Source organism: Pseudomonas congelans (assembly GCF_900103225.1).
GTDB classification, from domain to species: domain Bacteria; phylum Pseudomonadota; class Gammaproteobacteria; order Pseudomonadales; family Pseudomonadaceae; genus Aquipseudomonas; species Aquipseudomonas congelans.
Genome location: NZ_FNJH01000001.1, coordinates 1,198,876 through 1,255,575 on the forward strand (window position 1 = coordinate 1,198,876; position 56,700 = coordinate 1,255,575).

Annotated in this window: 54 protein-coding genes, 1 tRNA gene and 5 pseudogenes (2 of these 60 cut by a window edge); 21 read left to right on the top strand and 39 right to left on the bottom strand. The window is 59.3% G+C overall.

Features of this window, described 5'->3' with window-relative positions; genetic code table 11:
- A protein-coding gene (locus tag BLR20_RS04700) for a LysR family transcriptional regulator (RefSeq protein ID WP_054994171.1) crosses the window boundary here: on the bottom strand, positions 1-213 show its start. Its footprint begins 723 nt before the window's first position; the window shows 213 of its 936 coding nt (coding positions 1-213); its start codon is at positions 211-213; its stop codon lies beyond the left edge, outside the window.
- Positions 214-369: 156 nt separating this feature from the next.
- Between BLR20_RS04700 and BLR20_RS04705 the strand changes: the two genes are divergently transcribed.
- Positions 370-774: a RidA family protein gene (locus BLR20_RS04705; RefSeq protein WP_032614063.1), complete on the top strand. Its 405-nt coding sequence runs from the start codon at positions 370-372 to the stop codon at positions 772-774.
- 19 nt (positions 775-793) lie between these two features.
- On the opposite strand, the gene BLR20_RS04710 is transcribed toward BLR20_RS04705, so the two are convergent.
- From BLR20_RS04710 to BLR20_RS04730, 5 genes are all read right to left on the bottom strand, one after another.
- On the bottom strand, positions 794-1,135 hold the full coding sequence (locus tag BLR20_RS04710) for a hypothetical protein (protein ID WP_054994172.1): 342 nt from the start codon (positions 1,133-1,135) through the stop codon (positions 794-796).
- A 133-nt stretch (positions 1,136-1,268) separates the two neighbouring features.
- Positions 1,269-2,519: a thiolase family protein gene (locus BLR20_RS04715; RefSeq protein WP_054994173.1), complete on the bottom strand. Its 1,251-nt coding sequence runs from the start codon at positions 2,517-2,519 to the stop codon at positions 1,269-1,271.
- A complete protein-coding gene (locus BLR20_RS04720) occupies positions 2,516-4,402 on the bottom strand; it encodes a feruloyl-CoA synthase (RefSeq protein WP_054994174.1) in 1,887 nt (628 codons plus the stop codon). Before BLR20_RS04720 ends, BLR20_RS04715 begins: the two co-directional genes overlap by 4 nt.
- Positions 4,403-4,571: 169 nt before the next feature.
- Positions 4,572-6,020 (bottom strand): aldehyde dehydrogenase, encoded by a 1,449-nt coding sequence (locus BLR20_RS04725; RefSeq protein WP_054994175.1) that lies wholly within the window; start codon positions 6,018-6,020, stop codon positions 4,572-4,574.
- 66 nt (positions 6,021-6,086) lie between these two features.
- Entirely contained in the window at positions 6,087-6,917 is an 831-nt protein-coding gene (locus BLR20_RS04730; RefSeq protein ID WP_032614069.1) for a p-hydroxycinnamoyl CoA hydratase/lyase, read from the bottom strand.
- Positions 6,918-7,127: 210 nt separating this feature from the next.
- On the opposite strand from BLR20_RS04730, the gene BLR20_RS04735 reads away from it, so the two are divergent.
- Complete coding sequence (locus BLR20_RS04735; RefSeq protein WP_010432689.1) at positions 7,128-7,616, top strand: MarR family winged helix-turn-helix transcriptional regulator; 489 nt, start codon at positions 7,128-7,130, stop codon at positions 7,614-7,616.
- A gap of 42 nt (positions 7,617-7,658) precedes the next feature.
- Here the strand turns inward: BLR20_RS04735 and BLR20_RS04740 are convergent, their stop codons facing one another.
- The gene (locus tag BLR20_RS04740; RefSeq protein WP_054994214.1) at positions 7,659-8,981 is read right to left on the bottom strand and encodes an OprD family porin; all 1,323 of its coding nucleotides are present in this window, start codon (positions 8,979-8,981) and stop codon (positions 7,659-7,661) included.
- Between the two features lie 330 nt (positions 8,982-9,311).
- On the opposite strand from BLR20_RS04740, the gene mhpT reads away from it, so the two are divergent.
- A complete protein-coding gene (gene mhpT, locus BLR20_RS04745) occupies positions 9,312-10,532 on the top strand; it encodes a 3-(3-hydroxy-phenyl)propionate transporter MhpT (RefSeq protein WP_054994176.1) in 1,221 nt (406 codons plus the stop codon).
- Between the two features lie 607 nt (positions 10,533-11,139).
- On the opposite strand, the gene BLR20_RS04755 is transcribed toward mhpT, so the two are convergent.
- The 3 genes from BLR20_RS04755 to BLR20_RS04765 form a co-directional block, all read right to left on the bottom strand.
- Positions 11,140-12,087, bottom strand: coding sequence for a SphA family protein (locus tag BLR20_RS04755; protein WP_010430095.1), 948 nt, complete (start codon positions 12,085-12,087; stop codon positions 11,140-11,142).
- 84 nt (positions 12,088-12,171) lie between these two features.
- Positions 12,172-12,939 (bottom strand): coniferyl-alcohol dehydrogenase, encoded by a 768-nt coding sequence (locus tag BLR20_RS04760; RefSeq protein WP_010430093.1) that lies wholly within the window; start codon positions 12,937-12,939, stop codon positions 12,172-12,174.
- Between the two features lie 86 nt (positions 12,940-13,025).
- Entirely contained in the window at positions 13,026-14,507 is a 1,482-nt protein-coding gene (locus BLR20_RS04765) for a benzaldehyde dehydrogenase (RefSeq protein WP_032612997.1), read from the bottom strand.
- A gap of 280 nt (positions 14,508-14,787) precedes the next feature.
- Here BLR20_RS04765 and BLR20_RS04770 point away from each other — a divergent pair, with 280 nt between their 5' ends.
- Positions 14,788-16,551 carry a sigma-54-dependent Fis family transcriptional regulator gene (locus tag BLR20_RS04770; protein WP_054994177.1) on the top strand — a complete coding sequence of 588 codons (1,764 nt, stop codon included), beginning with the start codon at positions 14,788-14,790 and terminating at the stop codon, positions 16,549-16,551.
- Between the two features lie 50 nt (positions 16,552-16,601).
- Here the strand turns inward: BLR20_RS04770 and treS are convergent, their stop codons facing one another.
- The 4 genes from treS to BLR20_RS04790 form a co-directional block, all read right to left on the bottom strand.
- Positions 16,602-18,665: a maltose alpha-D-glucosyltransferase gene (gene treS, locus BLR20_RS04775; protein ID WP_010430086.1), complete on the bottom strand. Its 2,064-nt coding sequence runs from the start codon at positions 18,663-18,665 to the stop codon at positions 16,602-16,604.
- A gap of 164 nt (positions 18,666-18,829) precedes the next feature.
- The gene (locus BLR20_RS04780; protein ID WP_235810022.1) at positions 18,830-19,399 is read right to left on the bottom strand and encodes a substrate-binding domain-containing protein; all 570 of its coding nucleotides are present in this window, start codon (positions 19,397-19,399) and stop codon (positions 18,830-18,832) included.
- A gap of 35 nt (positions 19,400-19,434) precedes the next feature.
- Positions 19,435-19,695: a helix-turn-helix domain-containing protein gene (locus BLR20_RS04785; RefSeq protein WP_010430082.1), complete on the bottom strand. Its 261-nt coding sequence runs from the start codon at positions 19,693-19,695 to the stop codon at positions 19,435-19,437.
- A gap of 229 nt (positions 19,696-19,924) precedes the next feature.
- Positions 19,925-20,530 carry a DJ-1/PfpI family protein gene (locus BLR20_RS04790; RefSeq protein WP_003314850.1) on the bottom strand — a complete coding sequence of 202 codons (606 nt, stop codon included), beginning with the start codon at positions 20,528-20,530 and terminating at the stop codon, positions 19,925-19,927.
- Between the two features lie 142 nt (positions 20,531-20,672).
- Between BLR20_RS04790 and ftrA the strand changes: the two genes are divergently transcribed.
- Positions 20,673-21,626 (top strand): transcriptional regulator FtrA, encoded by a 954-nt coding sequence (gene ftrA / locus BLR20_RS04795; protein ID WP_003314848.1) that lies wholly within the window; start codon positions 20,673-20,675, stop codon positions 21,624-21,626.
- Here the strand turns inward: ftrA and BLR20_RS04800 are convergent.
- The 11 genes from BLR20_RS04800 to BLR20_RS04850 form a co-directional block, all read right to left on the bottom strand.
- On the bottom strand, positions 21,586-22,776 hold the full coding sequence (locus tag BLR20_RS04800; protein WP_054994178.1) for a serine hydrolase domain-containing protein: 1,191 nt from the start codon (positions 22,774-22,776) through the stop codon (positions 21,586-21,588). The two genes, ftrA and BLR20_RS04800, sit on opposite strands and share 41 nt — an antisense overlap.
- Positions 22,777-22,779: 3 nt before the next feature.
- Entirely contained in the window at positions 22,780-23,934 is a 1,155-nt protein-coding gene (locus BLR20_RS04805; RefSeq protein WP_054994179.1) for an iron-containing alcohol dehydrogenase, read from the bottom strand.
- A 24-nt stretch (positions 23,935-23,958) separates the two neighbouring features.
- A complete protein-coding gene (locus BLR20_RS04810; RefSeq protein ID WP_010430066.1) occupies positions 23,959-24,603 on the bottom strand; it encodes a LysE family transporter in 645 nt (214 codons plus the stop codon).
- A 15-nt stretch (positions 24,604-24,618) separates the two neighbouring features.
- Positions 24,619-26,367, bottom strand: a complete 1,749-nt coding sequence (locus BLR20_RS04815; RefSeq protein WP_054994180.1) for an FAD/NAD(P)-binding protein — start codon at positions 26,365-26,367, stop codon at positions 24,619-24,621.
- Positions 26,367-28,427 carry a 2,3-diaminopropionate biosynthesis protein SbnB gene (gene sbnB, locus BLR20_RS04820; protein WP_074594440.1) on the bottom strand — a complete coding sequence of 687 codons (2,061 nt, stop codon included), beginning with the start codon at positions 28,425-28,427 and terminating at the stop codon, positions 26,367-26,369. The genes BLR20_RS04815 and sbnB overlap by 1 nt, the downstream gene beginning before the upstream one ends.
- A 5-nt stretch (positions 28,428-28,432) precedes the next feature.
- A complete protein-coding gene (locus BLR20_RS04825) occupies positions 28,433-29,752 on the bottom strand; it encodes a lysine N(6)-hydroxylase/L-ornithine N(5)-oxygenase family protein (protein ID WP_054994181.1) in 1,320 nt (439 codons plus the stop codon).
- A gap of 43 nt (positions 29,753-29,795) precedes the next feature.
- Entirely contained in the window at positions 29,796-30,752 is a 957-nt protein-coding gene (locus BLR20_RS04830) for an ABC transporter substrate-binding protein (protein ID WP_054994216.1), read from the bottom strand.
- 20 nt (positions 30,753-30,772) lie between these two features.
- Positions 30,773-31,927, bottom strand: coding sequence for an NAD(P)/FAD-dependent oxidoreductase (locus tag BLR20_RS04835; RefSeq protein WP_054994182.1), 1,155 nt, complete (start codon positions 31,925-31,927; stop codon positions 30,773-30,775).
- A 14-nt stretch (positions 31,928-31,941) separates the two neighbouring features.
- Complete coding sequence (locus BLR20_RS04840; protein WP_054994183.1) at positions 31,942-33,441, bottom strand: methionine--tRNA ligase; 1,500 nt, start codon at positions 33,439-33,441, stop codon at positions 31,942-31,944.
- Positions 33,434-33,826: a cupin domain-containing protein gene (locus BLR20_RS04845; RefSeq protein ID WP_010430047.1), complete on the bottom strand. Its 393-nt coding sequence runs from the start codon at positions 33,824-33,826 to the stop codon at positions 33,434-33,436. Before BLR20_RS04845 ends, BLR20_RS04840 begins: the two co-directional genes overlap by 8 nt.
- A 333-nt stretch (positions 33,827-34,159) precedes the next feature.
- Complete coding sequence (locus tag BLR20_RS04850; protein WP_010430045.1) at positions 34,160-35,125, bottom strand: site-specific integrase; 966 nt, start codon at positions 35,123-35,125, stop codon at positions 34,160-34,162.
- Between the two features lie 223 nt (positions 35,126-35,348).
- Here BLR20_RS04850 and BLR20_RS04855 point away from each other — a divergent pair, with 223 nt between their 5' ends.
- Positions 35,349-35,813: an antitoxin Xre/MbcA/ParS toxin-binding domain-containing protein gene (locus tag BLR20_RS04855; protein WP_054994184.1), complete on the top strand. Its 465-nt coding sequence runs from the start codon at positions 35,349-35,351 to the stop codon at positions 35,811-35,813.
- 5 nt (positions 35,814-35,818) lie between these two features.
- Here the strand turns inward: BLR20_RS04855 and acuI are convergent, their stop codons facing one another.
- Together acuI and acuR are read right to left on the bottom strand one after the other, a co-directional pair.
- Positions 35,819-36,802, bottom strand: coding sequence for an acrylyl-CoA reductase (NADPH) (acuI, locus tag BLR20_RS04860; RefSeq protein ID WP_054994185.1), 984 nt, complete (start codon positions 36,800-36,802; stop codon positions 35,819-35,821).
- A gap of 49 nt (positions 36,803-36,851) precedes the next feature.
- Positions 36,852-37,511, bottom strand: coding sequence for an acrylate utilization transcriptional regulator AcuR (gene acuR, locus BLR20_RS04865; protein WP_054994186.1), 660 nt, complete (start codon positions 37,509-37,511; stop codon positions 36,852-36,854).
- A gap of 135 nt (positions 37,512-37,646) precedes the next feature.
- On the opposite strand from acuR, the gene BLR20_RS04870 reads away from it, so the two are divergent.
- The 9 genes and pseudogenes from BLR20_RS04870 to BLR20_RS04910 all read left to right on the top strand — a co-directional run bounded on the left by BLR20_RS04870 (position 37,647) and on the right by BLR20_RS04910 (position 44,667).
- Positions 37,647-38,726, top strand: a complete 1,080-nt coding sequence (locus BLR20_RS04870) for an NAD(P)H-dependent flavin oxidoreductase (RefSeq protein WP_054994187.1) — start codon at positions 37,647-37,649, stop codon at positions 38,724-38,726.
- Between the two features lie 101 nt (positions 38,727-38,827).
- Complete coding sequence (modA, locus tag BLR20_RS04875) at positions 38,828-39,595, top strand: molybdate ABC transporter substrate-binding protein (protein ID WP_054994188.1); 768 nt, start codon at positions 38,828-38,830, stop codon at positions 39,593-39,595.
- A complete protein-coding gene (gene modB, locus BLR20_RS04880) occupies positions 39,596-40,276 on the top strand; it encodes a molybdate ABC transporter permease subunit (protein ID WP_054994189.1) in 681 nt (226 codons plus the stop codon).
- Positions 40,277-40,279: 3 nt separating this feature from the next.
- On the top strand, positions 40,280-41,368 hold the full coding sequence (modC, locus tag BLR20_RS04885; protein ID WP_054994190.1) for a molybdenum ABC transporter ATP-binding protein: 1,089 nt from the start codon (positions 40,280-40,282) through the stop codon (positions 41,366-41,368).
- Positions 41,369-41,457: 89 nt separating this feature from the next.
- On the top strand, positions 41,458-42,528 hold the full coding sequence (locus tag BLR20_RS04890) for a DNA topoisomerase IB (protein ID WP_024641437.1): 1,071 nt from the start codon (positions 41,458-41,460) through the stop codon (positions 42,526-42,528).
- A gap of 167 nt (positions 42,529-42,695) precedes the next feature.
- Positions 42,696-42,781 (top strand) — tRNA-Leu (locus tag BLR20_RS04895).
- Between the two features lie 292 nt (positions 42,782-43,073).
- Complete coding sequence (locus BLR20_RS04900) at positions 43,074-43,502, top strand: hypothetical protein (protein WP_235810020.1); 429 nt, start codon at positions 43,074-43,076, stop codon at positions 43,500-43,502.
- A gap of 241 nt (positions 43,503-43,743) precedes the next feature.
- Positions 43,744-44,082 carry a hypothetical protein gene (locus tag BLR20_RS27710; protein ID WP_054994191.1) on the top strand — a complete coding sequence of 113 codons (339 nt, stop codon included), beginning with the start codon at positions 43,744-43,746 and terminating at the stop codon, positions 44,080-44,082.
- Positions 44,082-44,667: pseudogene (locus tag BLR20_RS04910) on the top strand (hypothetical protein). The gene BLR20_RS27710 and the pseudogene BLR20_RS04910 overlap by 1 nt, the downstream one beginning before the upstream one ends.
- 47 nt (positions 44,668-44,714) lie before the next feature.
- Here BLR20_RS04910 and BLR20_RS04915 read toward each other — a convergent pair.
- The 3 genes from BLR20_RS04915 to BLR20_RS27715 form a co-directional block, all read right to left on the bottom strand.
- The gene (locus BLR20_RS04915; protein ID WP_143009975.1) at positions 44,715-45,209 is read right to left on the bottom strand and encodes a hypothetical protein; all 495 of its coding nucleotides are present in this window, start codon (positions 45,207-45,209) and stop codon (positions 44,715-44,717) included.
- A 51-nt stretch (positions 45,210-45,260) separates the two neighbouring features.
- Positions 45,261-45,773 carry a GTP pyrophosphokinase gene (locus BLR20_RS04920; RefSeq protein ID WP_054994193.1) on the bottom strand — a complete coding sequence of 171 codons (513 nt, stop codon included), beginning with the start codon at positions 45,771-45,773 and terminating at the stop codon, positions 45,261-45,263.
- 130 nt (positions 45,774-45,903) lie between these two features.
- Positions 45,904-46,116 (bottom strand): hypothetical protein, encoded by a 213-nt coding sequence (locus tag BLR20_RS27715; protein WP_054994194.1) that lies wholly within the window; start codon positions 46,114-46,116, stop codon positions 45,904-45,906.
- Positions 46,117-46,222: 106 nt separating this feature from the next.
- On the opposite strand from BLR20_RS27715, the gene BLR20_RS04930 reads away from it, so the two are divergent.
- A complete protein-coding gene (locus tag BLR20_RS04930; RefSeq protein ID WP_054994195.1) occupies positions 46,223-46,831 on the top strand; it encodes a hypothetical protein in 609 nt (202 codons plus the stop codon).
- A 9-nt stretch (positions 46,832-46,840) separates the two neighbouring features.
- Here the strand turns inward: BLR20_RS04930 and BLR20_RS04935 are convergent, their stop codons facing one another.
- Complete coding sequence (locus BLR20_RS04935) at positions 46,841-47,029, bottom strand: hypothetical protein (protein WP_054994196.1); 189 nt, start codon at positions 47,027-47,029, stop codon at positions 46,841-46,843.
- Between the two features lie 442 nt (positions 47,030-47,471).
- Here BLR20_RS04935 and BLR20_RS04945 point away from each other — a divergent pair.
- From BLR20_RS04945 to BLR20_RS28370, 3 genes and pseudogenes are all read left to right on the top strand, one after another.
- A pseudogene (locus BLR20_RS04945) lies at positions 47,472-48,362 on the top strand (DNA cytosine methyltransferase); the annotation flags it as partial.
- Between the two features lie 190 nt (positions 48,363-48,552).
- Positions 48,553-49,314 (top strand): annotated as a pseudogene (locus BLR20_RS28365) (MCP four helix bundle domain-containing protein); the annotation flags it as partial.
- A complete protein-coding gene (locus BLR20_RS28370) occupies positions 49,309-50,172 on the top strand; it encodes a methyl-accepting chemotaxis protein (protein WP_390175884.1) in 864 nt (287 codons plus the stop codon). The pseudogene BLR20_RS28365 and the gene BLR20_RS28370, both read left to right, overlap by 6 nt.
- 591 nt (positions 50,173-50,763) lie before the next feature.
- Here the strand turns inward: BLR20_RS28370 and BLR20_RS04960 are convergent.
- The 5 genes and pseudogenes from BLR20_RS04960 to BLR20_RS26390 form a co-directional block, all read right to left on the bottom strand.
- The gene (locus BLR20_RS04960; RefSeq protein ID WP_032612854.1) at positions 50,764-50,979 is read right to left on the bottom strand and encodes a hypothetical protein; all 216 of its coding nucleotides are present in this window, start codon (positions 50,977-50,979) and stop codon (positions 50,764-50,766) included.
- 341 nt (positions 50,980-51,320) lie between these two features.
- Positions 51,321-51,528, bottom strand: a pseudogene (locus tag BLR20_RS28030) (hypothetical protein).
- 73 nt (positions 51,529-51,601) lie between these two features.
- A pseudogene (locus BLR20_RS04970) lies at positions 51,602-51,865 on the bottom strand (chemotaxis protein); the annotation flags it as partial.
- Between the two features lie 58 nt (positions 51,866-51,923).
- Positions 51,924-52,196 carry a hypothetical protein gene (locus BLR20_RS26855; RefSeq protein WP_143009976.1) on the bottom strand — a complete coding sequence of 91 codons (273 nt, stop codon included), beginning with the start codon at positions 52,194-52,196 and terminating at the stop codon, positions 51,924-51,926.
- Between the two features lie 515 nt (positions 52,197-52,711).
- Entirely contained in the window at positions 52,712-52,969 is a 258-nt protein-coding gene (locus BLR20_RS26390) for a hypothetical protein (protein WP_054994199.1), read from the bottom strand.
- 536 nt (positions 52,970-53,505) lie between these two features.
- Here BLR20_RS26390 and BLR20_RS04980 point away from each other — a divergent pair.
- A complete protein-coding gene (locus tag BLR20_RS04980) occupies positions 53,506-54,489 on the top strand; it encodes a DUF1852 domain-containing protein (protein ID WP_054994201.1) in 984 nt (327 codons plus the stop codon).
- Positions 54,490-54,516: 27 nt separating this feature from the next.
- Positions 54,517-55,548 (top strand): methionine synthase, encoded by a 1,032-nt coding sequence (locus tag BLR20_RS04985; RefSeq protein ID WP_054994202.1) that lies wholly within the window; start codon positions 54,517-54,519, stop codon positions 55,546-55,548.
- 45 nt (positions 55,549-55,593) lie between these two features.
- Here the strand turns inward: BLR20_RS04985 and BLR20_RS28035 are convergent, their stop codons facing one another.
- The 3 genes from BLR20_RS28035 to BLR20_RS05000 all read right to left on the bottom strand — a co-directional run.
- Positions 55,594-55,782 carry a hypothetical protein gene (locus tag BLR20_RS28035; protein WP_074594449.1) on the bottom strand — a complete coding sequence of 63 codons (189 nt, stop codon included), beginning with the start codon at positions 55,780-55,782 and terminating at the stop codon, positions 55,594-55,596.
- 99 nt (positions 55,783-55,881) lie between these two features.
- Entirely contained in the window at positions 55,882-56,268 is a 387-nt protein-coding gene (locus tag BLR20_RS04995) for a VOC family protein (protein WP_054994203.1), read from the bottom strand.
- 1 nt (position 56,269) lies between these two features.
- Positions 56,270-56,700, bottom strand: partial view of an isopenicillin N synthase family dioxygenase gene (locus tag BLR20_RS05000; RefSeq protein WP_032612844.1) — the 3' portion only. It continues 583 nt past the right edge of the window; 431 of the gene's 1,014 nt are visible here — the last part of the coding sequence; its start codon lies beyond the right edge, outside the window; the stop codon is at positions 56,270-56,272.

Below are 56,700 nucleotides of genomic sequence, written 5' to 3' on the forward strand. Positions count from 1 at the left end.
CCTGACCACGCGCTCGTAAAACACTGCACCGTCGGCAGTCACGTTGACCCGCCGCGTGGTGCGGTTGAGCAGCCTGACCCGCAGACGGGCCTCCAGTTGCTGTACCAGTTGCGTCACGCTGGTCTTGCTCATGTGCAGCGTGGCGGCGGCCTTGGTGAAACTGCCGGTTTCCACCACGCGGGCAAACGCTTGCATTGCGTCGAAACGGTCCATCCTCGCCCCCGCTGTCTTGTCCCATCGGCCTGTCGATTGTTTGGTTTTCCCAAACAGTGCTGAGCACGGTTGCTCGTTTATCGCACGGGCGCAAGTCCCTACTGTGGCTTCAACGCTGACTTCAGCTTTCATACCCACGTTTTGATGGAGCCCCACATGACCCAACGTGACGTCGTTTTCCCGGCTGGCCGCCAGGCGCTTTACGAGCGCAATCGCTATTCGCCCGCCATACGCGCCAATGGTTTTCTGTTCGTTTCCGGACAAGTCGGCAGCCGCGAAGACGGCTCACCCGAGCCGGATCTGGAAAAACAGGTGCGCCTTGCGTTCAGCAACCTGAACGCCATCCTGCTGGCGGCCGGCTGCACGTTCGACAATGTAGTCGACGTGACGGTGTTCATTGTCGATCCCGAGGCAAGGTTCGAGCGGATATGGAAAGTGATTCCAGAATTCTGGGGCGACGCGCCGCACCCGACGCTTACGGGCATCGGTGTGACCTGGCTATATGGCTTCGATTTCGAGATCAAGGTCATCGCCAGGTTGCCGGAAGCCACCGGGCACTAACCCGGCGGCCTGCGTCTGCTCAGCGGCGAATCGGCACCACGCGCTCGCTTGCATCCGCAGCCTGGGGCTCTTCGAAATGCTGGAAGAACTGCCCGGACACCACATGTTCGAGAAACTGCGCCTGCTCTTCGGTGGCCAGACGTATCGGCGAGTAGCCGTCGGCATCGGGCACTGCGAAAAGGCGCGCCTTGCGTTCGTGAGCCACCGCGATGAACGCCCTTTTCTCTTCGTCGGACATCAGCGAAAAACAATCGGAAAGATTTTCCAGCGAGCGCACTGCCAGATCCTGGTCGAGCTGTTTGTCATCCGTGAACATCAAATGCCAGACGAAATCGAAAGAAAGCTCAGCGAGGGCGCGCATAGACGGGGCTCCGTGGGATCGAGAGGTGCGAGATTCACTGTTCGCTTCGCTTCGGTCAAGCGCTAAAGGATGATGTGCGTGGGGCGTAGCGTTTAAAGCAGGAAAAATGTCGCATCTGCGGGTATTTTCCTGGCTATACGCCGCTGGAGGCATAGCGGGGATTCTCGATCAGCAGCGCCATGCCCTGCCCGCCGCCGACGCAGGCTGCAGCGACCCCATAGCGCAGGCCCGCCTCGCGCAGTTGCCGGGCCAGGGTCATGACCAACCGCAGCCCGGTGGCTGCCAATGGGTGTCCCAGGCCCAGTGATCCACCCAGGCAGTTGAGCCGCTCGTGGTCCAGTTCCAGCGTTTGTGCCACCGCCAGAACCTGAGCAGCCTGCGCTTCATTGATTTCCAGCCGACCGATATCGCTCAGCGTCAGCCCGCTGCGCTGCAACAGCAGGCGGATCGCCGGTGCTGGGCCGATGCCCATGAACTCTGGCGCAACACCCGTTACCGCGCTGGCCAGCAGACGCGCCAGCACCGGTCGCGTCGATTGCGAAGCGCGGCCCACCAAGGCTGCCGCTGCGCCATCGACTACCGCACAGCTGTTGCCTGCGGTCTGCACCCCATTAGCGTGAATGGCGCGCAAACGCGATAGCGCTGCCAGATGGGTCGTACGCGGATGGCTGTCCTGCGTGACCGCTTCAATCCCCCGGGGCAACTCGATGCCACGTGGCTGATAGCCGTCCAACTCAAAGCGCTCGCTGCCGACCGGGACAATTTCCTCGGTCCATTTGCCGGAAATTTGCGATTGCAGCGCGCGCTCATGACTGAGCAAGGCATAGCTGTCCACCGCCTCACGGCTCAGCCCATGACGCCTGGCGAGGTTGTCTGCCGTGGCGATCATGTCCATCGCCGGTGCCGGGTCATACAGCGCTTCCCAGAGAAAATCCTTGAACTGCACGGCGGCACCGAGCGAGAAGCCATTACGGTGGGTATAGGCCGCGATCGGGTTGCGCGACATGGACTCGGCGGCGACGCACAGCGCCATCTGCCCGCCTTCGCCCACGTGCAAGGCGGCCTGGCGCAACAGCTCGAAGCCGGTGGCGCAGATGCGCTGCACACCCAAGGCCGGAACGCTCTGCGCGACGCCGCTGTACAGACCGATATGCCGGGGCAGCAGGTACGCATCGAAACTGGCTTGCGCCATCGAGCCGGCCAGCACGCTGTCTACCTGACCTGGCTCAATGGCGGCACGCGCCAGCACCTCGCGGCCGACCTTTATACCCAGATCGATGGGCGAGACAGGCGCCAGAGCGCCACCCAGATCCACCCAGGGCGTGCGCACGGCCTCGACGATGGCGACGTCACGGAATGCCGAATACTGCCCGCCGCCGCTCATGCCTTGGGCTCGGCATTGAGCTTGTCCGGGTCCTGATCACGGTACAGCGCTTCGACCTTGTCTGCGCGCCACTGCAGGACGGCGCGCTGATTGATCGATCCCTTGTCGGTGATTTCGCCGCGATCAATGGACGCGGGCTGATCAAGCAGCGCGATCCACTCCAGACGGCTGGCGTTGCCGTTCGCGCCCTGGTTCAGGCGCGCCAGCCAGCCGGCAAACCACTCGCGTACCGGCGCACTGGCCAATACCTGCGCATCAGTGGCCTGTGCATCCAGCCCGGCCAGTTGCCGACACTCGTGCACTCTGGGAAACACCAGCGCCCCGAGGCATTCGCGGTCAGGCGCGGTGATGACCACATCCTGCACGTACGGCGAGCCTTCCAGTACCGCGCGGTTGCGCATCGGGCCGACACTGACGAACACACCCGAAGACAGCTTGAAGTCTTCGGCCAGACGCCCGTCGAACATCAGGCCCAGTTCGGGTGCCGCCGGATCGGCAAGCTTGATCGCATCGCCGGAGCAGTAGAAGCCGTTCTCGTCGAACACTTCGGCAGTCTGCTGCGGCGAGCGCCAATAGCCCGGCATGATGTGCGGACCACGAAAACGCCCTTCGAGCTTGCCATCCACCGGCACCAGACACACTTCGCATCCTGGTGCGGGCAGGCCGATATACCCGGCCATCGACAATGGCCCGGTGGTGAAAGTGCAGGAAGGCGCGGCTTCGGTCATGCCCAGCCCGGCCATCATGCGAATCCGCTCGCCGCAATGCTGCTCGGCCACCCGGTCAAGGCGATCCCAGATGCTTTGCGACAACCCGGCAGCGGCGAAAAAGAACAGCTTGATGCGCGAGAAGAATCGCTCGCGCAGCTCGGCATCCTGCTCCAGTGCGTTGACCAGCTCCTCCCAGCCCTTGGGCACAGTCAGGTAAGCGGTCGGCGAAATTTCCTTGAGGTTGCGCAAGGTCTCGGCGAAGCCTTGTGCGGTCGGCTTGCCGTTGTCCAGATAGAACGTGCCGCCGTTGTACAGCACGATACCGATGTTGTGACTGCCGCCGAAGGTGTGGTTCCAGGGCAGCCAGTCGACCAGCACGGGCGGCTCTTCGCCGAACACCGGGAACGTCTGCAACAGCATCTGTTGATTGGCACACAGCATGCGCTGGGTAGTCACCACCGCCTTGGGCAGTTTGGTCGAGCCCGAGGTGAACAGAAACTTGGCGATGGTGTTGGGGCCGCTGGCCAGAAAAGCTGCCTCGGCCTCGCTGCCGCCCGGCTCTTCGAGCAGGCTGGAGAAGCTCAGTTGATGTCTGCCGTTGAGTTGTCCGCGTACAGTGATGACCGGCGTTTCCGCCGGAATGACGGCATCAATGGCACGCTGAAACGGCGCGGCATCACTGACAAATACCAGCCCTGGCCGCAACACGTCACAGACGTGTCGTAACTTGGCGAAATCCTGGGACATGACCGAATACGCCGGTGATACCGGGCTGTAAGGAATGCCGGCGTACATGGCGCCCAGAGCAAGCTGCAAGTGCTCGATGTCGTTACCTGACAGCAACGCCAGCGGCCGATCGGCGGAAAGGCCGTACGCCAGCAGGCTCTGCGCGATAGCGCGCACATCAGTCAGCATCTCGGCATAACTGACCTTGCGCCAGCCGCCGCGGCTGTCGCGGGCGGCAATAAAGGTCTGTTGCGGACGCAACCGAGCCCAGTACACCAGCCGGTCAAGCAGCCGGTCGGGCAATCGTGCCAGGGGCTCCAGGGAACGCATATGCAGAACGCCCTGCTCTTCCCGCACCTCGATGGGCGGGTGGCCGATGGAGACATGACGGTAGCGCGGTGCATTATCTTCACTTTGCAGCGTTGATGATCTGATATCGGAACTCACGTGCGTTATCTCCATCAAGGTACGCAGGCGCCAAACGTCATACAGCGGTTCGGGCCGAGCGTTGCAGCACCAGGCTGCAGCCTTGTTATTGTTGTGCCTGAGTCACCGGCGACACGGTCTTGTGTAAAAGAGCGTTGCCGCCGGCCTGGAAGGTTTCAGATCGGGTGGTTCAAATGGGATAGTGCCGTGGCCCGTTTTGCAACGTCACCCAGTGCAACTGGGTAAATTGCTCGATCGAGGCCTTGCCGCCGAAACTGCCATACCCGCTGGACTTCACCCCGCCGAAGGGCATTTGCGCCTCGTCGTGCACGGTGGGTCCATTGATATGGCAGATCCCGGACTCGACTCGTTGCGCCAGCGCCAGGGCCCGGCTGGTGTCACGACTGAAAATCGCCGCCGAGAGGCCGAAATCCGAATCGTTGGCCAGTCGCAACAGCGCTTCGTCACCGTCGCCGCGCAGCACCACGGCCACCGGGCCGAAGGACTCTTCGCGGTACAGACGCATGGCATCTGTCACACCGTCGAGCAGCGTCGGTTGCAGAATGCTGCCCTGCAGTTGCCCGCCAGTCACCAGCGTTGCGCCAAGCGTCACGGCGTCGTCGATCAAGCCCTTGATGCGCGTTCCCGCACCCACATCAACCAGCGACCCGAGGACCGATTCACTGTCATCCGGATTACCCGCGCGCAACGTTTTGATCTTGGCTGTCAGCTTGGCAACGAAGGCATCGGCGACCTTGTGGTCCACGATCAGCCGTTCGGTGGACATGCAGATCTGGCCTTGATTGAAATAGGCGCCAAAGGCTGCAGCCTCTACTGCCGCGTCGAGATCCGCGTCGTCGAGCACCAGAAACGGTGCCTTGCCACCCAATTCCAGCAGTGCCGGTTTCAGATACCGCGCCGACAGCTCACCGACGATGCGCCCGACATGAGTGGAGCCAGTGAAATTGACCCGTCGTACTGCCGGATTGGCAATCAGGCGCTCGACAATCGCCGGCGCATCGGCAGGCGCGTTGCTGATCACGTTCACCACACCGTCACCCAGCCCGGCATCCTGCAGCACCTGGCCGATCAGTCGATGCACGGCGGGGCTGAGCTCCGAGGCCTTGAGCACCACGGTGTTGCCGCAGGCGAGTGGCATGGCGATGGCACGCGTGGCAAGAATCACCGGCGCATTCCACGGCGCGATACCCAGGACCACACCACAGGGCTGGCGTAGCGCCATGGCAAAATTGCCGGGAACATTGGAGGGAATGACATCGCCGGTGATCTGCGTCGTCATGGATGCCGCTTCGCGCAGCATGTCGGCGGCCAGCTGTACGTTGAAGCCGTACCAGTTGGCCATTGCTCCGGTTTCGCCTGCAGCAGCGATGAATTCGCCGCTGCGGGCCTGCAACTGCGCGGCAGCCTCAAGCAGACGCGCACGACGCTCGCCGGGCAGCATCGCCGCCCAGCCGGGGAATGCAGCCTGAGCGGCTGCGACCGCCGCATCGGCATCTTCCAGAGTCGCCGCCGCCACCCGCGAAACCACCTCGCCAGTCACCGGGTTGCAGCGTTCAAATGTACGTCCGTCACGCGCGGGGCATGACTGGCCGCCGATCAGCAGGGGCACGTCCAGCATGGTGATTCCTCTTTATTATCTTTATCAGGAACTACAGACTCGGTTTTAAAACAGCTGGATGCCAGACTAGCGCTTGTACGCTTCCAGACCAGGCTTGATGCTCTTGTCATCGAGGAACTGTTTCATGCCCTGCTCTCGGCCACCTTCCTTGTCCAGCAGGCGTGACTGGTCGAGTTTGGCGTACAGGTAGTCTTCGTTCTGCTCCCAGGTCAGTTCTCGGCAGCGTTTGAAGCCGTGCTTGGCGGCGCGCAATACCACCGGATTCTTTTCCAGCAGATTGTTGGCCAGGTCGATGGTCACCTGACGCAGTTGCGCCAGCGGTACGCTTTCATTGACGAGGCCCATTTCAGCGGCCTTCTGACCGTTGAAGGTCTTGCCGGTCATGATGTAGTACAGCGACTGGCGGTGGCCCACGGTGTCGGCCATGGCCTTGCTCACCAGGTTGCCGGGCGGAATGCCCCAGTTGATTTCCGACAGGCCGAAGGTAGCTTCATCCGCGCAGATCGCCAGATCACACGCCACCAGCGGGCTGAAGCCACCGCCGAAGCACCAGCCGTTGACCATTGCGATGGTTGGCTTGGCGTACATGCGCAACATCTTCCACTGCCAGTGGGAGGCTTCGCGACGGATTTTTTCCTGAAGAATTTCCGGTCCGGCATCCACCTCGCGGAAGTATTCCTTGAGGTCCATGCCGGCGGTCCACGCCTCGCCAGCACCGGTCAGCACCAGCACGCCGGCATCGGGATCCTGCTCGAGGGTTTCCAGCACATCGATCATTTCGCGGTTCAGGGTCGGGCTCATGGCGTTGCGTTTTTCTGGCCGATTGAGGATAACCCAGGCAATACCTTGCTCGATCTCGACCTTGATGGTTGACCAGCGGCCTTCATATTTGCTCATGACGATGCTCTCTTGTTCTTGGCTTGAAGATGACTCAAAGCTAAACCGCAAAAATAGTTATGTCAATTAACTGTTATTTGAATTAATCAAAATCTCGGCACTCCGTCCGAACAGGCGGGTCACAGTGACTTAACCCCATAGCTATCGTGCGCCAACCTCGGCAAACTGATCGGCTGATTGCCCCATCAAAACAAAAGGACAGCATTTTCAATGGCCAAGCCATCTGACATCGCCGACGTTTGCCAGGCTCCCGTACAGGCTGCCGAGGCGCGTTTGCCAACGGATTCTGCGCTGGATGATCTGATCGGTTATGCCATGCGCCGCGCACAGCTCAAGCTGTTCCAGAACCTGATCGGACGTCTTTCCGCACACGACCTGCGCCCGGCGCAGTTCTCGGCACTGGCGATCATCGAGCAGAACCCGGGTCTCATGCAGGCAGACCTGGCCAGGGCGCTGGCGATCGAACCGCCTCAGGTCGTTCCGTTACTGAACAAGCTCGAAGAGCGCGCGCTGGCGGTCCGCGTGCGTTGCAAGCCGGACAAACGCTCGTATGGCATCTTTCTCAGCAAAAGCGGCGAAACACTGCTGCGCGAACTGAAACAGATCGCCGTGGACAGTGACCTCGATTCCACCTCCGCGCTCGATCAACAGGAGCGCCAGGACCTGCTCAGGTTGCTGAAAAAGGTGTATCAATCGTAAAAGCGGCCATCGACGGCTTCCCTGCCGTTGATAAGGGGACGATTACCAGAGCGGCAAGCTGTATTGCACAATAAAGCGTGTCTGGTTCTCGTCACGAAAGGCTGCACCTGCCGGGAAGTCGTTGCGATAGATCGACTTGCGCGCCAGCAGCCCGACGTTCTTCAGCGGACCGCTTTGCACGACATAGCCCAGTTCCATCTGAAACTCGCGTTCCTTGCGATCATCGGCATTGAAAGCGGCCAGTTCGATATTGTCGCCACGCACATAACGCAGGCGAGTGCGCAACCCGACCAGCCCGACGGCGGTGAAGTCATAGTCGTAGATGGCTTGCCAGGTGCGCTCTTTGGCGTTGAGGAAGTCCGAGCTCATGGTCATCTCGCTCAACCCCATCAATTCGGTTCCCGAGACATAAGGCGTCGCCGTGTCGCCACTGGAATGCATGTAGCCGAGGCTGACGCTGTGCCCTCCCCACCTGTAGCCGAACAGCGCGGACAGGTTCTGGTTGTCTACTTCACCGGCTTTCGCGCTGCCGGTATCACGGCTGAAAAAGCTGCGCAGATCGGTGCTCAGCACGCCGTCGCCGAGCGCCAGCTTGTGCAACAGGGCCAGGGTGTTCTGGGTGTAGAGATCGTCCACTTCGGCGTGATACACGCGCAGGCTCAGGTCCTTGTCGACCTGATAATCGCCACCGACATAGGCCATGTGCGACGACGTTGCCGCCCCATTGAAACGGCGGTTCGGTGAGGCAATGCTGATGGGCTGGTAGTTGCTGGAGTCACGCTTGTTGACCCGGTCGATATAGCCCGCATTGAGGGTCAGGTCATCGATGTCCTTGGAAGTCAGCGTGGTGCCACGAAAGGTCTGCGGCAGCAGTCGTGAGGGACTGGCGAAAGCGAACGGCAGGAAAATCGACACATCGCCGGTCTTGACCGTGGTTTCGTGGAATTTCAGCTTGCCGGTCAGGGCCAGTCGCGAATACTCGTCAGCCGCACGGCCATCACTGGCGGATACCGGTAACAACTCGGTGCCGCTGCGGTCTGGCGAAGAATCCAGTTTCACGCCGACCAGCGCTCGCGCATCGAGGCCGAAACCCACCGGCCCCTGGGTAAAGCCGGACTCCGCATTCATGATGAAGCCCTGCGCCCACTCCCGAGTCGCAGTCTTGGCGCCCTCATCCTTGTAATCGCGGTCCATGTAATAGTTGCGCAGCGTCAGGGTGCCATGGCTGTCATCCAGAAAACCCTGCGCCTGTGCAGGATCGGGGATGGCACTGATACCCAGCAGGCCCAGCGCGAGGCCGTAACGTTTTCCACAAAAAAAGGGAGCTGACACAGCGCTTGCTGCATCATGAGCGAGCTTTGGCATGTTCGATGTCCACTTATTGTTGTTGTTTTTGGAGTCGGCCCGGCGCATGACTGCAGGTCCGTGAGCAGAGAATTGAAAGATTCCGCAGCTGCGTCAATCCAGAGTGATCGATAATCGAACATTAATATTATTAACCACTTTATCAAGCCCTCAATATTCCGCCGCTAACTCAATGTTTTCAAAAGACTAAGTGCGGTATTTCACGATTATTTAGGCCACATTCACTTTTTAGTTATTTTTGTTACCTTGATGAACACCTGTCACAACGCCTCGTCTGGCGCTCGGGAACAGGCTCTTCGTCACAACAAAAACAACAATGAGGCTTGCCCCATGAACACTCCGTTACGTCGATCGACGTTGACCATTGTCTTGTGTTTTATCGTTGCGCTCATCGAAGGCTTCGACCTGCAGGCTGCCGGAACGGCGGCCGCCGGATTGCGTCAGACCTTCGCCCTTGATCCGAAAATGATGGGCTGGGTATTCAGCGCCGGAATCATCGGGCTGCTGCCTGGAGCGTTCTTTGGCGGGTGGATTGCCGATCGCATCGGGCGCAAGAAGATTCTGGTGAGCGCAGTGCTGTTGTTCGGGGTCTTTTCGCTGTGCACTGCGTATGTCGAGAGCTTTTCCGGCCTGTTGCTGGTGCGCTTCATGACCGGCCTGGGCCTGGGGGCAGCGCTGCCCAACCTGATTGCCCTGTGCGCCGAAGCCGCAAGCGAACGTCACCGCGGCTTGGCCATCAGCGTCATGTACGCAGGCGTTCCGTTGGGCGGTGCCCTGGCGGCGGCGGTGGCCATGTTCACCAGCGAGCACTGGCAAACCACGTTCATCATCGGCGGTCTGGTGCCGCTGCTGGTGGCTCCGCTGATGATCCTGTTGCTGCCCGAGTCCAGCGCCTTCAAACAGCAGACCAGCGCCGGCAGCGTTCGGCACTCAAGCGCCACTGCGTTGTTCGGCGAAGGCCGGGCTCGCACAACGCTGGCCTTGTGGCTCGGCTATTTCTTCACCCTGACCGTGATGTACATGCTGCTCAACTGGCTGCCTTCACTGCTGATCGGTCAGGGTTTCAGCAAACCGCAGGCGGGCATGGTGCAGATGCTGTTCAACATCGGCGGTGCACTGGGCTCGCTGCTGGGCGGGCTGTTGCTCGATCGCTGCAATGGCATCAAGGTTGTGCTGTTCGTCTATGCCGGCTTGCTCGCGGCGCTGGCAGGCGTGGGTCTGTCGGTCGGTATCGTAACGATGGGCATTGCCGGGTTTGCAGCCGGGGTGTTTGTCATCGCTGCACAGTTGGTGCTGTATGCGCTGGCCCCGCCCTCCTACCCGACCTCGGTACGCGCCACCGGCGTGGGTGCTGCAGTGGCCATCGGCCGTCTTGGTTCGGTCGCCGGTCCTTTGGCGGCCGGACAACTGCTGGGCGCTGGCGCAGGAACAGCCGGCGTGCTGCTGGCCACCTCGCCAGGCCTGGTGATTGCCGCACTGGCGGCGATCACGGTGCTGTCCAGGTCGGTCGTTCTCGAAAAGCGTGAGCTAAAGGCTGCAGAGTCGAGCTGATCAGATCGCTATGCCATCGTCCCCACGCTCTGCACCCACAGTCATGCACACGTCGTGTGGGAGCGAGCTTGCTCGCGAAGAGGTCGGTACAGCCTCCAGAAATAGAGCGTTTGGACTAACGTCTTTGTGAGCTATGCGGATCGCAGTGAGCGCTGCGCGTGGGAATGCAGTTTGTGACGCTCCGCGTCACACAGCGGTTTTTCGTTGTCAGATGGATTGGGGTTCGGCTCAGGTTACCTTTTCGCCCCTCGGCGAGTTACTTTGATGGGGCAAAGTAACCAACCCCCCCCCTGGCTCCGTTTCCGGCCCGACTTCGTCGGGTTCCTTCGCCCTGTCACTGATCCGGGGGTCGCCGCAACGGGCCCTCCATGGCCCGGTGCGGCTAGCCTGGCGTCCTGCCAGGCTACCCCCGGATCAGCGCCAGGACTCAGCCGTCACTTACGTCGCACTCTGCGTCGTCAGTGCCATCGCGATCGAAAAGCCCTTCTATGGCAGCGGCTAACGGCAAGTCATGCTGTTGCGCCGCATCTGAGAGGTGTGACGCAAAGCGTCACGAACTGCGTTCCAACGCGGAGCGTTGGAACGATAGTCAAAACAGTCTCATGCCTTACAGCTTGTGCAGAAAATTCAGCACCAGCTTGTTACCTTCGGTGCGGTTTTCCGCGCCCTGTTCGAAGTAACTATTGACCGTCAGCACGTTCTCCTTGTTGAAGGCATACAGCAGGCCCGGGCCGATAGCCCAGACCTTTTCCTTGCGACCACTGACATCATGACCGTCCACCTGGGTGTCCGTGAACTGCTTGAGCCAGTAACCGTTGAGCCCCAGCGAGAGTTGCTCGTTAACCGCGTACTGCAACGTCAGGTTGGCGTGCAGGGCCTGCCCTGCCTGCGTATCGGAAACATTGCCGAACCCGGCTTGCGGGTCATCATTCTTGCCGTTCCACAAATACATGAAACGCCCGCTGGCCGACCATTTCGGCGAGAACCAGTAAGTCGCGGCGTAGTACGGGTTGAACGACCAGAAATTGCTGCCGGGATTGATCGAACGATTGCGATCGTAGGCGCCGACCGGAATCGCAATGTCCGCCTCGATACGCTGGGTCAGCAACGGGCTGCCATCGGCACGGGTGATTGTCGGCAATTGCAGAAACGGGCCGATGACCAGATCGCCGAAACCGGCGCGCGAACTCAGGGCGGTGTTGTCCAGACCGTCATCCACGTCGACATGCGCCAGCGACGTGTTGATCGCGGTAATACCCGGCATGGCACCGTTGGCCAATGGCTGACCGACGTAGATGATCTGCGTGGTCACCGCCAGGACATCCACATCCTGTTTGGGAAGTTGCAGTTTGTCGCCATTCACATCATTGAAGCGATTGGCCTTGGCATAGTTCAGATACTCCTCCAGATACCAGCCCGGGCCTGCAGGCGCCGGGGATCCATCGTAGAAGCTGGTGTTGCCCAGATTGAGGCCGGGCAAGTCATAGGCGTATGCAGTCGATGACAAGGCGATGAATGATACGGTCGCAACGGTACGCAAGACTGACTTGGGCATCTTGTGATTCCTGTACTTATTGTTGTTGTTTTCAAGAGCCCCGACGCCACGAACGCGTCGCCGGGGTTGCAACACGTGCAGCCATTACACGTAGGAGGCGGCCAACCCTCCATCCACCGGCAAGTTGACACCGTTGATCCAGCGCGAGGCGTCGGAACACAGAAACGCAATCACCTCGGCCACCTCATCGGCCAGCGCAGGACGCTTCATATGCAGGCCATCACGAGCAACCCGCTCCTGGCCAACCATGCTGACAAAGTCTCCCAGAATCGGCGTGAACACCGGTCCCGGTGCGACGCAGTTGACGCGTACCGAATGATCGCGAAACCATTCCTGCGACTGCTTGAAGCTCCAGACGATCAGCGCCTCCTTGAAATACTGGTAGCAGGTTTCATGGGCGACCGGATTGGCCACCAGCCACTCCTGCCCTTCGCCGTAGCTTTCAGTGGCGGCCAGCGCCTTGTGCAACTCCAGCCTTTCCGGCCACTGCGAACCGAGTATCGACGCCACATTGACGATGCTGCCGCCCGGCGCGATGCGCGGCAGCAGGCGCTGGGTCAGGTGGCGCAGCCCGAGGTAATTGACCTGGGCGACCGCCTGAACGGGCGCTGTGCCGGGCACACCGGCGATGTTGCACAGGCCGTCGATCTGCTTGGGCAAGCGCTCGATCAACGCATCGATACTGACTGGATCGGCAAGGTCCACCTGGAAGAAACTGTCCACGGTCAGTTGCGGTTCGTGACGATCGATGCCGATCACTCGGGCACCCTGGAAGCGTGCCACACGTGCCAGCTCAGCGCCGATGCCGGATGACACGCCAGTGACGATCAGTGTTTTGTTATTCAGGTTCATAGTCACGCGCTCTTATTGTTGTTGGATCACGTTTTGCTGTTGAATCAAATCACTTGTTGCGATGAAGCGTGGAATATCAGTCCGACTCAGAATGGATAGGCCGGCGCCTGGTTCTTCACCGTCACCCACTGCCATTGGCTGTACTCATCCCAGTCCGACGGGCTGCCAGCGCTGCTACCGTTGCCCGACGCACCACGCCCGCCGAACGAGTTGACACACTCATCGGCCACCGTCTGATCGTTGATGTGCAACATGCCGCACCTGAGTCGGTCGCCAAGCGCCGTTGCGCGGCCGATGTCCGGGGAAATCACTGCAGCCGCCAAGCCATACTCGGAACGATTGGCCAGTTCGATGGCTTCTTCATCCGTGGAAAAACTGACCACCACGGCCACCGGGCCAAAAATCTCTTCGTCGAATGCACGCATGCCGGGTTTAACGCCGCTGAGCACAGTCGGTCGATAGAACAGGCCTTCATACTCGCCACCGGTTTCCAGTCGCGCGCCGGCCTGCAGGCTGTCACTGACCACCTGATGGACATGCTGCAACTGCCGTTTGTTGATCAGCGGCCCCAGAGCAGCCTCACCGCGTGCCGCGTTACCCACCGTCAGCGCCCGCGCCTTGTCCGCCAGCTTGCGGGTCAGCTCGGCGGCAATGGATTCGTGCACCAGGATCAGCCCGGTGGCCATGCAGATCTGCCCCTGGTGCAGCCAGGCACCAAACGCCGCGTTGCTGGCGGCCAGATCAAGGTCGGCGTCCTCGAGAATCACCAGCGGATTCTTGCCGCCCAGCTCCAGCGACACTTTCTTCAGGTTGCGACCCGCAGCCTCGGCAACCTTGCGCCCGGCCCCGGTCGAGCCGGTGAAGGTGATCATCTGCACGTTGGTGTCGCGGCACAGCGCTTCGCCGGCATCGGCCGAACCCGGCAGGACGTGCAACAGCCCTTTGGGCAGGCCGGCCTCTTCGAACAGCCGGGCGATCAGGAAACCGCCGCTGATCGGCGTTTGTGGATCGGGCTTGAGCACTACGGCATTGCCGGCAGCAAGGGCCGGAGCGACCGAGCGCAGAGAAAGCACCAAGGGAAAATTGAATGGCGAAATCACCCCCACCACGCCGTGCGCGACACGCCGCGCATAGGACAGACGCCCGGCCTGACTCGGCAGTATCAGGCCATGACCATGAGCCTGCGACAGCATGCCCGCAGCCTGACGCAACAACACGATGGTCTCGTTTACTTCGTGCTGACCCTTGTGCAGGCTGCCGCCGGTCTCGCGGGCGACGTACAGGGCCAGTTCATCGAACGCACAGACCGCATGATCGGCGGCCAGAAGAAATATGTCGGCCTTTTCGCGCGGCCCCAGCGCCGCCCAGGCAGGTTGAGCCAGCGCGGCTTCACGGCAGGCAACGGCGATGTCTGCAGCATCGGCCATGGCGGTGTTCATCAACAGCTCGCCGGTCGCAGGCTCGATGACGGGCAATGAAGGAGACGAGGAAGGAATCCAGTCGCCATTGAAAACGCATTCGGCTTCAATCGCGCGTTGCAACAGAGGGGTGCCATCAGACGCTGACATATTGAGACTCCGGCTTTTATGGTTGTAATCGCGTGTCCCATTTGTCATGGGAAGCATGCGCCGTACGTACGTCAGAGCAAAGGCTGTGCCGGGATTGTAATCCGGCCATCATGTCATCACTCAACCGCTTTGGGACAAGGGTTTGCGACGACGTCGCTGAAACGTCGGGTACCCTCATGGGGAAACTCTACGCGGACACGCTTGTTCATTTGATGAAGTTATGTTTATTAATCAAGCTTCGACTTGATCATTTCGACCATTGCCCGGCCGAGGTCCAACAATGAATAACCCTCACTGCGAGTTGCCCGATCACAGCGTCCCCACCGAGCATTTTTCGCCTCGCGGCGACAGCAGTCAGACACACGCAGGCGATTCGCCAACCGCCGAGGAATTGACCGGTTGCCTGTTCTTCTCGCCTGACGACGGGCGCATCTGGCTCAATGACCAGCGGATGTTGCTGCTGCACACCTCATCGTTCGGCACCCTGCGCCGCGAAATCATCGAACGGCTGGGCCAGGAACAGGCGCGCGGGATGTTCACCCGTGCCGGGTATCTGTCTGGCGCGCGTGACGCCCGATTGATTCGCGAACGCTGGCCACAGGCTGACGCCTCCTCGGCGTTTCGTGCCGGTACGCACTTGCATACTCTGGAAGGCATGACCAAGGTCGAGCCGCTGCACTTCAAATTCGACGCCGAGTCAGGGTTCTATGAGGGGGAGTTTCTCTGGCATCACTCCTGCGAAGCCGACGAGCATGTCGCGGCCTATGGTGTCGGCCAGGATCCGGTGTGCTGGACCGAAATCGGCTACGCCATCGGTTTTGTCAGCGGCCTGTTCGGGCAGATGGTGATCTTTCGTGAAGTGGAATGTCGGGGCATGGGGCATGCGAGCTGCCGTGTGGTCGGCAAGACCTCGGAACAATGGGGCGATGTCGAGCGCGACCTGAGCTACCTGAGAGCGGTCAACTCACCTGTTCCAGTGCAAACAGCGCCGGCGCCAGCGGCGACCCATGAGGCAAGCCCAGCGGCCGGCACCGACCAGCCGCTGGTCGGCGCAAGCGCGGCCTTCAATGCTGCCACTCAGGCGTTACAGCGGGTGGCGATGACCCCGGCAACCGTATTGATCAGTGGCGAGTCCGGAGTCGGCAAGGAAATGTTCGCCCGCCAGTTGCACCAGCTCAGCCGCAACCGCGAAGGCCCGTTCGTGGCACTCAACTGCGCAGCCATCCCCGACAACCTTGTCGAGGCCGAGCTGTTCGGTGTGGAGCGAGGGGCTTATACCGGCGCGACACACTCCAGACCGGGGCGTTTCGAGCGCGCCAACGACGGCACGCTGTTCCTGGACGAGATCACCTCCCTGAGCCTTGCCGGGCAAAGCAAGCTGCTGCGCGCCTTGCAGGAACGGGAGATCGAGCGCGTTGGGGGTGTGCACGGCATCAAGGTCAACGTTCGAGTGGTGGCGGCGACCAACGTCGACCTGCGTAAGGCGGTGGCCGATGGCGACTTCCGTGAAGACCTGTTCTATCGCCTTAATGTCTACCCGATCGCCTTGCCGCCGTTGCGCGAGCGCCGCGATGACATTCCGCTGCTGATCAATTTCTTTCTCAAGCGGTTCTGTCTGGAGTACGGCAGGACGCCGGCCGGATTGACCATGCGCGCGTTGAAAACCCTGCTGGGTTATGACTTTGCCGGGAATGTGCGTGAATTGCAGAACCTGATCGAGCGCGGCCTGATTGCCAGTGATGAAGGCCAGGCCATCGATCTGGTGCATATTTTCCGCAACGAGTCGCTACCGCCGGATACCTACTCGCTGAATCACCACGGCGCGCTGCGTCAGGCATCGGTTGCGAACGCACAGCAGGCACCTGCGGCCGCGCTGCTGGATTCCCTTAATCAGCCGGATCAGACGTTCTCCATCGACGACCTCGAACAGCGCCTGATTCACGAAGCGCTGGAGAGGAGCGAAGGCAACCTGGCGGCCGCCTCGCGCTTGCTGGGCCTGAGCCGCGCCCAGTTTGCCTATCGCCTGAAAAAGCATCAGCCCTGAACACCGCGATTAGCCGGTAACACGCAGCCAGTACGGCTGCGCGTGACACCTCAGAGTGGCAAGGCGCTAACCACACGCAGAGCCAGCCCTTCGTAGGCATCCAGGGTGATGGTGAACTCGCCCTGCTCGGTCAGATCGCCTTCGACACGCTCGTTGATAATGTCGACCACCGGACCCGGCGCAATGCCAGGCAGCTGCAGCGTTTCGACGATCGTCTCCGCGCTGAAATTGAGCGCAGTGATCTGCGTGCCCTTGCCGGCCGGCAATTCGTGGACCATGACCAGCAGCCCCGGATGCTCGACATCCGGAATCAGAATCTGACGGCTTGCCGCGATGTCATAGGCGCGACGCACAGCGAGAATCTTCTTGAGCTGCGAGGCAAACGAATCAGGACGCTGGAGCTGAGTGACCAGACTGCCGTACAGCGTCTTGGGACGCGGCATGTCACCGGCAGAGAATTCGGCTTCAGGGTCCAGATCCACCAGGTCGTAGGCACCGCGGTGAACCCAGCGCGTGTCACCATCCTGCATCAGGTGGTCGACCTGCTCGGCCGGCAGCGTCAAGGCACCGACAAGGTCCCAGCCCGACAGGGCAAACACCCCCGGCTGCATGGCGTTGTACATCACCAGCAGCAGGTGAATGTGCTGGATCTGCTGAATGTCGGCATCGGTAATGGTGCTCAGGTCACGAATGCCCAGCGCTGCGGTGATGATGCTCGCCGTGGTGCAGGAGACGCCGTTGGTGACGAACTTGAGGTTGTACGGCGCGTGTTCGCCGGACAGCTTCTCGTACATCTCCTCACGGATGTGCTCGCGCAGGATATTACCCGGGAACGTCTGGCCCTGGTAATGGAAGGTGTCGTGGGCGTGCAGCGTCCAGAAATGCACCAGTTCCAGGGTCAGCTCATCGTGGTTCTGCAAGGCATGGATCAACGACGCCGGATCGATGCCATAGGCATGCACCTGACGCAGCATCAGGCGCAGGAACTCGGTGGTACCGGTGAGCAGCGCATGCTGATAGGCCGGCCGGGTAATGAAGTCGTAGGACAGATCTGCGCCACCCTGCCCCATGGAGGCAATGTCATCGATGGTCAGGTTCAGTTCCTGGAAGCTGAAGCCGCCCGCCTTGCGGATCGCGCCGGCCAGAAGCTGGTTGCCGGTGATCGACAGTGGATGGCTTTCCGACCAGGCGGTGCCCTCGGCGCGACGTTCGACGCCAAGGAAGCCGTTGGCGTCCAGGCGCAATACGCGGGCGCCCATGACATCGATGGCATGCAACGCGTCACCGATGATCATCTGCTGCGCGGCAAAACTCGGGTCCAGCCAGTTCAGGGAGGGCTGACCGTCCTTGAAGTAATGCAGGTAAACCCAGCGGCGGGCCTTGCCGTCGACGCCCTGCACCACGTCAGTGGCGCTCCAGTCGGTTTCCTTGACCCCGGGCTCGAAGAAAATCACCCGCTGCAACTGGCCGACGATGTAATGCTTGTCGCGCAACTGATCCACCACATCGGGCATCAGGTTCACAGCGTCACGACCTGCAGGTACTTCAGGCAACAGCTGCCAGTCTTCCTCACGGATCTCGACCATGTGGAACAGACCGGGGTAATCCTCGTACGCCATCTCGGCCAGGCGGAAGTCTGCGCCCTTGCCGGTGTGTGACGGGATGATGTCGTCGATGATCACCGCGTTATGCGCTGCGGCAATGCGCGACAGGCTCAACAGCTGTGCTTCGGTGCCCAGGTCCGGGTCGATGCCGAAACTGATACGGTCGAAGTTGCCATCGATACTCGGTGTGCGCTCGCGCCCCTGCAGTCCGCCGGAAAGCTTCAGCGGCCCGTTGTGAATGCCCTGAATGCCGATTTCCGACAGTGCATGCCAAAGGGTTTCGTCACCCAGCGCCTCGAGCACCGAGCCGCCTTCGCGGGTGACGATGGAGGCCGGGTAGGCGGTAAACCAGACCGAGGCGATAGCGGAGGCGTCTCTGGGACGTGCGAGGGCGAAAGGACGCTGCCAGAGCCTGCCCTGCCCCGAATAGGTCTTGGCGCGCTGTCTTGCGGCGTTAAGCATCGATTGCTCGACCAGCCAGTCCACGTACTGCTTGTCCGGTATCGTCATAGCGTTCAGTCTTCCTCTCGAATCGGCGACCTGAGACGCCCCGCGTGCGGAGCGTCCTGAATGTATTGCTTACGGATATGAGCCTTGCCGGCCCGATTCGTTGCATTCATATCGCGGTCAAAAGCGCGTTGAGGGTACCGTAACAGCGTTTTGCGACACCTCAGTCAATCAGATTGAGTGGCCTGGGCCGGTGGTTTTTTCAGGGCCTGAACCACGGCATTGGCGGCGTTGGACAACAATGAAGCAGGCCGCGCCACAACACTGATCCGGCGCATCACGGTCAGCGGCAACGGGATCGATTCCAGCTCGCGAAACCGCCCGTTCAGCAACGCGGCGGGCACAATCGTGATGCAATGGCGCTTGGCGACCAGGTCCAGAAGCGTGTCCAGGCAACTGAGTTCACCGCGTTGGCTGAGCCGTACCTGCGCCGATGCCAGTTGCTGATGCAGGCGCTCCACGCCCGGATGCCGCCAGGCCACGTAACGCGATACCTGCGCAAGCTCGGCGAAACACTGTGCCTTGCCCTGCTTGCTTCGCGCTGCCACCAGTACGTAATGATCCGACCAGCAATGGTGTTCGAGGTAATGCTCGTCCAGCACAATACCCGGCAGGACGAGGATATCGGCTACGCCCTTTATCAATGCGTCCAGCGACGGGTGCTGTTCGCTGCGGTGCAGCACGTTCAGATGGATATCGGGGTAGTGATGGGCGAGAAAATCCAGCGAGGCGCTCAGGCCGGTCTCGCGGATATGCGAGTGGTAATGAATGGTTACGCTGCCACTGACCCCATTTTTTTTAGTTGTTCGAGCGTGGCCATGATATTCCCCAGGGTCTGGCTGATGACCTTGCCTTCAGGGGTGAGCGTGCAGCCTGTGCGGCTGCGAATGAACAGGCGTTTTTCGAAAAAATCTTCGACTTCCTTGATGGCATAACTGATGTTCGACTGGCTGCAGCCCAGAATTGCGGCAGCCTCGGAGAACGAACCGTGCTGTGCAACGGTTTGAACGACTTTGAAGAAGTGGGTTTTCATGTGTCCTGCACTCTGGTTTTGCAAAGGTGGGTGCGGCCCTGCCGCTGAGCCAAAGGCTCGGGAATACAGGAAACCCCCGCCGAAACACCGAGCTGGCCGGGTTATCGGCTGTTCGAATGAATGTCTCAAGCGGGGGTAAGGCGGACGCTGGCTATCGCGTTGAAGCGCTGGCTATGCACATTTCGGGCACATAGCCTCTTCAGGGGTATCCGCAGCGCGACTGGATGACTCAGTCGTTCTCGGTCCAGTCGAAATCCATTTGCAGCGCCGTGCGTTCAGCCAGTTCACGGCTGTGCAGGCGCTCGACCAGGTGCAGGCTCATGTCGATGCCGGCAGAAATGCCTGCCGAGGTCACGAACGAGCCCTCATCGACCCAGCGCAGCGTGCTGAGCACGTCCACCGACGGGAACATTTCCTTGAGGTCGTCGATGTCTTCCCAGTGCGTGGTCACTTGCTTGCCGGCCAGCTTGCCGGTCCTGGCCAGCAGGAAGGCGCCGGTGCACACGGCAGCGACCACGCGGCCAGGCTCCGACTGATCGCTGATCCAGTGAATCACGTCGGGTTTTTCCAGCTCGGCGGTCACGACGCCACCCGGGACGATCAGGCAGTCGACGGGCGGATGGTCGTTAATCGAAAAATCCGGGTCGACCTTGAGCCCGGCGCGGGCACGCACCGGCGCAGTGCTGCGGCCAATGGTGAACACGTTGAACAACTGCCGGTCATCACGGCTGTTGCGGGCGTGCATGCGTGTTGCGGTGGTGAACACTTCATAGGGGCCAGCGAAGTCGAGAACCTCGACGTCGTCATAAACGTAGATACCGATATTGAGTGGCACGAGTTGGCTCCAGGGCCTGCAGGGCAGACCACTTGCATCATAGTGAGGGTTAAGCAGGTTTCAGCGGTGACACAGAGCAGATTACTCAGTAGCATCACGCCAAACTACTGGCTGAAATGCCAATATCCGGTAACATCGCGCCATGAAAAATCATCTCGTTGTCGCCCTCATCTACAACCAGCTGTGCACCTTCGAATTTGGCTGCACTGTTGAAGTCTTTGCGCTGAAAAGACCCGAGCTGGGCGTGAGCTGGTACGAGTTCGCGACCTTCCCGGTCGACGACGGCCCGATCACCGCTGCCGGGGGCATCACCATCGTGCCGACACCCGGCGAGGTGCTGCTGGAAAACGCCGACACCATCATCGTGCCGGGCTGGCGCGGGGTGGAATCCGAGGTGCCGCAACGGCTCATCGAACAGCTGCAGGCGGCTCATGCACGCGGCGCGCGAATCTGCTCGATCTGTACCGGGGCCTTCGTGCTGGCGGCAGCCGGTCTGCTCGACGGGCACAAGGTGACGACCCACTGGCGCTATACCGACCTGCTGGCCACCATGTACCCGGGCCTGACCATTCAGCCCAACGAACTGTATGTGGATCAGGGCAGTATCGTCACCGCAGCAGGCTCGGCCGCCGGGCTGGACATGATGCTGCACCTGGTGCGCAACGATCACGGCTCGCGCGTCGCCAACATGGTCGCGCAGCGTATGGTCATTCCGCCTCATCGCGAAGGCGGACAATCGCAATATGCATCCCGGCAGTTGGTCTCGGCCAGCGACGGGCCGATTTCCAACCTGATGGACTGGATTCGCAGCGACTTGCAGCGCCCCCATACCATCAAGGAGATGGCCTCACGCGCGGCGCTCAGTACCCGCACCTTGCACCGCAGCTTCATGGAAAGCACCGGTCTGACGCCTTACGACTGGCTGCTCGGTGAGCGCATTGCCTACGCCAAGGAACTGCTGGAGTCGTCGAAGTTGCGCCTGAATGAAGTGGTGGACCGCGCCGGCTTCGGCTCCGAAGAGTCTTTTCGCCGGCACTTCCGCAATCTGGTGGGCATCAGCCCGAGCAGTTACCGCAAGCAATTTGCCCGGGCCTGACCACAGGCTCCGGGTAAAGCGCATCGACGATCGCGTCGGCAAATTCCCCCCATGCGCCGGCAACCGCCGTGTTGGTCAGGACCACCATGCTCAGCGCAGCACGCGGATCGACCCAGTAATGGCTGCCATACAGCCCACACCATGACCAGGTTCCTGCGCCCTGCCGCTGCCCGGCGAGCACTGGATCGGTGAGGATCATCGGCCCCAGCCCGCCCCCACAGCCAGGCCCGCGGCTGGCGATGCTCGTCTGGCCGATCGCATTGCCCAGCAAGCATGCGGTACTGGCTTCACTCAATAGCGGCGCGCCGCCAAGGCGCAGGCATTCGAGCAACCGCAGATAGTCATCAGCCGTGCCCAGCATTCCCGCCCCGCCCGACTCATACGCGCCGCTGTCAAAGGCGCGAGCTGCCGACAGCCGCGCCTGGCCGCTGTCGAGCGACAGCCCGTCGTCGTCGCCGATACGCTGCGGTCCGTTGACACCGTCCTTGTAGGCGCTGGCCAGCGGACGTTCCGGCAGGTGCCTGAATGAGGTCGCGTGCATGCGCAACGGCACGGTGACCCATTTGCCGATGGCTTCTGACAACGCCAGCCCAGTGGCCTGTTCGATCACGGCACCCAGCACATCAGTGGCCAGCGAATATCCCCAGGCGCTGCCGGGCTCGAACAGCAAGGGCACACTCGCCAAACGCGTCAGGTTTTCCTGCAGGCCGAACGGTACCCGGTCCAGCCCGTCCGACACCCCGGCCCGCTGATAGGCATTATCAGGCGCTTGCTCAAAGCCATAGCTCAAGCCCGACGTGTGCGACAACAGGTGCTGCAGCGTGATGAGCGGCTCGCGGCCACTGGCCAGACGCGGCCGAAAGGCTGGCAGCCAGCGAGTCACCGAAGCCTGTAGATCCAGCACACCCCGTTCGCACAGCCGCAATACTGCGACCGAGGTCAACAGCTTGGTCAATGAGGCCAGGCGAAAACGCGTGCGGCGGGAGACCGGAATCTGCTGCTCGCGATCGGCCCACCCGCGCGCACTGGCGTATTCCAGACGGCCCTGCCGAGCCAGCAACAGCACGCCGCCGACGATCCGGCCCTGCTCGACGAAACTCCGCCAGACCTGGTCAAGACGCTCTGTACCCGCCTCGTTCAGGGCAGCCATGGTTCAATTGCCCCTCACTGCACGGCTGAAGATCTGCGCGTAGACCTCCGCCGAATGGCGAATCGGGTTGGTCTGCGAGCAGCCATCGGCGAAGGCCATCCGCCCGACCCGCTCGGCTTCGCGATCATTGATGCCGATCTCGCCCAGCGTATGCGCAATGCCAATCTGCTCGCGCAGCGTCAGCAGCCAGTCCATCACCCCGGAGAAACCGGGCGACGGCAACCGCAGGTAAACCGCCAGATCGTCCATTTGCGTCTGCAGCACCGAGCGATTGGCCTCCAGCACATAGGGCAGCAGGATCGCGTTCAGCAAGCCATGATGCTGATCGTAGAGCGCCCCAAGGCTCTGCGCGATCGCGTGTACGCCGCCCAGACCGCGCTGAAATGCAGCGGCGCCAAGGCTGGAGGCCACCAGCATCTGCTGTCGCGCCTCGAGGTCCTGCCCGTCGACGACGACGCGCGGTAAAAACGCCTTGATCATCTGCATGCCCTTGATCGAAACCGCCTCGGCCATCGGGTGCCAGGCCGGCGAACACCAGGACTCCATGCAGTGGGTCAAGGCATCGGCCCCGGTGGCGGCGGTCAAGTGCCTGGGCAGGTCGAGTGTCAGCGTGGCATCCAGAATCGCGATGCGCGGCATCATGCGAATGTGCAGGATGGTACGTTTGACCTGCGCCTGCTCATCGGTAATCACCGACGCACGCCCTACTTCAGAGCCGGTCCCGGCCGTAGTCGGCAGCGCGATCACCGGCGCAATGCCATCCGGATCGGCGCGCAGGTGGTTGTCATTGATGTCTTCGAAATCCCATAACGGGCGGGTCTGGCCCGACATCAGCGCTACCGCCTTGGCAGCGTCCAGCGCCGAGCCGCCGCCAAACGCAATCACACCGTCGTAGCCACCGGTTCTGTAAGCGTGCAGCCCCTCGGCGACGTTGGTGCCGGTCGGGTTGCCCTTGACCCGGTCAAACAGGCCGCAGTGGCCCAACTGACTGCGGCAGTGCTCCACGGCGCTGGCGATCATGTCGGTGCTGCCGAGAAAGCTGTCGGTGATCAGCAGCGGACGTTTTATGCCGGTCACCCTGCAGGCATCGGCCAGTTCGTTGACGCGTCCTGCGCCTGCGCGGATGGAAGTCGGGTAGTGCCAGTCGTTGCGATGCATTCAGGTATTCCTTTACAGATGATTTCAGTGAATGAAGCCAGCAGGCAGCAAACCGATCAGCAGGCGCAGACCGAACGCGATCATGAACAGGCCGGTGACGATGTCGATGGCCTTTTTCATGCGCTGATAGCGCGTCTGTACCGCAGGTATCGAAAACAGCGTGGCAAGCAGCACGAACCAGGAAATCGCCAGTACCGCGATGATCGATACACCCGCAGTACGCACCCACATCGGCATGCCCGGCGTGGTCACGGTGGTGAACACGCTGGTGTAGAACGCCAGCGCCTTGGGATTGGTCAGGTTGGTCAGCAGGCCGAACCGATAGGCGCGGCTCAGACTGCCAATACCTAGCGCAGCGATATCCCTGGGTTTGGGCTGGCTGCCGGCACTGCGCAGGCTTTTGCTGCCAAGCCAGGTCAGATAGGCACCGCCCAGCAATTGCAGCGTCGGTTGCAGCCATGGCAACTGCTGAAATACCAGCCCCAAACCGGTGGCGGCCAGCAAGGCCCAGAGAATGCTGCCCGAGGCAACGCCCAGCCCTGCACAGATGCCCTGCTGCCGTGACTGGCTGAACGAGAGTTGGGTGATCACCAGAAAGTTTGGACCGGGGCTGATGATCAGCACGATGAACGCGCCAGCGAGGGCGGTCAGCAAAGTGATTTCGTACATAGTAATAATTCCTTTTTAATTAATAGCTTGAGCGACTTTATTCAACCGAATTGTGATACCACTTGAAGTTGTGTTTATCAGCGTCTCCAGGCACGACTCGACCGCCCGACGCGCCTCGATCAGAGCGCGACAGGTGAGATCAGGTGTCGGTACGTAGTGGTTGTAGAACGTGCAACCTTCCACGGCAGGCCCGAGAACCCAGAGCCGCTGCTGCACCTCACCGTCGCGACCGATTGCGCGGCCCGCTGCGTCGGTGTCGATGCCATCGGCAGGCCAGGCATGGGCGGCGCGAATCAGCCCGTGCTCGCGCAGATCGTTGATCACCCCCTGACGACTGCCCGACACACCGCTGTGGGCGACCCGGGCAGGCAGGCGGTTGCGCGGCTCCTGCACGCCACTCATCGGCGGCAAGACTGTCACGACCCCGGCTTCGATCAACGCCAGCAGGTCCTCATGGCGCTCCTTCTGCGGACCGCCGACCAGACGGTTACTCAGTCCTGCCCAAGTGCCGTAGAACTCCAGCGTCGAGGACTCGGTCAGGCCGTTGCGATCGGCGACCAGACGCAACAGGTCGCGATAATCGCGCCAGACCTCAAATGCCTTACAGATCGGGCTGTGCGCGGTGCCCAGCCGACTCAGGGCCAGGTCACGTTTGATCCAGTCGACGAACCACTGCTCGTACGTGCCTTCGGCGCCAGACCAGGGCTGGGTGACCAGCCAGTGCTCGGGATCGAATGCACCCCATTGCTCCGCCAGGCGGGCAAACACTGCCGGCCTGGCGATTGACTCGCGCAGTAGGCGCTGCACAGAGGGCAACCGGTCTGGCCCCTCCATCCGCACCTTGGCCTGATAAAACACGGCGCGCATTTCATCCTTGATCAGGGGCAGCACATCGGCGCGAAAGTCGAGCCGCCCGCCTTCCCTTTGTTCGCGCAAACGAGCTATGGCCTCAGCCGTGAAAAATAGCCTCGGCAACGGTGCGTGACGGCAGGCGTGCCATTGCGGCCGGGCATGAAACGGCAATCCGCTACGCGAATACATCACCACCCTGGGCTCGCGTCCGGACGGCAGATAACGCCAGCCGGCGAAGCCGCCATTGCGCACGTAGCGTCCGCCGCGCCCCTCAGTCAGATGGGCCAGCGTGTCCATGGCCGTGAGTCCCAGGCCCTGGATGACCACACATTCACCGATGTCCTGCTGCGCGGCGGTTGAGGGTGTGTGTCCACTGGTGAGGAACACACCGTCGACGTGCATTGCCAGATTGCCGGTACGCAGCCGGAAACCCGGCGTTTGCGACCTGGGATGACAGCTCAGCACCTGCTCGGCGTGGTGGCGCACCGTCACGTGCGCCGGGCAGCGTTGCAGCAGAAAGCGGTAACTGTCCTGCAAATAGCGCCCGAGCAATGCACGCGGCACGAAGTCGCCAAATGCCACCGCTCTGCCCTGCCCATCCGGGCTGACATGGCCGCGCGCATCCAGGCGTATACCCTCACGGCTGCACCATTGCAAAAAGGTCGGGCCTGGCGGTTCACACGCCGGAAATGCCGAGGAAAACGCTGACAACTGACCGGCCATGGTGTTGAGCATCAGGTAATCCGGTTGCTGCGCAAGGTGCAGCCCGCTGCCCGGCGGCTGTGGATCGAACACCTCGATACACAACGTTTGCCGCACGGCGTGGCGGCTCATGCCGATCACCTGCTCCAGAATGCTCAACCCGCGTGAGCCCATGCCGATAATGGCGACGGTATGCGTCTGCATGGCCATCACCAGCGCGCCGATTCAAAGAAGAACTGCGGCACCGGCAAAGCGCTGCCCTCGGCCACCGCCTGGCGATACACCCGTTGCCCCACCGCGAGGTCCAGCACGCCGAGCCCGAACGGCGAAAAGATCGAGGCCTTGTCCGGACTCAGCTCCACTTGCCCGGTCATCAGCTGTGCCAGCGTCCCGGTAATGAACGAGCGATGCTGATACTGCTGCACGGCGAGGTCAGGCGAGGTCTGAGCCTTGAGGCAGTGTTCGACGTCATCGAGGATGTTGTTGGCCTGGGCAATGACCTCCGGCCCCAGATCGCGCAACGAGATGTTCAGCACCCGTTGCCCCGGCTGAAACACCGGCTCCAATACATAAGGGCTCGGCGCGGTAGTGGCGAACACCACCACATCGGCTTGCAGGCACGTCGCCAGGTCGCTCGGCTCGCTGTTCAGTCCGTGGCGACTGGCGGCATGCCCGACCAGCGCCAGCGCCGAGTCCTGGTGCTGATCGAAGACGCTGACCGCCTCCATCGTCCAGCCATCGCTGACAAACATGTCGAGGATGGTGCGGGCAATGAAACCGGCGCCGATGAACGACATTCGCCCCACGTGACGCTGTTGACGACTCATCCAGCGCGCGCCGAGCACCGCCGAGGCCGCCGTGCGCATGGCGCTGATGCGCGAGGCTTCCAGACAGGCAAAGGCATAGCCGGTCAGTGGATCGTTGAGGATCAGCACCGCCGAGGCGCGTTGCAGGCCCTTGTCGATATTGCCCGGAAAGCTGGAAATCCATTTGATGCCACTGACCGGCTGCTCGCCCGACAGGCTGGCGGGCAAGGCAATGATGCGATTGGCCGGCGCCTGCGCAAAGCGCAGAAAGTAACTGTCGGGATTGATCGTGTGGCCAGCCTCATGGGCCAGATACGCCGCCTGCACATCATCGATACAGGCCAGCGGGTCTGCCGCCAGCAAGCGCGCAACCACCGCACCGTCGACCACATGGAAAGCTGCCCGCTTAAGCCGCTCGGCGGCCAGCCACACCGTCCAGCTTGAATGCGGGGAACGCGCAGGCGCTTCCATGCTCTCCGGACAGGTCTCGGCCCCTGATGCGCGAAGGTCCGCCAGCGTCATGCTCAGCACTTCACGGCCAAAACGCTGTTCGACCCAGTGGTCATCGTAAAGAGTGTCCAGGTAGCGCTCGCCCCAGTCCGGCGACAACGCCACGACCACCGAACCGGGCTCGATGCGCTCACGCCAGGCATGCACCGCGGCAATCACCGTTGCGGTGGACCCGCCGACCAGCAGACCCTTGCTGCGCGCGAGGATGCGACACATGGCGACGGTGTGTGATTCCGGGACCATTTCCAGCGCATGGATGCCATCAGCGTTGAAGATCGGCGGGCGCTGGCTGGTGCCCAATCCGGGTATGAAGCGCCGGCTGGCCGGGGTGTCGAAGGTCACCGAGCCGACACTGTCCACAGCAATGATTCGGGTGGTCGGATGATGGCGCTGAAAATGCTGAATGCAACCCATCAAGGTGCCAGTGGTCCCGGCACCGACGAACACATAATCCACATGGCCGAAATGCTGGCTGATCGAACGCGCCGTGGTTCGCGCATGGGCACGCGGGTTGGCCGCATTCTCGTATTGATTGAGCCAGACGTAGCGCGGGTCGCTGGCCACTTTTTCGCTAATCAGCTCGATGCGCGTCCCGAGGAACCCGCCGTTGGCGTCAGGGATTTCGACCTGGATGACCTCGGCGCCGTAACTGCGCATCATGCGGATGTTGTGGCTGGAGCTGTTCGGGTCGACCACGCAGGTAAACGGGATGGCCCGCTCTGCACAGATCATCGCCAGTGCCACCCCGAGATTGCCCGACGAGGACTCGATCAGAATCGTGTCCGGGCCCAGTAGCCCCCGAGTCTGAAGGTCATTGATCAGCCCCACGGCGGTCTTGAGCTTGATCGAGCCTGCCGGGTTGAGTGATTCCATTTTCAGGAAAAAATCGGCCCCCAGGCCAGTCACCTTGAGGAAGGCCTGATCGTGAACGATTTCGCAAAGAGAGTTGTACATGAGTTTCACTTCCACTGTGCCAGCAAAGGTTCGGCTGCCGGTGCTACAGCCCGCTGAAGGGCCGTGGCGATACGCTCGGCACGCAACGCCATCAGTGAAAACGACTGACTGTCACTGATTCCGTGGCTGCGTTCGGAAAGACCGTTGACCCAGATATTCACGTCGCACTCGCCCTGGGTGGCGATTTGATAATCCCTATCGATCAGCAGGCCACCGTCGACATCGGCCTGCAGCCATGGCTGCAAACCACTCAACAACGGCGGTATCAGGTACTGCTGATACCCGGTGCCAAGCACCACGGCGTCGACCTCCAGCACCTGGGTGCGCTGGCTGAAGGTGTCGGTCAGCTCGACCCGGTAGCCCTCGGCGACGGGCTCGATGGCGCTGATCACGCTGTAGGCGTAGGTCTGCAGGCGCTTGCGATCGGCGATGGAGTCTTCGTAGATCAGCGAAAACAGCTTCTGGCTTTCGTCAGGGTCGATCCCTGCGTAATTGGTCGAGCGGCTCCAGTCGAGAAAACGCTGCCGCGCCGCGGGGTCCAGGCTATGGAAATAATCGACGTGATCGGGGGCAAATACCCGGTTGGGGAACTGGCCCAGCTGGGTGAGTTTGAAACCGGCCGAGCGATGCACTGAATGCACTTCGATGCCGGGGTCGCGGCTGACCAGCTCCAGCACCGACTCACTGGCGCTCTGCCCCGAACCGAGTACCAGCCAGCGCTTGGGCAGGTGCTCGCCAAAGGCTTGCAGGCGGCTCAGAAACTGCGACGTGTGAAACAGCGTCGGACCGACCAGCGCCTCGAACGCGTGCGGAATACGCGGAGCACTGCCGCTGGACAGCACGACATTGCGCGTCGTGAAGCAGGTACCCGGCGTGCACACGCGTACTTCATGCAGGCGCCCATGACGCAGCACCGGGTCGATCCCGGTGACCGGCGTGTTGAAGCAGGTCTGGCTGTCCACCTGCGCGGAGACCCAGGTCAGATAATCCGACCATTCATGCCGACTGGCGGGGCGGCCCAGCAGGCCGAAATCGAACATTCGCCCCTGTTCCTTGAGGTACATGGCGAACGAGAAGCGGCTGCGCGGGTTGCGCGGGGTCACCAGATCGCGAAATACGTGATGGTTGATGTCGGTTCCGGCCAGCAGCAGTTCGCGATGCCATTGGCTGTCCTGCGCAGCTTCCAGATAGCGAACGGACAGCGCGCCCAGCGGGTCGTTGGCCTCTCGCGCATCGGCGAACGCGCAGGCCAGCGCGATACCGGCCGGACCGAAGCCGATACAGACGGCGTCCGAATGCAAGGTGTGTGGTGTCGAGTTACCCATGAAGTTCCTGTCCTTAGAGTTGGTGTGAAGCGGTGTTTTGGGGCTATCGGGTGATGCGGCTCAGCCCCGTGGGGCCTGGTGTCCAGACACAGGTCGTCGCGCTGCGCAGCTCGCCCTGATCGAAGCTGACCGCGCCCAGCGGTGTGTTGAAGGTGCTGTGCCGAAACGCGTCCGGCAGTTGCGCGGCGCGAAGACCGCCGCGGGCCACCTCGGCCAGCACGTAAAGCATCAGCAGGCTTTCGCGAAAGTAGGTCTGTGGCTCGGCAGCGAACAGCGAGCGGTGAAGTACCTGGGCCTGACAGCGGTTTCCGGCGCTGTCAGGGGCTCCGAAGCCGATCACGAAGGTGTTGCTGTCGTGCGCAGCGGCGCGCCCCAGATACGGCGAGGCAGCGTCGTCGGTCAGCACCAGCGGTCGGGTACTGCCGGCTTGTCGTCGCGCCTGCCAATGCTCGCGACTGGGTTTGAGGCGTCCGGCAAACACCTCGACATCGGCCTGGCCAGGCTCGTCGACACGCTGCAACCCGGCGCTTGCCAGCGCCGCACTGATGGCAACGCCCAGGGCCCGACCGTGAGCGCTGTCGTCGGCCTGAACATGCACGCGCGGCCACTGACGAGTCGCCAGCCAGCGCACCAGATCCGCCGCCAGCTGCCGGTCCGAGGGGCAGAAACGAAACACGTTGTGGTGCTCAAGGGTCAGGCAATCAATCGTCGCTGCGGGGGTCAGCAGGGCAATGCCGGCGTGCCGATACAGCGGCGCGGCACCTACGGCTGCATCCGAAGAGAAATGCCCGATGACCAGATCGGCCTTCCAGTCGATCATGTGCCGGGCCACATCGGCCCCGCGAACGGCATCGGCAGCGTCGTCGAGAAAGCGCCACTGCACTCGCTCAAGTCCCGCTATGCAATTGCGCGCCACTGCCAGCGCCCTCATGAAGGTCCGTGCATGCGGCGTTTCATCAGGGTCGAACAGAGCGCTGACCCCGACCCGCAAGCCCGGCAGGCGCGAATCGACCGAAGACATCACGACTGCACGCTCGTCGGTTCGACGCCTTGTGCCGAAAAGCCCGGCATCGATCTGCCTGGCGACAATGCCGACCAGCCAGAACAAGCGCGATCCGTTCCGGCCAGATGCCTGCGCAGTTGCTCGGCAGCAATCTGCGCCAAGCCGGGCGCGAACTTGAAGCCCAGCCCGGACATGCCTGCAGCCAGATACACCGGGCTGCGCTCGGCGCAGAACCCCAGCATCGGTCGACCGTCGGCGCTGTAGCTGTCGAAACCGGGCAACACATCGAGCACATGCGGCTTGCCTGCCGAGGCGCACAACTGGGCGATGCGCTTGCAGGCGTCCTCGGCATGCCGTGCGTCAGGCTGCGCAAGGTGCTCGGGCCACAGGCCGCTATCGCGCGCGCCACAGCCGGTCTGCACGATATGCCGAGTCAGCGGTATGCCGTAGCTCTGGGTCACCGCATCGATCACCGGCATTGACCAGTCGCTTTCGGTCAGCACCCGGGCAAGCGGAATCGAGCGTGCTTCCAGTCCCGAGTGCGGCACCAGGTGCTGGCTCCAGGCACCGGCAGCGACCACCACGGCCCGGCAACGCAGCGTGGCGCTGCCCAGGTCGATGTGCACGAGGTCGGGCGCACGGCAGTCGATGGACTTGATCTCGCGATGCTCGAGCACTAAGCCCTGCTGGCGTACCGACTGACACAGCGCGGCGACGGCCTGGCGCACATTGCCGACGCAGGCACGCGGTTCGAACAGGTTGAGCCGGTCCAGCGCCGGGCAATGCGGGTAGCGCCTGCCATCAAGCTCATGACCTGACAGCAGGCGCATCGGGTAGCGTTCGCTGCCGTACTGGTCGATGGCGCGGTGCAGGTTATCCAGCTGGTCCGTGGCAGCCCGGTAAATCACCCCGGTACGCCGTAACGCAGTGGCGTAAGTGGTCGCAAAAACACCATCGTTTATCAGACTGATGGAATAGGCCGCCAGCTCCATCAGCAGCGGATCGCTGTCATACAGGCGAACCAGTCCGCCGGAATAACCAGTTGCACCCAGGCTGCCGGCTGCACCCTTGTCAATCAGCGCGACCGACACACCGGCGCTGCACAGCTTCGCCGCGATACTGGCGCCGGTGATCCCAGCGCCAATGACCGCTATCTCATAATCGATAAGCATTGTCGTGAATCCGTTCAGATGGAGTATTCAGCGGCCGCGCCGTTCATGAGCGTGGCGCTGACGCGGGCCTCGGGGAGTCCGAACGCGCTGATGATCTGCCCTGACATGTCCGGAATCAGCGCCTTGCCGGACACCGCGATGAATGCCGCCAGATGGCTGACCGGGCGACCTTCGGCCAGACGCGTGCGAGTAATGGCGATCGCATCCAGCAGCACCTGAGCCATGCGTTTCATCGAAAACTGCGCAGGCTCCGAGGCTTTGCTCCATTGCACGCGCAACGCTTCGAGGAGTCCGGCGTCTGCCCCGCAGAGGCCGCTCCACCAGCTGTCGTCGCGGTTGCTTCCGGCGTCCAGCAAGGCCGGGAAAAACTCGTTGAACACCTCTGTCCGCCATGCAAGGAACTGCGCCAGGCGGAAATCACCTTCGCTTTCCTCGGGTGCAATGCTCGCCAGATACAGGCGCGCACTGTCGGCGCAGGCTTCGCGGGCCAGGTCACCGACCCAGATCGCGTGGTTGCGGCTGGTCGACAGGTTCAGGCCGTCCAGCTTGAGAAACTGATTGGGCATGAAGCGCTGGCGGACCTTGATGTCGCGCAGCGCCGACAGTTGCGCCGGATAGACGATGGCGTGGCTGAACACACAGTCAAAACCGAGAAAATGCACCAGCGTGCCCTGCCCCGACTGCCAGTACTGGCGAAACAGCTCCGGACGCCCGACGCGGTCGGCATACTCGCGAAATGCCGCCATATAGCCCGCCAGCCCCATGAACCAGGTGTGCACCCGGCACGAGCCGTCAGCCTGCAGGTCGAGCCCGGCGTCGCCCGGACGCGTGACGCCCCAGTCGTGCAGATGCTCCAGGCTGTCTCGCAACCAGCTGTCGAGCGGCTTGCGCCATGACTGGCCCAGCAGGCGGTCACGCAACTGCGGCTTGAACCCGGCCAGTTTCAGAAACGCGCGATGGGCGTTTTTCCATTGCGAGGGCTGGCTGCAGAGCTTGCAGCGCAAGTCCGTCATCAACTCGGCATCAGGGGCCTGGGCACAGTTCTCGCACTGGCTGGCGTCGGACTCGGCACCGCAATGATTGCAGTTGCCCCGGGCAAAGGCTTCGTAGCCCCAGACATCGCAATCAGGGCAATACGGCTCGCTGGAATCCCGACATTCGATCGCGCCAGCATCACGCAGCGCACCGAACACCTCGCCAACCGCTTCGGCGAACCACGGGTTGTCGTGCGGGCGCATCCAGTTGTCGGGCTGTATGTTGATCGCCGCCAGCGAGGCTTCAATACGGTCGGAGTTGCGCCTGGCCAGCTCGACCGGGTCGACGCCCTGCTCCAGCCCTTTGCGCAGCATGTAGGACTGGTAATCGTCGGAGTAGGACACCAGCACACACTCGTGACCACGCTGGCGCTGCACGCGGGTAAAGACATCAGCGGCCAGAAACGGCCCGGCGATATGGCCTATGTGCAAATCGCCGTTGGGGGTCGGCGGCGTGATGGTGACGATGAACTTACTCATCCATGCACCCCGTGGTCTCGCTGTGCTGCGCCACGAACGCGTTCACGTAGTTCATGTCCCACCAGACCACATAGAAGTGGAAGTCCTCGGCGGAATCGTTGATGACGTAATGGTTGGTGTGTTTCGGAATGGCGGCGATATCGCCAACGGTGAAATCCATCTGCCTGTCACCGACAACCAGACGCGCACTGCCCTTGATGGCAATGAAGATTTCCTGATCGATCTGGGTGTGTGCTTCGCTGCAGGTGCCCGGACGGACCACGCACCAGCCACCGGCGAACGGCATCGGGTAGCCTTCCCACGGCAGCAGGCGGCTGCCATCCAGCCCGTACTCGTGTACCAGCGAGTCGAATCGGGTTTTACGGTGTATATCGAACTTTTCCATGCTCAGTCCCGTACGTTTCAAGTGCGGCAAAGCATGAAATTGTTGCCAGTTATTGGCTATCCGATTGCCGGATAGCTCAGGGTCGAACTATCCGGTTTTTGGATGGCGATGCGCAGACCGGTGCACCGTCCTATTTTTTTTGACGATGACGGCTATCGATAACGCTGATAACTGAATCGGCAGCGGCGGTGTTAACGTTGCCGGCGATGAACGAACATTTCTCCCGGACTCGCGAATCCGCGTCGCGATGCCGATGAATCTCTGCTCTGCTTCATCACTCCTTTGGTTAGATCTTTTAAGCCACCCCGTTTACGCGAGGTGGCTTTTTTTTGCTCAAAGATCAAACCCGTCCACAACGTTGCGCCGCTCGTTGTCACTGCGCATGTCGTAACTGGCGGTGGTCGAGATGTGCGTGTGATGCGCGAGCTTCTGGGCAATCGACAGATCGAACTCTTCGATCACCCGGGTGATGAACGAACGTCGAAAATCGTGGGGCATGATGTTCACGCCCACTTGGCGCCCGCGCTGCTTGGCGATGAAGTAGATGGCGTGCTTGGTGATTCTGTCGCGGGTGATATGGCTGCCACGGCGGATCCGGTTGAACAGGAACGGGTCATCGCCCTGCCCCGGCTGGAGGCACGACCGGCGCAGTTCCAGCCAGTCGTTCAGCGCCTTGAAGGCCCATTCGGGGGCGTACTTGATCAGTTGCTTGTTGCCTTTGCCCAGCACCCGAAGGCTGCGCTCGGCGAAATCGATCTGCGAAAGGTCGAGGTTGACCGACTCGGACTTGCGCATCCCCGAGCCATACAGAATTGCAATGATCGCCGCATCGCGACGCCCTTGCGGCCTGGGGTCGGCAGCACAGGCTTCCATCAGCTCACGAATCAGCGTGCGACGGATGTTGCGGCCCTTGACCAGTCGCGTACCGCTGACCGGTTTTATCGAGCGGATTTTCAACAGTTGATCGTGACTGATCAGGTCGTGCCGCCAGGCTTCGTTCATCACGCCGCGAATGGCATTCACATACAGCGAGGTGGTATTGGGCGCGTAGTCATCCTGGCGCAGCGTTGCGACCAGCGCGGTCACGTGGCCGGGTTGCAGGGTGTGCCAGGGAATATCATGAATATCGACGTCAGCCATGCCCAGCCGGTCCGCCGCATCCTGCAGAACGTAGGTCATGGTCAGGCGGCTAGAAGGCGCCAGGCGATCGAGGTAGAGGCGCAGCGGCTTGTTGACGTCGGGCAGCGAAGGCTGGCTGACAATGCGTGCGTCCTGGTCGGTGTGAGGGTCGTGCGGCATAGGGAGCGACGCCTTTTCTGGTGCAAGCGCGTGCCAACAGCCACGGCGCTTTTCATTCGTATTCAGGCGACCGACTTTAGCACGAGGGCTCTGGCGCTACACCTGCGCTGCAGCGGACCACCTTTCCCGTCAGGCAATCCCCGGTAACATCCTGCTGCTTGAACGACGCCTCCCCTGAGATAGCCTTGGCCGTCCTTTCCGCCATCGAAGGCCCGCACACACCTTGATTCCGTCCTCTGCCAGCAAAACACGTGGCCGTCGTGAGGCAGCGGCCAGTTTCTGGTTGCTGACCCACCAGCTCAGTCAGCGCAGCGAAGCCGAACGCCTGACCAACATTCAGGCGGGCTTTGCACCTCGCTGGATCCGCGCAGTTCGGGACGCGCTGGCCCTCGGCCCCACGCAAATGGAAGCGCTCTTCAACGCATCGATTTCAACCCTCGAACGCCGTCAGCGCCAGCAAAAGTCATTGGACCTGGTGGCCTCCGAACGCCTGGACCGTGTGGCGATGATTGCCAGCCACACGCTGCAGGTGTTTGCAACGCCCGAACGTGCCGGCCAGTGGCTGGTTGCCCGTAACACCTCACTCGGCGGTCGCACGCCGTTGCAATTATGCGAAACCGGGCTCGGCACAGCGCAGGTGCATCGCGCACTGGGCGCACTCGAGTGTGCCCGTGCCGACGCACTCTGATTCACTCAGCGTGCGGTATCCACCACGATCCGGCCACGGACCTGGCCTGCAATCAATTGCGGCGCGAGGTCGATCACCTCGCTCAAGCCGACTTCACGGCTGATCAACGGCAGCAACGACATGTCCAGGTCGCTCGCCAGCCTCGACCAGGCTTCCAGCCGGTCTGCGCGCGGGCGAGTCACGCTGTCGATACCCGCCAGCGTGACACCGCGCAGAATGAACGGCGCAACCGACCCGGGAAACTCCATGCCCTGCGCCAGACCACAGGCCGCCACCACACCGCGATAACGAATACCGGCGCACACATTGGCCAGGGTGTGGCTGCCGACAGAATCGACTGCCGCCGCCCATTGCTCCTTGGCCAGAGGCCGCCCCGGCTGCGAAAGGGTTTGCCGGTCAATGATCTGCGCCGCGCCGAGTTGCTTCAGGTAGTCACTTTCCGAGGCCCGCCCGGTAGAGGCGATGACCCGGTAGCCGAGCCTGGCCAGGATGGCGATGGCAAAGCTGCCGACCCCGCCATTCGCGCCGGTGACCAGCACATCGCCGTGGTCAGGCGTCAAACCGTGCTTCTCCAGTGCCAGGACGCTGAGCATCGCGGTGTAGCCCGCCGTGCCGATGGCCATCGCCTGCGCCGGCGTGAAGGCCTGTGGCAGCGGAATGAGCCATTCGCTCTTGAGCCGGGCCTTTTGCGCCAGGCCGCCCCAATGCCCTTCGCCGACACCCCAGCCATTGAGCAGAACCTTGTCCCCGGTCTTGAACTCAGGGGTATCGCTGGCTTCGACCGTACCGGCCAGATCGACGCCCGGCACCATCGGGAAGCTGCGCACGATCGGGCTCTGACCGGTGATCGCCAGCGCATCCTTGTAGTTGAGCGTACTGTGCGACACGTTTATCGTCACGTCGCCCGGGGGCAACCGCGCTTCGTCGATATCACTCAGATTGACGTGGTAGCCCGCCTCGTCCTTGTCGATCAAGATGCCCTTGAACATATGCGCCTCCAATTTAGACTGATCGTCTTTAAATAGATCTGAAGAGAAATCATTGCGGCAGACCGCGAAGGTAGCCGGCAATGAATGTGTTCAGTGGTGTAGCACTTTTGACCAGCCGGGCACGCAGTACTGCACCTTCCCAGCCGATCCAGAAAAACGCGGCCAGCTCATCGCAGTCAGCATCTGCGGCCAATTCGCCCATTGACTGCGCAGCCCTCAGGCACCCCGCCAGCTTCGAATGCCAGTCCAGCAGTGTCTGTTCCAGTACGTCGCGAAATCCGTCCGGCAACAGACTGATTTCCTGGCCAAGATTGCCGACCAGGCAACCGCGTCGATAGTCGTGTCGCGCCATACCGCTCTTGGCGCTCTGCACAAAGCTGACCAGTCGCTCCAGTGGCGAAAGCGCTTCATCCAGCAGCCAGTGGTCCAGGCGCTGCGCAAAATAGCGCGCGTACTCATCCAGTACCGCCCGGCCGAAGGCTTCCTTGCTGGGGAAGTAGTGATAGAACGAGCCTTTGGGAATACCGACTTCCTTGAGGATGTAATCCAGCCCTGTGGCCGAAAAACTCTGCTCGGTGAGCACTTCCAGACCGCGACGCAGCAGCGCCTCGCGGGTCTCGAGGTTATCGCGGTCCACTTTCGGCGGCCGGCCGGGACGCCGGGGCCTGGCGAGTGAGGGAGTCGGTAGCGGGATGGTTGGTTGGGTCATGCTCGAATAGTAGACCGATCGTTTTTTATGTCAACCGAGCGGACTTCCCGGCGTGTCGACGCTCGACGTGGCGTTTGCCATTCACACCATTCTCGCGCTCAATGAGCGCTTCCCGAATGCCTGCCGGAGAAACACATGAGCCAATGGCCAGATAGCCGCATCACAGAACTGTTCGCCGTAGAACTGCCCTTGCTGCAAGCCCCCATGGCCGGCGCCAGCGGATCGCAGATGGCTATTGCTGTGGCCAGGGCTGGCGGCTTGGGGGCGCTGCCCTGCGCCATGCTCACCCCTGAAAAAATCGGCCAGGAAGTAGCCACTTTCCGAGAGCACACCGGCAACGCCCCGCTGAATCTGAACTTCTTCTGCCATCAGCCTCCGGCCTACGATGCCGAGCGGGCCGAACGCTGGAAGCAGTCGCTCAGGCCCTATTACGAGGAACTGGGGGCCGATTTCGATGCACCAACACCAGTCTCCAACCGCGCACCTTTCGACAGCGACAGCTGCACGCTGATCGAGCGCTTGAGGCCGGAAGTGGTGAGTTTCCATTTCGGCCTTCCTCAGCCATCGTTACTGGATCGGGTCAGGGCCACGGGTGCAAAGATCATCTCGTCAGCCACCACGGTCGAGGAAGCGATCTGGCTGGAGCAACATGGCTGCGATGCAGTGATTGCCATGGGCTACGAAGCAGGCGGTCATCGGGGACTGTTCCTCAGCGATCAACTGCACACCCAGGTCGGCACCTTTGCGCTGGTCCCGCAAATCGCTGACGCGACAAGCATTCCGGTCATCGCCGCAGGCGGTATTGCAGACGGTCGCGGTGTCGCTGCGGCATTTGTCCTGGGGGCCTCTGCAGTACAGGTCGGAACCGCGTATCTGTTCTGCCCGGAAGCCAGCGTCAGCGCCCTGCATCGCCAAGCCCTGCACGATGCCACGAGCAGCCAGACCGCGCTGACCAACCTCTTCACCGGGCGTCCGGCGCGAGGCATCGTCAACCGGATCATGCGTGAGGCCGGCCCCATCAGCCCACTCGCCCCGGCGTTTCCGCTGGCGGGCGGGGCCTTGATGCCGCTGCGCGCGCAGGCGGAAAAACTGGGCAGCAGTGACTTCGTGAACCTCTGGGCGGGCCAGGCAGTCGGTATCAAACATCAGCTGGGTGCCACCGAGCTGACGCGGCAACTGGCTGAAAATGCGTTGAAAATTCTGTCTCCCCGGTAAAACAGTGCTTTCAGAACAACAGGCTGTCGCTATATATTTATCTATATAGCGAAGCGCCCTTATCCCGATGGCGTATGTTTTCATCATCAAGGAACTGTTTCATGCGAACGACCACGCTGCGCACCATTCTCAAGCTTTCAGTGCTGGCCTTTGCCGCCTCTGCCGCAGCCAGCGCGTCTGCCGATGAAGTGCAGGTCGCTGTCGCGGCCAATTTCACCGCGCCGATCCAGGCAATAGCCACTGACTTCGAGAAGGACACCGGCCACAAGCTCGTTGCCGCGTTTGGCGCTACCGGTCAGATCTACACGCAGATCAAGAATGGCGCGCCGTTCGAGGTATTCCTCTCGGCTGACGACACCACACCCGCAAAACTCGAGCAGGAAGGCGACACCGTCAAGGGCTCGCGCTTCACCTATGCAGTCGGAACGCTGGCGTTGTGGTCGGCCAAGGACGGTTATGTCGACAGCAAGGGCCAGGTGCTCAAGGCCAATCAGTATCAACACTTGTCCATTGCCAACCCCAAAACGGCCCCCTACGGCCTGGCGGCGACCCAGGTACTGAGCAAAATGGGCCTTACCGACGCCACCAAAGCCAAGATCGTCGAAGGTCAGAGCATTACCCAGGCCTACCAGTTCGTCTCCACCGGCAATGCCGAGCTGGGTTTCGTAGCCCTGTCGCAGGTTTACAAGGATGGCAAGCTGACCAGCGGCTCGGCGTGGATCGTACCGGATGACCTGCATGACCCGATCAAACAGGACGCGGTCATCCTCAACAAAGGCAAGGACAGCGCTGCTGCCAAGGCGCTGGTCGAGTACCTCAAGGGCCCGAAAGCCGCCGCGATCATCAAGTCCTTCGGATACCAGCTGTAAATGCCGCTGGGGAGTGCCGACATCGCGGCGATCTGGCTGACGCTGAAACTGGCGTCGCTGACCACCGTTATCCTGCTGATCATCGGCACGCCCATCGCCCTATGGCTGGCGCGTACTGACTCATGGCTCAAGGGACCGATTGGCGCAGTCGTCGCCCTGCCCCTGGTGCTGCCACCAACCGTTATCGGTTTTTACCTATTGCTGCTGCTCGGGCCCAACGGTGCGGTGGGTCAGCTCACGCAAAGCCTGGGTCTGGGCACACTGACTTTCAGCTTTGCAGGTCTGGTGATCGGCTCGGTTCTGTATTCGATGCCTTTCGTCGTGCAGCCGCTGCAGAACGCGTTTGCAGCGATCGGCACCCGCCCTCTAGAGGTCGCAGCCACCTTGCGGGCCGGGCCTTTGGACACCTTTTTCCACGTGATTCTGCCACTGGCCAAGCCGGGGTTTATTACTGCTGCCATCCTGGGGTTCGCGCACACGGTCGGCGAGTTCGGTGTGGTGCTGATGATCGGCGGCAACATTCCTGAGAAAACCCGTGTGGTGTCAGTGCAAATCTTCGATCACGTCGAATCCATGGAGTACCTGCAAGCGCACTGGCTGGCTGGCGCGATGCTGGTCTTTTCCTTTCTGGTGCTGTTGGCGCTGTATTCCAGCGGCAAAGCCAAAACGGCATGGAGCTGAGTCATGGCGTCGCCGATAGAAGTCTGCCTGCAGATGGCCTACCCTGATTTCACCGTCCGTACCGACCTGAGCCTGCCCGGGTCGGGCATCACCGCGCTGTTCGGGCCTTCCGGCTCGGGCAAGACGACCTGCCTGCGTTGCATCGCCGGTCTTGAAAAAGCCGATCAGGGCTTCATCCGCGTTCACGATGAGGTCTGGCAGGACACCGAAAAAGGTATTTTCCTGGCTCCGCACAAGCGGGCGATCGGCTACGTGTTTCAGGAGGCCAGTCTGTTCGCGCACCTGTCGGTGCAGGACAATCTGGAGTTCGGGATGAAACGTATCCCGCGCCAGCAGCGCCGCATTCAACTGCCCCAGGCCGCCGAACTGCTCGGCATCGATCACCTGCTGCAGCGCAGCCCTGACAAGCTGTCCGGTGGAGAGCGCCAGCGCGTGGGCATCGCACGCGCCCTGCTGACCAGCCCGCGGCTGATGCTGCTCGATGAGCCGCTGGCGGCGCTGGATAGCCGGCGCAAAAGTGAAATCCTGCCGTATCTGGAGCGCCTGCACCGGGAACTGGACATCCCCATGCTGTACGTCAGCCACGCTCAGGATGAAGTCGCACGCCTGGCGGACCACCTGGTGCTGCTCGACGCAGGCAACGTACTGGCCAGCGGTCCAATCCACGAAACCCTGGCGCGGCTGGACCTGCCGCTGGCGATGGGCAGTGATGCGGGCGTGGTCATCGAGGGCACGGTCAGCGCTTATGATCAGCATTACCAGTTGCTCACCGTGACGCTGCCCGACAGCAAACTGAGCATGCGCGTCGCCCACGCGCAGATGCAGGTCGGCACCCTTCTGCGCATCAAGGTCCAGGCCCGGGATGTCAGCCTCAACCTGCAACCCGATTATCAGAGCAGCATCCTCAACCGCTTGCCGGTCACGGTGGTCGAGGAAGCGCTGGCCGACAATTCGGCACACGTCCTGGTCAAGCTGGACGCCAGCGGTACGCCGCTGCTCGCGCGCATCACTCGCTATTCCAGTGACCAGTTGAACCTGCACAGAGGCCAGTCGCTCTGGGCACAGATCAAGGCAGTCGCAGTGCTGGCCTGACGTTTGGAAAAAAACAGCCACGCAGCAAATAAACGGCACCACCGGAAAAGGCCGAGGTCAGTGTTTTTAACTGCCTTTGGAACTTAGCCATGCCTGACTCGACTGCCATCAGCCAGCCCGCCAGTGAACTGCATTACGTAGACGACACTCAACCGGGCCTTACGCGCAAGGTACTGCGCGGCAAATTCGCGTACTTCGACACAAAGGGTCAGCGCATCAAGGACGAGTCGGAGATCAAGCGCATCAACGCACTGGCAGTCCCGCCCGCCTACACCGAGGTGTGGATCTGTGCCGACCCGCTGGGTCACCTGCAGGCCACCGGCCGCGACGCTCGTGGGCGCAAGCAGTACCGCTACCATCCGCGCTGGCGGGAAATACGTGATCAGGACAAATACTCGAGACTGATAGAGTTCGGCCATGCACTGCCCAAAGTGCGCAAGCAGATCGAAGCACAGCTCGCTCAGCCAGGCATGGGCCGGGAAAAGGTCATGGCGACGGTTATTTCATTGCTGGACGCGACCCTGATCCGCATCGGCAACAGCCAGTACGCCAAGGAAAACCGGTCGTACGGCCTGACCACCCTGCGCAACAAACACGTTGAAGTCAAAGGCGGTCAGATCCTCTTCGAATTCCGTGGCAAGAGCGGCGTCGAGCACAAGGTCAGCGTCAAGGATCGACGTCTGGCCAACGTGATCAAACGCTGCATGGAGCTGCCAGGACAAAACCTCTTCCAGTACCTGGACGAAGACGGCGTGCGCCACGCAGTAACCTCATCCGACATCAATGCCTACCTGCAAAGCCTCACCGGCTCGGACTTCACCGCCAAGGACTACCGGACCTGGGCAGCCAGTGCGCTGGCGCTGGCAACGCTGCAAAAACTGCACTGGGAGCCAGAGGCCGACGCCAAACGGCACATCGTCGACATGGTCAAGGCCGTCTCGAAACAACTGGGCAACACCCCCGCCATCTGCCGAAAATGCTACATCCACCCGGCGGTTCTGGAAGGCTTCCTGCTCGGCAACCTGGCCAAACTCCCCCGCTCCCGACAACGCAAAGGCCTGCGCCTGGAAGAAGTCGCCCTGGCGAGCTACCTGCGAATACTGGCTGACAAGGTCGAGGCCGTGGTTAACGATGCGGTGGTGAAAGACAGCAAAGCCTGAGCCGCCTGATCAAGGCACGTCAGCCTTTGCTCCAATAAAATTTCGTAGCCTCATGATTTGCCACGCATTTCTGACGGATAAAAAAGCAGGGTCTTGCACCCTTCGAGACGCTTTCAAGCTTGCTTCATGGGGGCCGGGTGTATATATTCCCTGCTCTTGGCGCTACCGCCCCGATGGCGAAATTGGTAGACGCAAGGGACTTAAAATCCCTCGTCCTTTGGACGTGCCGGTTCGACCCCGGCTCGGGGCACCACATATATAAAGGGCTTACCGGGCGTCTCGCTTGGTAGGCCTTTTTTTGGTCCGCAAAAACATGAGCACAGCTCAGCAAAACCGAGAACGGTCTGCCTCAATCGATGCGGCCGTTGCTGCCTTCCCCGCCTGACGAAAACTGCCCGCCCTCTGTCATAGCGCCAGACGGCATCGGAGAGTGATCTGAATGCCCGCAAGTGGGTGTGTCAGAGGACGGAGCGGAGCCTTCTAACTTGAGACGACCGTAGCGGAATGATTAAATAGCACATAGCCTTTTGCCATGGAGATATCTGTTGAAGCAGTACCGCGGGTTGATCGTTTTTTTCATAACAGTGGTCTCGGTCTTTGCTTTGCTCCAGGTCTGGCATGCGCGCGTAGCTCCGGAAGAATCAAAGCAGGAGCGCGAACGGAAGCTAACAGGTATGGCCAAGTACTTCGATATAGGTACTCCCAAAATGCTCGACGACTCAGTCCGCCTAGACTCAGTAAAATACAAAGACGGAACGATGCGGATCTCTTACACGCTTACAAAACAGGCGAAAAGTGAAATCGACTCTGAAGAGTTTACGAAGCAAGCAAGAGTCCGGACCATAGGGCCGTCCTGCAATGAAAAAGGCTTAGGCCCCTTTGTGAGGTCAGGGCTCATCATAAATTACAAATTCAATGACTCAAGCGATTCACCTATCAGCGAATTTCAGATAGAAAAGTCCGACTGTCTATAAAAGCCAGCACCTGAAGCCCGCCTCCCGCGGGCTTTCTTATGCCTTGCGCACCCGCTGTGCAATCAGCGCTATTAACCATAACTATTTCGACACCATCAATGGCAACCGCCATTGTCGTGGACCATCATAAGTCCCCTCTCCCCTAATCAAAACGACCGCATCGGCAGGTGCTAGGCCAGTCTCACGGCTTGGTTTGGTCACCCGTGCCTGGCATCTGGCCAATGCGGTCAAGGAGCCTCATATGCATCAGACAATCAGCCAGCGTCGTGCAATCCTCGAAGGCCTGCGCCAGCGCTGCAACCTTTCCACTGCCGAGTTTTACGACAAGGTCGGACGCAAGAACCCGGCAGCTCTGCCGCGCTTCACGGTCGTGCCGAACGGCAATAACGAGTTCGGCATCGTCGAGCGCTCGACAGGTAATGTATGCGGCGTGCATCGCGGCCACAGCGCCGCTTGCAAGGCCGCTGCTCAACTGGAAGCCCAGCCTGTACGTCAGCGGTCGTTCGCCACTCGCATGCTGCGCTGGACTGCTGCCATCGCTACCGGCCTGGCGCTGTTCGCGCTGTACGGTGCCAGCTGATGATCAGTCCAGAGCTGAGCATGATTCAGCGCAACAAAGAGCGGTCCGCCGTCCTCGAGGCGAAGGTGGCCGCTTTCATAAAAAGTGGCGGCGTGATCGAAACCAAAAAAGGCTTTCCGTTAAAGCCCAAGCCGAAGGAATACGGCCGGATGAGTGCGCCGGAAGCGCGCCAGCCTGTCCCACGTCGGCGGACTAAGAAGCAATACGGGCCGCAGCTCCCCAAGACGTTATCCAAGACCGCTGCAACGCCGTGCCGAGCAGGCGGAAGTCGTCCGCAAGCTTGCCGAGACGATGACGATCACCGACGTCATGCGCGAAACCGGCCTGAGCATCTACCGGCTTCGGAAAATGGCACGCGTGCATGGCTTCGAATACACGGCGTTCGTTCCGGCTTCGAACCTCATCCCGTATCAGACCGATCCGGTAGCTGACGCTCTGAACGTATTACAGATCAAAGCCGCCCGCGACCGCGGTATATCGCGCAAGGCCGCTGTGGTCGAACTTGGCCTGAGTAACACAATGATCAATCGGCTAATCCGTGAATATAACATCGATTACCCCCTGAAAAGACCAAGCCCGAAATGAAGCGAATACAACCCTCCTTCTCGTTACAAAACATGAATGCTCCGGGCCTAATGCTCCGATGGATCGAAACTCATCAAATATTTGACAAATGAACTCGGCCAGTGATTCAACGCGACATACTCAGTGATAAACTTTTCATCTTTAGTGCTCGCCACCATTACCTGTACAAGGAAGAAAATACAAGAGCCGAATGGTATTTTCTTAGGGCCGAGTGAAACTTGACTCGCTACATCTTCGATTCGCACAATTATCGCATGACGAAATTCGTTGAGTTTAGATTCAAGTTCTGAAATAGTTAGAACTCCCAATTGCTGAAGACCCTCCATCACCCTAGGGACCACTTCGCTAGAGTAAAGCGGTATACCCCTTATCTTAGCAATAGCTTGATCGATATCGAGACACACTGCATTAGATGCAATAAAATTAGATAAGGATATTTTATCTAATAAAATTTCAGCATCTCCTTTCTTCATCCGATCTTTAACACTAGAGTCATACGTATCCAAATCTTTCCGTATACCGATAAACTCTTGATCCGCCAATTCCAATAGACCTGCTAATCGAGAGAAGCGTCGCCTTATGGTTCTAGGAACCTACACCGCGCTTTTATAGCCAATATCATGCTCTATTTCCGCCCATGTATGCTGAAGTATAGATCGAATTTGAATTTCTACTTTTAGCTCTCCAAACCCCGAATACTCTTGAAGAGAACTGCGAGACTTATTGAGTGATGCTACATAATGGAGTGATAGGTATCCAAACCTATCAGGATCTAGCGACGCGCGCTTATCTATAGAGTTGGATCTGTCAATCTTAAACTCGCGCTCGATCAGCTTAGCGACTACATCTACATCTTCCAAAAAAAGAGTAATAATTCTAACACCGGCTAAGTCGGTTATTTCCCCAAGCGTCTCGTAAGAACTCTTTTTCTCCACCTTATTAGAGAAACTTTCTACCGTTTTACATCTCTGAGTTATTGAATGAACTGCGATACCATTCACCGATAGCAAACGTTCAATCAATCCGGCAACAGATCTAGAGAGCGCCTCGTAAGCACTGCGACTCGAAGCGAACTCAGTAACTAAAATCCCTGTTTCAGTAGTCATTTATTTTCCAAGAAAAAATTGTGCGCGTTGCAGGATCCGCGCCACGAAATCGCAGCGCCGAATATTGTGGCGCTGGAGTCTCACCGCATGAGCATGCTGATCATTCAGCAAGATCCGAGTGATTGGTTAATCATCCCCGAATGAGAGGTCGCTGCTCGGCGCAGAAATTCGTCCACTTGCCAGCTGCAGCGCTTGCTGCGCTCTCCAGCTCCCAGTACTTCTCTAGCGCGCTCGGAGCCTCCAGCTCTGGATCGTTTTCCAAAAACGCTTTTGCAGCATCCATTTTTTCACCGAAGATATTTGAAAGCCTGTTTGCCTCAAGAAAATATTCGCGACGTTTCATTTGCAGCTCCTTTGATCCGGCTCCGTACCGGCCATCATCTATAGCTCACCCCAAACCAATTTGCCACCACCGGACACGGAGGGCGGCGCATGCATGGAGAAACGCCATGAGCCAGTTTTACCTGCAGGACAGCCGAAGCTACGTTGGCGACGGCCTGACTTTCTGGGCGCTGGGCGGCGGTTACACGACCAGCCTCGATAAGGCCGAGCTGTTTACCCTGGAGCAGGCCACAGCGAAAAGGGACACAGACATCTCGTGGCCAAAATCCTATATCGACGAGCGCGCGCATGTGGGCGTCGATCATCAGTACATCAGCAAGACCGACTCAGCAGCACAGCCGACTGAGGGATGCCAGTGCGTTTTGCAGATCCAGCAGCAATGGAACGGCAACGACATTTTCTTTGCCAAGTGGCCCATCGGCGGCACTGACCGACTTGAGCGCGCGGACAGGCTGACCCTCGAAGCGGCCACCGCTATCGGCGACGATGAGCTGATCATCTGGCCGCTGGATTACATCGTCACTCGCGCCAGGCGTTTGGTGCATCGGCAAGATGTGGACCTGAAACAAGCTCTGCGCGGCACCGGCATCACGCCACCGAAGCCGCGACGCATCCGCAAACAGGTATTCAACTGTCAGGGCTGCGGACGCTTCATTGCAGTCAGTGAATGCTACTTGTCCGATCGCCAAAATTGCGGTGCGGACAACCACCCCTAACCCCCACCCTCACTTATTGCGCTGAACACCCCCAACGCTGACCAGCGCATCACGGTAGCGCGCTATTGCGATGATCTGCCGAACGACGGCGATCAGCTCGGCATGGCTTGGGCCTTCGAAGTTTTCCAGAAGCAGATTCGGTATCTCGGCTTCTTCCGCGATTGCCTCAAGCGCTTCTGTATCACTTTTCAAAGTCATAGCGATGCCCTGCCCGTCGTGTTCGAGAGAGCTTCATGCGCGTATAGACGATGGCTGACGCAATTTTCAATGCCAGCCTCAACGGAATATAAAAACTGCCGCTATCGCAATCACAGCAACGACTCCAAATACCATCCGTGCGGGCCAGGGAGCTGTTAGCCAAACGCCGGTAACCCCAGCAATCTGACCAATGTTTTTCTCGCTGAAATAGCGGCCAGAGGGTGGCTCCCGAAAAGGATTACCGCGATGGGGGCAGGAAAAGGCTTTATCGGAGATCTTTGCATTGCATTCAGGGCAGTCAATTAAGCTCATGATTTTTTGTCCGTTTTAATTAATGGCTGCAAACCAATATGAATACTCCATTTTCTCATTTTGGTTCTGCGGAAAATTAGTTTAAACCCTTCCTACTCAACGACTCACGCCACCCCGGCGAGGATGAACTATGTCCGCTCACCAGCAATACCCGCCCCTGAAATACGGAAGCGTGTGCAGCGGCATTGAGGCCGCGACCGCAGCCTGGCACCCGCAGGGCATGGAACCGGTGTGGTTCGCCGATATTGAACCCTTCCCCAGCGCCGTACTGGCTCACCACTACCCTCGCACGCCGAACTTTGGCGACATGACCACGCTCGGGGCCCTAGTGCTGGCCGGCAAGATAGTAGCCCCGGACGTTCTCGTCGGCGGAACGCCGTGCCAAGCGTTCAGTGTCGCCGGCATGAGACAGGGCATGCTCGACCCGCGCGGTGCCCTAACCATCAAATATGTAGAGCTTGCAGATGCAGTTGACCATGTTCGAACCAGTCGAAACCAACCCGAAAGCATCATCGTCTGGGAGAACGTCCCCGGTGTCCTTTCCGACAAAGGCAACGCCTTCGGATGCTTTCTTGGCGCGCTTGCTGGGGAATACTGCGAACTGCAGCCTCCAGGGAAACGGTGGCAGGACGCTGATTGTATGTATGGACCCAAAAGAACAATTGCGTGGCGGATATTGGACGCCCAATATTTCGGACTGGCCCAACGACGCCGCCGTGTGTTCCTTGTCGCAAGTGCTCGAGCAGACTTCGATCCCACCGCGGTACTTTTTGAGCGCGAAGGCGTGCGCCGGGATAATGCGCCGCGCCGAGGCGAGGGGCAAGACGTTACCGGAACAGCTCCTTTCGGCCCTGCACTCCAGTGCGGATGCGGACATGTGTTCAGCGAAGAGTTAGGCCATTACGGGTGCCCGAACTGCGAGGGTGATGAGGGGCCAGCGGTGAGCATGTTCGGCGGCATACCAGCATTCGGCGGGCACGGCTTGTCCGGATCGGTTGAGCGAGCGGCAACGCTTACAGCCAGCGGTGCTGATGAGGTGCGTGGCTTGACAGCGTTTTAACGACAGTTGCCTTGAACAACTGGTTCATGGCTGAACCGCTTGTCGCCAGCTACTGCAGGAACGGCAGTAGCTGGCCGATACGAATTACCCTTCTAGTTCGGATAGGGAAATCAAGGAAGGCTACACTACGATGAATCTCTTACGCGGCACTATGTTATCAACACGCCTAATATCTGCGTTTGTAGTATGCGCAGTTGTCACGCTAGGTGTCGGCCTTGTCGGATACACCGGTATCACTGGCCTCAAAAACAGCGTAGATGGGATCGTCAGTAACAACCTCGTATCGGTGTACAACACGAGTAACGCACGCTCAAATGCTATAGCGCACTATCGCGACTTGCACCGCGCACTGCTGTATAAATTTGCAAAGGCAGACCAAGCCCGGTATAACGAGGCTTTGAAGTCCTTAGCAGACAACCAAAAAGAAGTAGAGCAACTTTTCAATGCATATCGGCAAACGCCTCTGGAAGACGATGAAAGAGCGGCAGGTGATCAGTTTGAAAAAGACTGGCCCGCGTACATTAACGCATCCTCTCGCGTGATCGAATTAGCGGCGAAAGGTGACCTCGAAAGCGCGAGCAAGATATTCGGACAAGAGGTGGATCCTGCATACAAGAAAGTAAACGATGAGTTAAAAGCAATAGTAGCGTCCAACAAGCGCCAGAGTGATGACGTCGCAGTAGAAGCCGCAAAGACTTCGAGCGCCGCATATGGTTCATTGGGCATAGGCGTAGTTATCGCGTTTGTTGCTGCAATTATTCTGGGCTTATTGGTCACACGCTCGATCACTCGACCGCTTTTGGGTGCTCTACGGACCGCAAAACAAGTGGCCGACGGCGACCTTTCCCAACAAATTGATGTAACCGGAAATGACGAGATCAGCACACTGCAATCAGCACTCAGCACGATGCAAGTTAATCTAAGAAATACCATTAGCGAAATTGCTAATGCGGCAGATCAATTGGCATCTGCGTCCGAAGAGTTGAATGCAGTTACGGAGGAAAGCTCCAAAGCGCTGATACGCCAGAACGATGAAATCCAGCAAGCCGCTACGGCGGTGAACGAGATGACAGCAGCGGTAGAGGAAGTGGCGCGCAATGCCTCAGGCGCGTCTGAGTCCTCTGAAGAAACTAGCCGCAGTGCTATTGAAGGACGTGATCAAGTAAAGAATGCCGTTGGATCGGTTAATACTATGGCAGAGCAGATTTCTCAATCGACTGAAAAGGTCACGGTACTCGCCACGAGAGTCAATGAGATCACAGGCGTTCTCGCAGTCATCCAGTCCATAGCCCAGCAAACCAACCTTTTGGCATTGAATGCCGCAATTGAGGCAGCCAGGGCTGGCGAGCAGGGTCGCGGCTTTGCGGTAGTCGCCGATGAAGTGCGCGCCCTTGCACACCGAACGCAGGCATCGACCGCGGACATTGAGGCTATGATGGCCCAAATTCGTGCAGGTGCGGATGAAGCAGTGATCTCTATGAATAACAGTAGGAGCCTTGCAGGAGAAACCCGTGATCAAGCGATTCAGGCAGGTCACGCGCTAGACAGAATCACCGAAGGTGTCTCAATGATTAATGAGAAAAATCTCGTGATCGCGAGTGCCGCCGAAGAGCAGGCTCACGTAGCTCGAGAGGTGGATCGAAACCTGATTAATATTCAAGATATCTCCACTCAGACTGCGACTGGCGCACACCAAACCAATGCCTCGAGCGCAGAGCTTTCTCGACTTGCCGCCTCATTTGGAGTATTGGTCAATAAGTTCAAGACCTGAAAAAGTTGATCAGAACGCGCTTGTATACAGTAGGCATCTGGCAATAGCGCGTTCAGATGCCTATGTGCTTGCGCAAAGATCTTCCGCCTCACTTGAGGCGCGAGAACGGCACGCCGCTAGCCTGGCCTGAAATCCCATCGCCCCCACATGTCGTGAAAATCAGCTGCGCTGCCGCAGATCTTGTTTTGCGGCAGCTGTTTTAATAGCGGCAGCGTTAATCACAGTCTGGGATGTTACGGCACGGATCATTGGGCTTCGAGTGCTGTGGAATACGCATCGCTACCGGTATGGGCGCTGATTTCGAATCCTTGTCAGCTTTCTGTTGAGCGCGCCCAAGTAGCCATCGGGTCGAGCGCCTGCAAGCCATTTCCCGCAGCGACATCAGGGCGGAAGGATTGGAATGCCGCCAGAACTGGCGAGTGACGACGTATCGCCCAATTATCGCACTGGTATCTCGCCGCATGGCACAGCAACCCATGGGTCTGGGTCGTCGAGCTCAAACGCTTTATGCCGTGAGCCAGCTATAACGGGACTGGTCAGAAATGACGCGTCTGAACGCACCCAGGCGCTGTTGAGGCTCGGCGGAAAGGCTTAATGAATGCCGGGCATATCGTTCGAAGCGTCATCGGTTGCCGCTATGAAGTCATGCCAGGCTAAAAAGGCGTGATAATGACGGTCAGTTGCCTCCTCCCAAAAAGCCCCTTCAATTTCCTTCGCGGAAACCATCATCATCATTTTAGTTATAGATGCATCCAGTTCCACCAAAAGTTCATGAGCCTTGAATCGGAAATGGTCTTGGAGTGGCATTTTGAAGATCCTTGTAGATGACCTGACCAGAAAAACACCGGCCTATGACCCACCTAAAGAAGCTGACACGTGAATTCATCGATCAGTCTCATTGAACTGACCGGCGGTAAAACGTTGGACATCAACAGGATTTACTTGAGGAACAATTCGTGGTCGATCCAAGACGAGTTTTTGGGCCTATTCCCCTTTCAGCCTCCAAACGCAAAACAGCGGCGACAATCGCGGTTACAACGATAAAAAATCACCCTGCCAACCCAAAATAGCGACGTTTGCAAGTATGCAACCTCAAAGTGATCTGCCGCTTCGGCCCTTATTGGCGGGTAGCTGACGGCGATTGCCACCTATCTCACAATAAAAATCAGCTCTCCCCTGTCAGTCATTGCCATGCCTACCTGAGCCTGCCGAGGTACTGCTCGCGCATTGAGCAGACCCGGTCATCGATGATTCTGAAAATCATCATGGTGCCTGACCAGACATTGCCGTCCGCCGCCCGCTGAGCTTGGCACTGCGCGGGCCGTAAACCTCATCCGCCATTGTGGTGCATTCCATGACCTGTCCTTGGTTCTGCACCAACTCCTGCTGGCTGCCCAGCAGCGAGGCAATCCCCCACACTCCCAGGCACGCCAACAGCGGCAGCCCGCTTGTTGCGCTCTTTGGCGAACTCGTCAGCCCGAGCCTCGGCATCTTTGCGGATCACCACTTCGGAGTCGATCAGTTCGTTAAGCCTGCGGACGGTGTCGATATCGGCATGTCCATGTCGCGATCGGTCGCATCCTTGGAGAGGACTTTCCTCAACCACAAGAAGTCACCCAGCAGGATTGGACCTGTACCGCCCGGTCAGCCAAGTAGCTTTGCCTGGACCAAGGTCGCTTGGATCCCTCTCCACCCCTGAAATAAAAAAGACGCATCAGTATGGCGAGCCTTGTCAAAAGAAAATCGCTCAGTTAAACCCTGCCAGATTTTTGCGTCTTGGGATCGAGATAATCCTGACCGGATCGAGTTATCTGGATAACCCAATCCTTAGAAACCAAAAGGAGGCCTGAATCAACACAGCGGTTTGCCAGATAGAAGAATTCCGCTTCCTCTAGAGGTCTGCTGACGTTTCCACTGGATGATCTCCACTTTTCAAGAAGATCATCAAGATGAATCCCGCTAGAAACAGCGTAAGCCGGAAGCAGACTCAGTAAATGCTTAATCCTAAGCGAATCGCGTTCCATGTGAATATCCCTTCCAAACCTCGGAAAGGCTTTATTACCACACACCCGAGCAATATCAAAGTGCCATTATCATTTAAAGACACCCGGCCGACTACCGCGTAGCTAAAATAGGCGCGAATGACGTTTTTGCCGAGCTTGGTAATCTGAGGTCCAAGGAGGTCTCACCTACGCCATGCGCCTTGGAGGCGAATATGCATAGCTGTTCCTGCTTAGCAGGTCGCGGTAGTATTTCTTCGATCAGAGCGCAATCAAAGAACCGGTGGCAGCAAGCTCTATCGCCCGCCTGGCTCAGAACGTTGACGATCGAGCGGGAAGTGACCGAGTGGCTTGTTGAGCCCACAATAACCAGGCTGCTGGCGGGCAGTCATGCAAACGCGAGATCCGCAATCTGCCCTGGATCGGTTTGAAGTGGGCGGGCAAGAAGAACGCCACGCGTTCTTAGCCTGGAGAACATAATGCTGATGCAGTACTGCCGCAAATCTCATTTTGCGGCAGCTGCGTTAATTGCGGCAGCTTTAGCCGCAATCTTTTGGGGTAAAACGGCATGGATCATCGAAATTCGTGTGCTGTGGAATACGCATCGCTAACTGTATAGGGGCTGCTTTCGAATCCTTGGAGGCATTGCCTGCGCCCTGAACAAGCGCATATTTCCCATCGACTGCAGGAGCGGATGGCTTGGAAGCCGCAGCGAATGCCATGCCTTGCAGCCCAATCACTGCGACAGTTGTCACGACAAACCCTTTCAGCACGGATATTTTTGTAATGCTGTTCATGGTATTTCCTCTGGGTTGTTAAAAGCTCGATCTAAGAGCCTCTGCTTCATATGTTGCATGGCAGATAAACTGCCATACAAATACTGTACCTACTTTATGACAACAGCTGCATCGCGCTAAAGGTGAATAAAATTTCATCGTACTGGGTGCCACAAACTCAGCTTGACTCCCCAATGCTCTAGACACCGTGTCTTTCTCATCGAAGCTATAGCAAATAACTCAATTTCAGCCGTATAGCGAGATGGATGGCTGCTACGCCTACTCCGCCCGCAACAGCGACTACGCCGAAGACTGGCCGCCGCGCCTCCTCCAGAGACAGAGACGTTAGTTCTAACCCTGGACCCATCATGAACGTGACTAATGCTTTCATTGAAATCAATTCGTTTTTGTTCATGTAGGTAACCGGCCTAAAATCCTTGCAGCTCTTCACCCTCCGCAGAATTACGGTGGCTGATTGAAGAAACGGACGTCGGTCAAAGCTAAAAGGGGCAAAGCCCACTCAGGTTCTGCCTCACAAATAAGGGCGCCAAGCCAAGATGAAGAAAGAATTCACATTTTCTATCAAGTGCACTTGCTTTAATGAGGATTACTCACCTCCAGACACCACGCGAGTCACGACTAATTTTGCGAACCTGGCCAGGGGAGAAAGTCGCCAGGAGAATTTGCGTAACACCTTGACGATGATTGACAACCGCTTCAATGCCTTGGCGCACTGGGACAACCCTAAAGGAGATCGTTATACGGTCGAGCTGGATATTGTTTCTGCGGAAATGAATATTGACGCTGAAGGCAATCATCAGACCATCCCGTTGATTGAGGTTTTGAAAACGACGATCATTGATAGAAAAACTGATGCGCGTATTAACGGGATTGTCGGAAATAACTTTTCTTCTTACGTTCGAGACTATGACTTCAGTGTACGATTACTGGAGCACAATAGGAGTCTGTCCGGGCTCAGCACCCCGGAAGACTTTGGGGATTTACACGGAAAGCTATTCAAATGCTTTATCAATTCAGATAGCTACAAAGCTCACTTCGATAAGCTGCCCGTCATCTGCCTGAGTGTATCGAGCGCCAGGACCTACCAGCGGACCGAGAATCAGCATCCTGTTTTAGGATATGAATACCAGCAGGACGAATACTCGTTGACGGATGAGTACTTCAGGAAAATGGGCTTAAAGGTTCGCTATTTCATGCCCCCCAACAGCGTTGCGCCTCTGGCTTTTTATTTTTCGGGCGATTTGCTGGGGGACTACACCAATCTGGAGCTTATTAGCACCATCAGCACGATGGATACCTTTCAGAAAATTTATCGCCCTGAGATCTATAACGCAAATTCAACGGCAGGAAAAATCTATCAGCCTAGCTTGAAAAATAAAGATTACTCGTTGACTCGCATTGTGTACGACCGCGAGGAGCGAAGTCAGCTGGCTATAAAGCAAGGGAAATTTTTTGAAGAGCACTTTATCAAACCCTACCAGCCCCTTCTGGATCAGTGGTCCGCAAGCTGCACTCTTTGATCGTTTAAAAACCAAGGCTGATTTTTCATGAAAAAACTTTTGCCCACCTCCACTGCTGGCAGCTTGCCTAAACCTTCCTGGCTTGCACAACCTGAGACGCTCTGGTCACCGTGGAAATTGCAAGGCGAAGAATTGCTTGAAGGCAAGCAGGATGCGTTACGTTTGTCACTGCAAGAACAACAGCTGGCCAATATTGATATCGTCAGTGACGGTGAACAAACGCGCCAGCATTTTGTAACTACGTTTATTGAGCATCTCGACGGCGTCGATTTTGAAAAGCGCGAGACTGTCAGAATTCGTGACCGCTATGATGCGAGCGTGCCAACCGTCGTGGGTGCTGTCGCTCGCCGAAAGCCGGTTTTTGTTGAAGACGCAAAATTTCTGCGTCAGCAGACCAGGCAGCCTATCAAGTGGGCCCTGCCAGGGCCAATGACGATGATTGATACTCTCTACGATGCTCATTATAAAAATCGTGAAAAACTGGCTTGGGAGTTTGCCAAAATCCTCAACCAGGAGGCCAAAGAACTGGAGGCTGCCGGGGTTGATATTATTCAGTTTGATGAACCTGCATTTAATGTGTTTTTTGATGAGGTGAATGACTGGGGCGTCGCCACCCTGGAAAGGGCAGTTGAAGGGCTTAAATGTGAAACGGCCGTGCATATTTGCTATGGCTACGGCATCAAAGCGAATACCGACTGGAAAAAAACTCTGGGGTCAGAATGGCGACAGTACGAAGAAGCCTTTCCCAAACTGCAAAATTCCAGTATCGACATCATCTCGTTGGAATGTCACAACTCTCGCGTCCCTATGGATCTGATTGAGCTCATTCGAGGCAAGAAAGTGATGGTAGGGGCCATTGATGTGGCAAGCCACACCATTGAAACGCCTGAGGAAGTCGCCAACACGTTGAGAAAGGCGCTTCAATTCGTCGATGCCGACAAACTCTATCCGTGCACCAACTGCGGCATGGCCCCCCTTCCTCGTCATGTCGCCAGCGGCAAGCTGCGCGCATTAAGTGCAGGCGCAGAAATCATCCGGAAAGAGCTCTCGAATCAGTGATTAGCCAAGGCTTGCGGACTTTGAGCTCTCGTCGCTCAAGGCCTGCTACTTTTCCCTGAATATTCTTTTGCAGATTCGACCGACAACACATGCCATCACGATCATCCAGCAGACGAAAAACACTGTCCGTGTGCCGTGATCTATTCCAGGTATCTCGAACCCCAGCCACGCACCTGCAAACATCAGCGGCATAAATAAAACAAGGGCAAGTAACCGCTCTAAAATCCAGCTCACACTTGAAACTCCACATAAAAGTGTGAGTCAGTTTAGCCTTTTCACCCTGCCGGGGCCTCCCTCCAATGATCCTCAAAAAAACGCCGCTCGCCGGGAGTTTCAGAGCATCACGTTAATGCGAAAGACGTTCTGCTCGGGGTCCAGCAGCACGGCCTGATACCAGTTGTAATACGTCAAATACGGTTCCTTGATCAGTCTTGCGCCCTGCTCCACCGCCAGCGGCACCAGTCGGTCTACCTCGGCTTGTTCGGACACGTCGATGTTGAGCAAGAACCTGCACCCGGTGCTGCCTGCAAACGCTTCCAGGCCAAGCAGCTCGTATGCATCAAGCGCGTTGAAACCGATGCAGGACTTGCCTGTGTCCAGTCCGCGGAAGATCGGTGACCTGATGGACTCGATTTCGCGAAAACCGAACAGGTCCGAATAGAAGGTGCTGAGACGGACAATGTCCCGCGCGAACACGTTGACGTAAGACAGGGAGTTCATATCAGGCCACCTTGCTGCCGCCAAAGGTCGTCTGTTTGACGAACTTGGACAGCAAGTGATCGCCTGATGTAACCGGCGCATGCCGAGGCGTAGCGCCAGGCGGCAGGCAACCTGGCAGGCATTGAATCAAGGTGTCGTAGTTGGGCTGGTGGAAGAACACCAGAGACTGTCGGCGGTTGTCCTGATCGCTGGTCATCGGCGGGTTGACCACTCGGTGCAGCGTGGAAATCCACTGGTCGTTGGTCCACTGCATCATCAGATCGCCAATGTTGACCACAAAACCATTCTCGACATACGGCACATCGACCCACTCGCCCTGACGATTACGCACTTGCAAGCCGCCCAGCGCGTTATCGGGGCGCACGATGGTCAGGCTGCCGTAGTCGGTATGCGCACTCGCGCGTAATTGACCAGCCTCGACCTCGGTCTTGA

Bases quoted from the DNA above. Each gene is read 5' to 3' on its own strand.
- BLR20_RS04705 (WP_032614063.1), top strand. From the start codon at position 370: ATGACCCAACGTGACGTCGTTTTCCCGGCTGGCCGCCAGGCGCTTTAC.
- BLR20_RS04710 (WP_054994172.1), bottom strand. From the start codon at position 1,135: ATGCGCGCCCTCGCTGAGCTTTCTTTCGATTTCGTCTGGCATTTGATG.
- BLR20_RS04715 (WP_054994173.1), bottom strand. From the start codon at position 2,519: ATGAGCGGCGGCGGGCAGTATTCGGCATTCCGTGACGTCGCCATCGTC.
- BLR20_RS04725 (WP_054994175.1), bottom strand. From the start codon at position 6,020: ATGCTGGACGTGCCCCTGCTGATCGGCGGCCAGTCATGCCCCGCGCGT.
- BLR20_RS04730 (WP_032614069.1), bottom strand. From the start codon at position 6,917: ATGAGCAAATATGAAGGCCGCTGGTCAACCATCAAGGTCGAGATCGAG.
- BLR20_RS04735 (WP_010432689.1), top strand. From the start codon at position 7,128: ATGGCCAAGCCATCTGACATCGCCGACGTTTGCCAGGCTCCCGTACAG.
- BLR20_RS04740 (WP_054994214.1), bottom strand. From the start codon at position 8,981: ATGCCAAAGCTCGCTCATGATGCAGCAAGCGCTGTGTCAGCTCCCTTT.
- mhpT (WP_054994176.1), top strand. From the start codon at position 9,312: ATGAACACTCCGTTACGTCGATCGACGTTGACCATTGTCTTGTGTTTT.
- BLR20_RS04755 (WP_010430095.1), bottom strand. From the start codon at position 12,087: ATGCCCAAGTCAGTCTTGCGTACCGTTGCGACCGTATCATTCATCGCC.
- BLR20_RS04760 (WP_010430093.1), bottom strand. From the start codon at position 12,939: ATGAACCTGAATAACAAAACACTGATCGTCACTGGCGTGTCATCCGGC.
- BLR20_RS04765 (WP_032612997.1), bottom strand. From the start codon at position 14,507: ATGTCAGCGTCTGATGGCACCCCTCTGTTGCAACGCGCGATTGAAGCC.
- BLR20_RS04770 (WP_054994177.1), top strand. From the start codon at position 14,788: ATGAATAACCCTCACTGCGAGTTGCCCGATCACAGCGTCCCCACCGAG.
- treS (WP_010430086.1), bottom strand. From the start codon at position 18,665: ATGACGATACCGGACAAGCAGTACGTGGACTGGCTGGTCGAGCAATCG.
- BLR20_RS04785 (WP_010430082.1), bottom strand. From the start codon at position 19,695: ATGAAAACCCACTTCTTCAAAGTCGTTCAAACCGTTGCACAGCACGGT.
- ftrA (WP_003314848.1), top strand. From the start codon at position 20,673: ATGAAAAATCATCTCGTTGTCGCCCTCATCTACAACCAGCTGTGCACC.
- BLR20_RS04800 (WP_054994178.1), bottom strand. From the start codon at position 22,776: ATGGCTGCCCTGAACGAGGCGGGTACAGAGCGTCTTGACCAGGTCTGG.
- BLR20_RS04805 (WP_054994179.1), bottom strand. From the start codon at position 23,934: ATGCATCGCAACGACTGGCACTACCCGACTTCCATCCGCGCAGGCGCA.
- BLR20_RS04810 (WP_010430066.1), bottom strand. From the start codon at position 24,603: ATGTACGAAATCACTTTGCTGACCGCCCTCGCTGGCGCGTTCATCGTG.
- BLR20_RS04815 (WP_054994180.1), bottom strand. From the start codon at position 26,367: ATGGCCATGCAGACGCATACCGTCGCCATTATCGGCATGGGCTCACGC.
- sbnB (WP_074594440.1), bottom strand. From the start codon at position 28,427: ATGTACAACTCTCTTTGCGAAATCGTTCACGATCAGGCCTTCCTCAAG.
- BLR20_RS04825 (WP_054994181.1), bottom strand. From the start codon at position 29,752: ATGGGTAACTCGACACCACACACCTTGCATTCGGACGCCGTCTGTATC.
- BLR20_RS04835 (WP_054994182.1), bottom strand. From the start codon at position 31,927: ATGCTTATCGATTATGAGATAGCGGTCATTGGCGCTGGGATCACCGGC.
- BLR20_RS04840 (WP_054994183.1), bottom strand. From the start codon at position 33,441: ATGAGTAAGTTCATCGTCACCATCACGCCGCCGACCCCCAACGGCGAT.
- BLR20_RS04845 (WP_010430047.1), bottom strand. From the start codon at position 33,826: ATGGAAAAGTTCGATATACACCGTAAAACCCGATTCGACTCGCTGGTA.
- BLR20_RS04850 (WP_010430045.1), bottom strand. From the start codon at position 35,125: ATGCCGCACGACCCTCACACCGACCAGGACGCACGCATTGTCAGCCAG.
- acuI (WP_054994185.1), bottom strand. From the start codon at position 36,802: ATGTTCAAGGGCATCTTGATCGACAAGGACGAGGCGGGCTACCACGTC.
- acuR (WP_054994186.1), bottom strand. From the start codon at position 37,511: ATGACCCAACCAACCATCCCGCTACCGACTCCCTCACTCGCCAGGCCC.
- BLR20_RS04870 (WP_054994187.1), top strand. From the start codon at position 37,647: ATGAGCCAATGGCCAGATAGCCGCATCACAGAACTGTTCGCCGTAGAA.
- modA (WP_054994188.1), top strand. From the start codon at position 38,828: ATGCGAACGACCACGCTGCGCACCATTCTCAAGCTTTCAGTGCTGGCC.
- modB (WP_054994189.1), top strand. From the start codon at position 39,596: ATGCCGCTGGGGAGTGCCGACATCGCGGCGATCTGGCTGACGCTGAAA.
- modC (WP_054994190.1), top strand. From the start codon at position 40,280: ATGGCGTCGCCGATAGAAGTCTGCCTGCAGATGGCCTACCCTGATTTC.
- BLR20_RS04890 (WP_024641437.1), top strand. From the start codon at position 41,458: ATGCCTGACTCGACTGCCATCAGCCAGCCCGCCAGTGAACTGCATTAC.
- BLR20_RS27710 (WP_054994191.1), top strand. From the start codon at position 43,744: ATGCATCAGACAATCAGCCAGCGTCGTGCAATCCTCGAAGGCCTGCGC.
- BLR20_RS04920 (WP_054994193.1), bottom strand. From the start codon at position 45,773: ATGACTACTGAAACAGGGATTTTAGTTACTGAGTTCGCTTCGAGTCGC.
- BLR20_RS27715 (WP_054994194.1), bottom strand. From the start codon at position 46,116: ATGAAACGTCGCGAATATTTTCTTGAGGCAAACAGGCTTTCAAATATC.
- BLR20_RS04930 (WP_054994195.1), top strand. From the start codon at position 46,223: ATGAGCCAGTTTTACCTGCAGGACAGCCGAAGCTACGTTGGCGACGGC.
- BLR20_RS04935 (WP_054994196.1), bottom strand. From the start codon at position 47,029: ATGACTTTGAAAAGTGATACAGAAGCGCTTGAGGCAATCGCGGAAGAA.
- BLR20_RS28370 (WP_390175884.1), top strand. From the start codon at position 49,309: ATGCAAGTTAATCTAAGAAATACCATTAGCGAAATTGCTAATGCGGCA.
- BLR20_RS04960 (WP_032612854.1), bottom strand. From the start codon at position 50,979: ATGCCACTCCAAGACCATTTCCGATTCAAGGCTCATGAACTTTTGGTG.
- BLR20_RS26855 (WP_143009976.1), bottom strand. From the start codon at position 52,196: ATGGAACGCGATTCGCTTAGGATTAAGCATTTACTGAGTCTGCTTCCG.
- BLR20_RS26390 (WP_054994199.1), bottom strand. From the start codon at position 52,969: ATGAACAGCATTACAAAAATATCCGTGCTGAAAGGGTTTGTCGTGACA.
- BLR20_RS04980 (WP_054994201.1), top strand. From the start codon at position 53,506: ATGAAGAAAGAATTCACATTTTCTATCAAGTGCACTTGCTTTAATGAG.
- BLR20_RS04985 (WP_054994202.1), top strand. From the start codon at position 54,517: ATGAAAAAACTTTTGCCCACCTCCACTGCTGGCAGCTTGCCTAAACCT.
- BLR20_RS04995 (WP_054994203.1), bottom strand. From the start codon at position 56,268: ATGAACTCCCTGTCTTACGTCAACGTGTTCGCGCGGGACATTGTCCGT.